The 46,225-nt window shown below is 68.0% G+C and carries 45 protein-coding genes, 1 tRNA gene and 1 pseudogene (1 of these 47 running past the window's edge); 15 read left to right on the plus strand and 32 right to left on the minus strand.

Annotated features, from left to right (window positions below):
* The 12 genes from HUW53_RS13950 to secB form a co-directional block, all read right to left on the minus strand.
* Nucleotides 1-950 carry the 5' portion of a formylmethanofuran dehydrogenase subunit A gene (locus HUW53_RS13950; protein WP_237346375.1) on the minus strand. The gene continues 718 nt to the left of window position 1, outside the view, so 950 of the gene's 1,668 nt are visible here — the first part of the coding sequence; the start codon lies at nucleotides 948-950; its stop codon lies off the left edge, out of view.
* A complete protein-coding gene (locus tag HUW53_RS13955; RefSeq protein WP_237346376.1) occupies nucleotides 947-2,272 on the minus strand; it encodes a molybdopterin-binding domain-containing protein in 1,326 nt (441 codons plus the stop codon). The genes HUW53_RS13950 and HUW53_RS13955 overlap by 4 nt, the downstream gene beginning before the upstream one ends.
* 354 nt (nucleotides 2,273-2,626) lie before the next feature.
* Nucleotides 2,627-2,974 carry a hypothetical protein gene (locus HUW53_RS13960; RefSeq protein WP_237346377.1) on the minus strand — a complete coding sequence of 116 codons (348 nt, stop codon included), beginning with the start codon at nucleotides 2,972-2,974 and terminating at the stop codon, nucleotides 2,627-2,629.
* Entirely contained in the window at nucleotides 2,955-3,683 is a 729-nt protein-coding gene (locus HUW53_RS13965; protein WP_237346378.1) for a hypothetical protein, read from the minus strand. Before HUW53_RS13965 ends, HUW53_RS13960 begins: the two co-directional genes overlap by 20 nt.
* Nucleotides 3,680-4,831, minus strand: a complete 1,152-nt coding sequence (gene pqqE / locus HUW53_RS13970; RefSeq protein WP_370877857.1) for a pyrroloquinoline quinone biosynthesis protein PqqE — start codon at nucleotides 4,829-4,831, stop codon at nucleotides 3,680-3,682. Before pqqE ends, HUW53_RS13965 begins: the two co-directional genes overlap by 4 nt.
* A 44-nt stretch (nucleotides 4,832-4,875) precedes the next feature.
* Nucleotides 4,876-5,151, minus strand: coding sequence for a pyrroloquinoline quinone biosynthesis peptide chaperone PqqD (gene pqqD / locus HUW53_RS13975; protein ID WP_237346380.1), 276 nt, complete (start codon nucleotides 5,149-5,151; stop codon nucleotides 4,876-4,878).
* On the minus strand, nucleotides 5,148-5,921 hold the full coding sequence (pqqC, locus tag HUW53_RS13980; RefSeq protein ID WP_237346413.1) for a pyrroloquinoline-quinone synthase PqqC: 774 nt from the start codon (nucleotides 5,919-5,921) through the stop codon (nucleotides 5,148-5,150). The genes pqqD and pqqC overlap by 4 nt, the downstream gene beginning before the upstream one ends.
* Nucleotides 5,922-5,935: 14 nt before the next feature.
* Nucleotides 5,936-6,835 carry a pyrroloquinoline quinone biosynthesis protein PqqB gene (gene pqqB, locus HUW53_RS13985; RefSeq protein ID WP_237346381.1) on the minus strand — a complete coding sequence of 300 codons (900 nt, stop codon included), beginning with the start codon at nucleotides 6,833-6,835 and terminating at the stop codon, nucleotides 5,936-5,938.
* Nucleotides 6,836-7,102: 267 nt separating this feature from the next.
* Nucleotides 7,103-7,180: a pyrroloquinoline quinone precursor peptide PqqA gene (gene pqqA, locus HUW53_RS22110; RefSeq protein ID WP_370640776.1), complete on the minus strand. Its 78-nt coding sequence runs from the start codon at nucleotides 7,178-7,180 to the stop codon at nucleotides 7,103-7,105.
* A 200-nt stretch (nucleotides 7,181-7,380) separates the two neighbouring features.
* Nucleotides 7,381-8,082, minus strand: a complete 702-nt coding sequence (locus HUW53_RS13990; RefSeq protein ID WP_237346382.1) for a response regulator transcription factor — start codon at nucleotides 8,080-8,082, stop codon at nucleotides 7,381-7,383.
* A complete protein-coding gene (locus tag HUW53_RS13995; RefSeq protein ID WP_237346383.1) occupies nucleotides 8,079-9,704 on the minus strand; it encodes a sensor histidine kinase in 1,626 nt (541 codons plus the stop codon). The genes HUW53_RS13990 and HUW53_RS13995 overlap by 4 nt, the downstream gene beginning before the upstream one ends.
* A gap of 138 nt (nucleotides 9,705-9,842) precedes the next feature.
* The gene (gene secB, locus HUW53_RS14000) at nucleotides 9,843-10,325 is read right to left on the minus strand and encodes a protein-export chaperone SecB (RefSeq protein ID WP_237346384.1); all 483 of its coding nucleotides are present in this window, start codon (nucleotides 10,323-10,325) and stop codon (nucleotides 9,843-9,845) included.
* 132 nt (nucleotides 10,326-10,457) lie between these two features.
* Here secB and HUW53_RS14005 point away from each other — a divergent pair, with 132 nt between their 5' ends.
* Both HUW53_RS14005 and fae read left to right on the plus strand, forming a co-directional pair.
* The gene (locus tag HUW53_RS14005) at nucleotides 10,458-10,679 is read left to right on the plus strand and encodes a DUF1674 domain-containing protein (RefSeq protein WP_237346385.1); all 222 of its coding nucleotides are present in this window, start codon (nucleotides 10,458-10,460) and stop codon (nucleotides 10,677-10,679) included.
* 261 nt (nucleotides 10,680-10,940) lie between these two features.
* The gene (fae, locus tag HUW53_RS14010) at nucleotides 10,941-11,447 is read left to right on the plus strand and encodes a formaldehyde-activating enzyme (protein ID WP_237346386.1); all 507 of its coding nucleotides are present in this window, start codon (nucleotides 10,941-10,943) and stop codon (nucleotides 11,445-11,447) included.
* A 180-nt stretch (nucleotides 11,448-11,627) separates the two neighbouring features.
* Here fae and HUW53_RS14015 read toward each other — a convergent pair whose 3' ends face one another.
* Genes HUW53_RS14015 through HUW53_RS14025 form a run of 3 tightly spaced genes read right to left on the minus strand, consistent with a single transcriptional unit; the run spans nucleotide 11,628 to nucleotide 13,711 of the window.
* Complete coding sequence (locus HUW53_RS14015; protein ID WP_237346387.1) at nucleotides 11,628-12,593, minus strand: YVTN family beta-propeller repeat protein; 966 nt, start codon at nucleotides 12,591-12,593, stop codon at nucleotides 11,628-11,630.
* A complete protein-coding gene (locus HUW53_RS14020) occupies nucleotides 12,590-13,129 on the minus strand; it encodes an SRPBCC family protein (RefSeq protein ID WP_237346388.1) in 540 nt (179 codons plus the stop codon). Before HUW53_RS14020 ends, HUW53_RS14015 begins: the two co-directional genes overlap by 4 nt.
* Nucleotides 13,130-13,189: 60 nt before the next feature.
* Entirely contained in the window at nucleotides 13,190-13,711 is a 522-nt protein-coding gene (locus HUW53_RS14025) for a DUF3280 domain-containing protein (protein WP_237346389.1), read from the minus strand.
* A 219-nt stretch (nucleotides 13,712-13,930) separates the two neighbouring features.
* Here HUW53_RS14025 and HUW53_RS14030 point away from each other — a divergent pair, with 219 nt between their 5' ends.
* From HUW53_RS14030 to HUW53_RS14050, 5 genes are all read left to right on the plus strand, one after another.
* Nucleotides 13,931-15,088: an ABC transporter substrate-binding protein gene (locus HUW53_RS14030; protein WP_237346390.1), complete on the plus strand. Its 1,158-nt coding sequence runs from the start codon at nucleotides 13,931-13,933 to the stop codon at nucleotides 15,086-15,088.
* Between the two features lie 76 nt (nucleotides 15,089-15,164).
* Complete coding sequence (locus HUW53_RS14035) at nucleotides 15,165-16,163, plus strand: PQQ-dependent catabolism-associated beta-propeller protein (protein WP_370877809.1); 999 nt, start codon at nucleotides 15,165-15,167, stop codon at nucleotides 16,161-16,163.
* A gap of 15 nt (nucleotides 16,164-16,178) precedes the next feature.
* Entirely contained in the window at nucleotides 16,179-16,934 is a 756-nt protein-coding gene (locus HUW53_RS14040; RefSeq protein ID WP_237346391.1) for an ABC transporter ATP-binding protein, read from the plus strand.
* Nucleotides 16,931-17,809, plus strand: coding sequence for an ABC transporter permease (locus HUW53_RS14045; protein ID WP_237346392.1), 879 nt, complete (start codon nucleotides 16,931-16,933; stop codon nucleotides 17,807-17,809). Before HUW53_RS14040 ends, HUW53_RS14045 begins: the two co-directional genes overlap by 4 nt.
* A 58-nt stretch (nucleotides 17,810-17,867) precedes the next feature.
* The gene (locus HUW53_RS14050; RefSeq protein ID WP_237346393.1) at nucleotides 17,868-18,506 is read left to right on the plus strand and encodes a hypothetical protein; all 639 of its coding nucleotides are present in this window, start codon (nucleotides 17,868-17,870) and stop codon (nucleotides 18,504-18,506) included.
* Between the two features lie 78 nt (nucleotides 18,507-18,584).
* On the opposite strand, the gene HUW53_RS14055 is transcribed toward HUW53_RS14050, so the two are convergent.
* The 9 genes from HUW53_RS14055 to HUW53_RS14095 all read right to left on the minus strand — a co-directional run bounded on the left by HUW53_RS14055 (nucleotide 18,585) and on the right by HUW53_RS14095 (nucleotide 27,622).
* A complete protein-coding gene (locus tag HUW53_RS14055) occupies nucleotides 18,585-19,433 on the minus strand; it encodes a quinoprotein dehydrogenase-associated SoxYZ-like carrier (RefSeq protein ID WP_237346394.1) in 849 nt (282 codons plus the stop codon).
* A 153-nt stretch (nucleotides 19,434-19,586) separates the two neighbouring features.
* Entirely contained in the window at nucleotides 19,587-20,177 is a 591-nt protein-coding gene (locus HUW53_RS14060) for a PQQ-dependent catabolism-associated CXXCW motif protein (protein WP_237346415.1), read from the minus strand.
* 53 nt (nucleotides 20,178-20,230) lie between these two features.
* Entirely contained in the window at nucleotides 20,231-21,076 is an 846-nt protein-coding gene (locus tag HUW53_RS14065) for a substrate-binding domain-containing protein (RefSeq protein ID WP_307500272.1), read from the minus strand.
* 25 nt (nucleotides 21,077-21,101) lie between these two features.
* The gene (locus HUW53_RS14070) at nucleotides 21,102-21,647 is read right to left on the minus strand and encodes a c-type cytochrome, methanol metabolism-related (protein ID WP_237346417.1); all 546 of its coding nucleotides are present in this window, start codon (nucleotides 21,645-21,647) and stop codon (nucleotides 21,102-21,104) included.
* A 188-nt stretch (nucleotides 21,648-21,835) separates the two neighbouring features.
* Entirely contained in the window at nucleotides 21,836-23,644 is a 1,809-nt protein-coding gene (gene xoxF5, locus HUW53_RS14075) for a lanthanide-dependent methanol dehydrogenase XoxF5 (RefSeq protein ID WP_336885716.1), read from the minus strand.
* A 404-nt stretch (nucleotides 23,645-24,048) separates the two neighbouring features.
* Entirely contained in the window at nucleotides 24,049-24,948 is a 900-nt protein-coding gene (locus HUW53_RS14080; protein WP_237346395.1) for a quinoprotein relay system zinc metallohydrolase 2, read from the minus strand.
* 193 nt (nucleotides 24,949-25,141) lie between these two features.
* Nucleotides 25,142-25,885, minus strand: a complete 744-nt coding sequence (locus HUW53_RS14085) for an ABC transporter ATP-binding protein (protein ID WP_237346396.1) — start codon at nucleotides 25,883-25,885, stop codon at nucleotides 25,142-25,144.
* Nucleotides 25,854-26,537, minus strand: a complete 684-nt coding sequence (locus HUW53_RS14090; protein ID WP_237346419.1) for an ABC transporter permease — start codon at nucleotides 26,535-26,537, stop codon at nucleotides 25,854-25,856. The genes HUW53_RS14085 and HUW53_RS14090 overlap by 32 nt, the downstream gene beginning before the upstream one ends.
* Nucleotides 26,538-26,614: 77 nt before the next feature.
* On the minus strand, nucleotides 26,615-27,622 hold the full coding sequence (locus HUW53_RS14095) for an ABC transporter substrate-binding protein (protein WP_237346397.1): 1,008 nt from the start codon (nucleotides 27,620-27,622) through the stop codon (nucleotides 26,615-26,617).
* 392 nt (nucleotides 27,623-28,014) lie between these two features.
* Here HUW53_RS14095 and HUW53_RS14100 point away from each other — a divergent pair, with 392 nt between their 5' ends.
* From HUW53_RS14100 to HUW53_RS14130, 7 genes are all read left to right on the plus strand, one after another.
* Complete coding sequence (locus HUW53_RS14100) at nucleotides 28,015-30,477, plus strand: TonB-dependent receptor (protein WP_237346398.1); 2,463 nt, start codon at nucleotides 28,015-28,017, stop codon at nucleotides 30,475-30,477.
* Nucleotides 30,478-30,697: 220 nt separating this feature from the next.
* Nucleotides 30,698-31,591, plus strand: a complete 894-nt coding sequence (locus HUW53_RS14105) for an NAD(P)-dependent methylenetetrahydromethanopterin dehydrogenase (protein ID WP_237346399.1) — start codon at nucleotides 30,698-30,700, stop codon at nucleotides 31,589-31,591.
* Between the two features lie 219 nt (nucleotides 31,592-31,810).
* Nucleotides 31,811-32,824: a methenyltetrahydromethanopterin cyclohydrolase gene (gene mch, locus HUW53_RS14110; protein ID WP_237346400.1), complete on the plus strand. Its 1,014-nt coding sequence runs from the start codon at nucleotides 31,811-31,813 to the stop codon at nucleotides 32,822-32,824.
* Nucleotides 32,825-32,834: 10 nt separating this feature from the next.
* Nucleotides 32,835-33,749, plus strand: coding sequence for a RimK family alpha-L-glutamate ligase (locus HUW53_RS14115; protein ID WP_237346401.1), 915 nt, complete (start codon nucleotides 32,835-32,837; stop codon nucleotides 33,747-33,749).
* Nucleotides 33,750-33,759: 10 nt separating this feature from the next.
* Nucleotides 33,760-34,725, plus strand: a complete 966-nt coding sequence (locus HUW53_RS14120) for an ATP-grasp domain-containing protein (RefSeq protein ID WP_237346402.1) — start codon at nucleotides 33,760-33,762, stop codon at nucleotides 34,723-34,725.
* Nucleotides 34,722-35,759 (plus strand): hydantoinase/oxoprolinase family protein, encoded by a 1,038-nt coding sequence (locus HUW53_RS14125; protein ID WP_237346403.1) that lies wholly within the window; start codon nucleotides 34,722-34,724, stop codon nucleotides 35,757-35,759. The genes HUW53_RS14120 and HUW53_RS14125 overlap by 4 nt, the downstream gene beginning before the upstream one ends.
* A 97-nt stretch (nucleotides 35,760-35,856) precedes the next feature.
* Nucleotides 35,857-37,704 (plus strand): aminopeptidase P family protein, encoded by a 1,848-nt coding sequence (locus HUW53_RS14130; protein ID WP_237346404.1) that lies wholly within the window; start codon nucleotides 35,857-35,859, stop codon nucleotides 37,702-37,704.
* A gap of 123 nt (nucleotides 37,705-37,827) precedes the next feature.
* On the opposite strand, the gene HUW53_RS14135 is transcribed toward HUW53_RS14130, so the two are convergent.
* The 6 genes from HUW53_RS14135 to HUW53_RS14160 all read right to left on the minus strand — a co-directional run bounded on the left by HUW53_RS14135 (nucleotide 37,828) and on the right by HUW53_RS14160 (nucleotide 45,076).
* Nucleotides 37,828-39,537 carry a dipeptide ABC transporter ATP-binding protein gene (locus tag HUW53_RS14135; RefSeq protein ID WP_237346405.1) on the minus strand — a complete coding sequence of 570 codons (1,710 nt, stop codon included), beginning with the start codon at nucleotides 39,535-39,537 and terminating at the stop codon, nucleotides 37,828-37,830.
* Between the two features lie 10 nt (nucleotides 39,538-39,547).
* A complete protein-coding gene (locus tag HUW53_RS14140) occupies nucleotides 39,548-40,426 on the minus strand; it encodes an ABC transporter permease (RefSeq protein WP_237346420.1) in 879 nt (292 codons plus the stop codon).
* A 26-nt stretch (nucleotides 40,427-40,452) separates the two neighbouring features.
* On the minus strand, nucleotides 40,453-41,478 hold the full coding sequence (locus tag HUW53_RS14145) for an ABC transporter permease (protein WP_237346406.1): 1,026 nt from the start codon (nucleotides 41,476-41,478) through the stop codon (nucleotides 40,453-40,455).
* A 75-nt stretch (nucleotides 41,479-41,553) separates the two neighbouring features.
* Nucleotides 41,554-43,164, minus strand: coding sequence for an ABC transporter substrate-binding protein (locus HUW53_RS14150; RefSeq protein WP_237346407.1), 1,611 nt, complete (start codon nucleotides 43,162-43,164; stop codon nucleotides 41,554-41,556).
* Nucleotides 43,165-43,344: 180 nt separating this feature from the next.
* The gene (locus HUW53_RS14155; protein WP_237346408.1) at nucleotides 43,345-44,040 is read right to left on the minus strand and encodes a GntR family transcriptional regulator; all 696 of its coding nucleotides are present in this window, start codon (nucleotides 44,038-44,040) and stop codon (nucleotides 43,345-43,347) included.
* Nucleotides 44,041-44,173: 133 nt separating this feature from the next.
* Complete coding sequence (locus HUW53_RS14160; RefSeq protein ID WP_237346409.1) at nucleotides 44,174-45,076, minus strand: AEC family transporter; 903 nt, start codon at nucleotides 45,074-45,076, stop codon at nucleotides 44,174-44,176.
* A 298-nt stretch (nucleotides 45,077-45,374) separates the two neighbouring features.
* Here HUW53_RS14160 and HUW53_RS14165 point away from each other — a divergent pair.
* Nucleotides 45,375-45,464: transfer RNA gene (locus HUW53_RS14165), tRNA-Ser, on the plus strand.
* A gap of 77 nt (nucleotides 45,465-45,541) precedes the next feature.
* On the opposite strand, the gene HUW53_RS14170 is transcribed toward HUW53_RS14165, so the two are convergent.
* A complete protein-coding gene (locus HUW53_RS14170) occupies nucleotides 45,542-45,754 on the minus strand; it encodes a hypothetical protein (RefSeq protein ID WP_237346410.1) in 213 nt (70 codons plus the stop codon).
* A gap of 387 nt (nucleotides 45,755-46,141) precedes the next feature.
* A pseudogene (locus HUW53_RS14175) lies at nucleotides 46,142-46,225 on the minus strand (IS5/IS1182 family transposase); the annotation flags it as partial.

A 46,225-nucleotide genomic window follows, 5' to 3' on the forward strand; every position in this document is an offset into this window, starting at 1 on the left:
ATGAGGTCGCCGGACACCGTGACCGTCTGGCCGAACATGATCTGTCCCACATCGATCGAGATGTGGGGATTGGCATTCACCGCTTCCGCGATTTCCACCGCGCCCGAGGAAAACTTGCGGTCGCCCTCGGTGCCGTAGGAATGGAACTGGATATGGGTGAGGTGCAGCGGCCAGCCCTCGGTCGCCCCGATGGTGGCGAGCGTGGTCTTCACATTGCCCGGCACACCAAGATTGCAGCCGTGCAGATGGATGGGGTGCGGAACGCCGAGTTCCGTGACCGCCCGTTGCAGGGTGTTCAGGATGCGGCGCGGGGTGAGGCCGTAATGGGGGCCAGCCTCGTCAAAGTCGAGGGTGCGCCCGTTGAACTTGAAGGCGTTGATGCCACCCGGATTGACGATCTTGATGGCACAGCACTGGGTGGCCTTGAGCATCCAGGCCACATAATCGTTCACCGCCTGCTGGCCTTCCCCCTCCGCGATCATGCGCAGCAGGAAGTCGTCATTGCCCAGCACCAGGAAACCGCCGGTGTCGAGATTGGGAATGTCCGCCATTTCGAGATGGGCATGGCGGGCATTCGCCCCCACCATCGCCGGCTCGAACGCGGCGGTGTAGCCCATTTCCGAATAGCGGCAGCCGGTGGCGTGGGTGGTGGGCGCCGCCCGCCCGCCGCCGCAGCCGCACAGGACACCGCCGAACGGCTCGGGAAACTTCGCCCGGTCGTCGTTCATCAGCAGCCGGCCGAGGTTCACCTTGCCGCCGGCGATATGGGAGTGAAGGTCGATACCGCCCGCCAGCACCACGCAGCCGGAAGCGTCGATGACCGCGTCGGCGGCCTTGGCGTGCTCCTCCGCCGCGACGATGCGACCGTCCTCGATGAGAATGTCGCGGACCTGGTCCACGACGCCATTGGTGGGGTCGAACACCCGCCCCCCGGTAATGCGCGTGGTCATGCCGCCCTCCTGAGGCTTTCGAGAATGGCGGACGCCGCCTCGGCGACGCTCGGCAGTTCCGCCGGCCGCAGTGCCGTCAGCGGCAGGCACACCACCGCATCCATGCGGAAGACATGGCCGTTCTGATCCACGCCCGGCGTGCCGATGGGAATGAACACGTCCGGCTCGCGGACGAAGACCGTGTCGGGATGGGCGAGCGCGATCACCGGTCCCCGGCCGAAGTCCGGCGGCGCATCCGGCCGGAAGGCGGACACGTGGACCATGAGGTCGGCATCCTTCAGCGCCGTGGCGCTGGCGTAGAGCTCCGGCGCATGGCGGGCGACGCCGCCGCCCACCGCCGTGCGCAGCGGATAGCCGAAGCGCCACAGGGCCATCTGGTGGGCGCCCGTGAGATTGTCACGCCCGCCCAGGGGGAAGACGGCGGAACGGGTGGTCGGGTTGAGCAGGTCGACCGCCTGGGCGGCGGCCTCCGCGACGCTGGCGGCATCGCGTCGGCCAAGCGTCGCCGCATTCCACACGAAGACCGAATATTTCGCGGCCTTGAGCGCCTGGGCGAGGCTGGCAAGACCCTCGCCTACGGCGCCATCGAGAGCAGGAACGCCCTCCACCCGGCGCCCGGCGAGAAGCGCCGCAAGCCCGTCGGCGGCCAGCGCCACCTCGGCCGGCGGCACCACGATCTCGACGAGGTCATGACCGGCGAGCGAACGACGGGCGCCCTCGGAGAGAATGTCGCCGATCACCACCACCCGGCGGCGCCCCTCCACGAACAGGGGGGCGGCGAGGGCATCGGCGCCGCGGGCCGGAACCGCCCGCTCGAAGAAGCGGTGGAAGCTGAGATCGGGGTCGGCGCCGAGCACCACCAGCAGGTCGCAATGATTGCGCACCTCGGCCAAGGTGGCGGCGATCCAGCCCCGCCGCGACAGCCGCTCCAGATTCGCGAACAGGCCCTCGGACGCGGCATGGTCGAAGCTCGCGCCGGTGACCATGGCCATATCGAACAGCCGGCTCAGGCCATCGAGATCGGCGCCGAGGCCGGTGATGGCCGCGGCGCGGCTCGCCTTCAGGTGCCCGGCGGCGGCACGCGCCGCATCGGCGAGCGTCGCGTCGCGCCCGCCGATGCGGGGGGCCGGAGCCGGGGCGTCCTTGCGCGCCAGGAGCCGGCCAGCTTCGGCACAGGCTTTCACGGGACGAATGGTGCGCCCACGAACCGCCACTTCCAGATCATCGCAGCCAAGGCCGCAGAAAGAGCAGACCACATCCGTCACGATGCGTTCGGCCCCGTCGCGGGTCCCGTTCTCACGGGCCACGTCGTCAGTCGTCATGATGTCACCGTGCGAACAGCGCGAGGGAATCCGGGCGGCGCGCCGGGGCGGCACCGGGCCCATGCGGGGGCTGCGGACAAGGGGATGCTATGGGAATAGCGGGGCAATCAGCGGCCATGGCACTGCCTTGGATGGGAGAAAAGGACCCGATCAAGACGCCGCGGCGGTTGCCCGCTTGTCGTTGCAGTGCGCTTCGAGGATGTGGTCCACTTCAGGAACCGCCCCGTGCGCCATGCGTCTGTTCTTGGAGCGGGAAGCTAACACAGTCGATCGCGGCTTGAAAACCCATCACCTGTGCGGCACCTGCGAGCAGATGTTGTGCACCGCGACACGCGCGGCGCACAATCGGCGTGTTCACTTGAAGCAGCGGACCTCGGCTTCCGCCTGGGCGCGCCTGAGGTCAGCGATGGTGTCGTCATACATCTTCACACCGCGGAAGACGGAAGCCGCCTGCCCCACCCCCTGGCGCATGGAGAGGATGGTTTCCGCCTCCACATAGCGGTCGTAGGGCAGGATGGAGGCCAGGGTATCGACCGAGCAGGCGCACCGCGTCATGGCCTCCCGCGTCTCGCCGTTGGCGCCCATGCAGCCGATCACATAATCCACCCGCGCGGCGGTGGGATAATCGTTGGCGTCGAGGGCCAGCGCGGGGCTGGTGAGAACGAGGGCGAGGGCGATGCCCTCAAGAGCCTTGCGGATCATAGGTCAGAGCCTCCTCCCACAGGCGGCCGTCCTTGACGTCGGCCGTGATCGTCATGCGCACGAACTCGCCGGGCAGGTCCGGCGCCACGTCGAACGTGTAGGTGAGCGTATCGAGTCCCCGCAGCCGCTTGGCATTCGGATCACCGGCGAAGGGCGCCACCTTCACCCGCCAGCCCTTGTAGGCGCGGCCGCCGACGGTGAACTCGGCCGGCGTCACCTCCGCCTTGTCCCGCAGGGCGGCGCGAATCGCATTCTTGAAATAGCGCGGATTGCCCAGGAGCTTGCCCGATAGGTCGGCGACGTGATTCTCCAGAAAGAGAATCAGCACCGGATTGCCGGTGACATCCTCAAAGGGGCCGGCGGCGCGGTGGCGCTCCGGGCCGAAGAAATCCACCTTCAGCGTGCGCGCCCCCGCGGGTGCACCGGCGCTGGCGGGCTCGACCTCCAGCTTGATGGTGTCGTCGAACGACGGACCCAGCTCCGGATCGGTCATCTTGCGACTGTAGCGATAGGTCAGCGCATGGCCCGGCTGGGCGGCTTCGAGTTGCGGCGTGTCAAACAGCAAAGCGGCGGCCGATGGCGGCGCGGCGACCTTCTGGGCCGCCTCTTGTGTCGCCTCTTGTGCGACCTCTTGGGCCCCGGCCGGGGCGGCGAGCGCGGACCCCAGCAGAAGCGCCAGGGCGGCACCGCGCAGAAATGGGACAGTCACAGGTGAGCCTCCGCCTCGCGCGGCGCCGGCGCGCCGCCGATGGTGCGATAGATGTAGTCGGGAGCCGCGCCGGTCGCCTCAAGGGTGGCGAGCGCCTCCATGCGGGCGTGAAACGGTGATTTGGAGCAGGCCGGATCGGTGGCCGAGGCATCGCCCACCAGCGCCATGGCCTGACAGCGGCAGCCGCCGAAATCCATGTCGCGCCGCTCGCAACTCTGGCAGGGTTCCGGCATCCAGTCGGTGCCGCGAAAGGCGTTGAATGCCGGGTTCTCACGCCAGATGTCGCCGAGCGCGCGATCGCGCACGCTCCAGAAGTCGAGGCCGGGAATGCTCTCCGCCGCATGGCAGGGCAGCACCTTGCCGGTGGGCGTCACATTCAGCGTGCGATGCCCCCAGCCGCCGGTGCAGGGCTTGGGATAGCGGGCGTAATAATCGGGGATCACCATGTCGATGACGAGCACCCCTTCGAGCCGCTTACGCGCCTCCTCCACCAAGGCGATGGAGCGGTCCACGTCGGGGCGGGCCGGCATCAGGGCGGCGCGGTTCACATAGGCCCAGCCGTAATACTGCGTGTGCGCCACCTCCAGCCGCTTCGCCTTCAGCGCGACCGCGAGCGCGAGGATGTCTTCCACCTCGTCGATGTTGCCCCGGTGGATCACCGCGTTGAGGGTCAGGGGCAGGCCCAGTTCCACCACCCGACGGGCGAACGCGAGCTTCGCCTCGTGCCCGCCCTTGTAGCCGCCGATGCGGTCCGCGGTCGGCGCGCTGGCCCCCTGCACCGAGAGCTGCACATGGTCGAGCCCGGCGTCGAAGAGCGCATCGATCATGCCGGGGGCGCGGCCGATGCCGGAGGTGATGAGATTGGTGTAGAGCCCCTCCTTCGCGCAATGGGCGGTCAGCTCCACGAGGTCGGGACGGGCGGTCGGCTCGCCGCCGGAAAGATGGACATGCAGCACGCCGAGGGCCGCCGCCTCGCTCAGCACCCGCTTCCAGGTGGCGGTGTCGAGCTCGCCATCGCGGCGCTCCAGCTCCAGAGGGTTGGAGCAATAGGGGCAGCGCAGCGGACAGCGGTGAGTCAACTCCGCCAACAGGCCGATGGGATGGCCGACCGGCGGCTTGCGCGCCGCCTTCGGCCCTGGCTCGATCACGTCCGCGGCCAACTCCGGGCCGGGCGCGCTCTGGCTGGTCTCGTTCATCGTTCGATCACCCGGCGGGCGACGAGATCGCCGATCATGGCGAGCACGTCGCCGGCGATCACCTCCCGCTGCTCGTCATATTGAACCGCCAGCGCATCCACGATCTCGCCACAGGTGCGCGCGCCGTCCACCAGCGCCAGCACCGCGGCGGCGATGGCGTCGATGTCGAACGCGCGCTCGGGGGCGAGCAGGACATGGCGTTGGCGCACCGCGTCAAATTTCAGCTTTACCCCGCGCGGCAGGCGGGGCACGTCGGTTTCCGCGGCGATCATGTGGCGGCCAGACCCACGCCCGGCACCCACGCGCCCGGCGCCGGCCAGCCCGGCTCCACATAAGCGAAGTAAAGCGCGTCCAATTGCGCCCACAACACTTCGGTCTTGAAGGTCAGGGCGCGGAGAACCGCCCTCTGCTGATCCACCGTGCGGGCATTCGCCTTCACATAGTCGAGGGCAAAATCCGCATCCTTCGGCGCCTGATCGAGCCGGCGGCGGAAATAGGCCACCACGGTCTCATTGATGAAGTCGTAATGGGCGAGCATGCCGGAAATGCGCTCGGCATGGATGCCCGGCGCGAACAGCTCGGTGAGCGAGGACGCCACCGCCTCCAGCAGCGTATGCTCCGCCACGAAGCGCACATAGGCTTCCACCGCGAACTTGGTGGCCGGCAGAGCGCCCTCCTTGGACATCACATAGTCGCGGTCGAGGCCGAGCCCGTCGGTCAGCACCAGCCAGCGCTCGATGCCGCCCGAATCCTCGCCATAGCCGTCATGGTCGGTGATGCGGTGCAGCCATTCGCGGCGCAGCTCGCGATCCTCGCAGCGGCCCATGAGGGCCGCGTCTTTCCGCGGAATCGCGGACTGGTAGCAATAGCGGTTGAGCGCCCAGGCCCGCACCTGATCGCGATCGAGCTGGCCCGAATGCAGCAGCTTATGGAACGGGTGCAGATTGTGGTAGCGCCGCGCCCCCACCGCGCGCAAGGCCTCTTCCAGCCCCTCGGGGGTGAACGGCGTGTGCGTGGGCGCGGGCAGCGGCTCGCGGTTGATGTCGAGATGCACGGTCACAGCGCGAACTCCATTCCGTCTCGGGCGACGATCCAGCCCGCCGCCTCCACCGCCAGCCGCTCGGGCGAATCCTCGATCAGCGCCGGATTGGTGTTGTTGATGTGGATGAACACGCGTCGCGCCGCCGGAATATCCGCGAGCAGGGCGATGGTGCCGTCGGCCCCCGACATGGAGAGATGGCCCATGCGGGCGCCGGTCTTCACGCCGGTACCGGCGAGCATCATCTCGTCGTCGCGATAGAGCGTGCCGTCGAAGAAGAGGAGGTCCGCCCCCGTGATCCGCGCGCGCACGGTGTCGGTGATGGCCGCGCAGCCCGGAATGTACACGAGCCGCCTGTCGCCCGCGGTGACGGTGACGCCCACCGTGCCACCGGTTTCGGCGCCGATGACGAGATTCTCGTCTTCCTGCCACAGCGGCACCTTGCCCGGCACCGAGAACATCTCCAGCGCAAGGCCGGGCACCGGCGAAAAGGTCTCGCCCAGGGCCACCGTCTTGCGCGGCACGAGGGCTTCGTTGACCACGCCGAACACCGGATTGCCATTCACCATGCCCAGCGTCTCGGCCGTGCCGAACAAGGCGAAGGGCTGGGATTCCCGGAGCGTCAGCAGGCCGGTGATGTGATCCACGTCGCCATTGGTCACGACCACGGCGGAAATGGGTGAATGGCGCTCCCCGAGCCGCGGATGCAGCGCCCGCGTGGCGGCGATCTGCGCCCGCAGATCGGGCGACGCGTTCAGCAGCATCCAATGGATGCCATCGCCGGACACCGCCAGCGAGGACTGGGTGCGCGGGGTCACCCGGGGATCCCCGCCCCAGGCGAGAGAGCAAACCGGACAGCGGCAATTCCATTGAGGAACGCCACCGCCGGCCGCGGAACCGAGAACGATCGCTTGCATGATGAAGGGCGACACCCTTGATGCGCGACCCACCCGTTGTCCCGGATGCGGCCCCGCGCTCGGATCAGACCGCCAGGGCGGCATCCGCGCGCCTGCGCGCCCGGAAATCGCTCTGGCCTATCGAGTTTGCGCGTGTCCCCTGCGAACGGGCCTTGGCCCAGCTTGAAGACGCGCCCGAAACGGCGCCCCGACCAGCATCACACCGGGATCGCCCAGCGCCGCACGGATCGCCCGAAGGCCGGCGGGCATGCCGCGCCGGCCCCGGTTTCAGAAGTCGGCCGGCAGATAGGCGGTGACTTCCATGCCGACGCAGACTTCGCACACCTGAGGCTTCTGCCAACGCATCGTGATTCCTCCTCGTCTTGAGTTCGTATTGAGTTCCTGATTTTCATAAGAAAATCATAAGAACCAAGCTGTAATGATCGCTCACTACAGTGGCTTCAAATATTGGCATGCGAGGAGGATCGCGCAAGGGGAATTTTTAGCAGGCTTCGACAAGTCATTTTGGCGGACGTTGCGGAACACCTTTTGCGGCACTGCACAATTCAGTGCGGACCGCCGCCCGCGCCGGCCAACTCCAGCATGAATCCACGCCCGCGCACGGTCGCCACCTGCGGCCCGCCGGCCCGGCTCACTTCCGCCAGCTTGGTGCGCAGATAGCCCACATAGACGTCCACCACGTTCAGCGAATTGCCGCCCTGGCTCGCCCACAGGCGGTCGAAGATGTCGCCGCGCGCCACCGGCCGGTTGGGCGTGGCCATGAGCAGGGCCAGCAGTTCCGCTTCGCGCTCGGTGAGGCGGACATGGATCTCGCCGAACAGCACCTGCCGGGTGACGAGGTCGAGCACCAGCCGGCCGGCGTTGAGCCGCGTATCCTTGGCGCCGCCGAGGCGGTGCATGAGATGGGCCCGCAGCCGAGCCACCAGCTCGGCGAACTCGAACGGCTTCACGATATAGTCATCGGCCCCGGCGCCCAGGCCCTCGGCCCGGTCCGCCACCTCGTCCTTGGCGCTGAGGAAGAGAATCGGCCCCGAATGGCCGGCGCTGCGCAGGGCGCGGCAGACATCGATGCCCGAGCCGTCCGGCAGCATGATGTCGAGCACGACAGCACAGGGGTTGTAGGCGCGGGCGGCGTCGAGCGCCGCCTCGGCGCTGGTTGCCACCTCCACGTCGAAGCCCTCGGCGTTGAGCCCGCGGCTCAGCATGGCGCCGATGTCGCCGTCGTCCTCCACCACCAGGATGTTCATGGCGTCTCCTCCTGGCCCGCGCGCCTTAAGGCGTCTGTCTGGGCGTCGTCTTGCTCATGGGTGGGCGCCGGCAGGGTGATGGCCACGGTCAGGCCCGCGCCCCGGCCGTCGCCGCCGGTATGGTCTTCCAGTGTGATCCGTCCACCGTGCTGCGTCACGACCCATTCCGCAAGAGCGAGGCCGAGCCCGAAGCCCGAATGGCTGCTGGCGGCCCCGCGCACGAACCGCGCGAACAGGCGGTCGCGCTGCTCGGGCGGAATGCCGCGCCCGTCGTCCTCGACCGCGATCCGCACCCCATCCGGACCGCTCACCTGGCGCACGGTGATGCGCGACAGCGGCGCGCCGTGGCGCAGGGCATTGTCGATCAGCCCCTCCACCACCTGCCGCAGCCACTCGCGATCAGCGTGAACCAGCGGACCCGGCGCTGGCGCCTCCAGCACAAGGTGCACCCGCTGGCGCCGGGCCGGGACCTCGAAGCTCGCCACCGCCTCTTCGAGCAGGAACCGCACCGGTACGTCCTGGAACACGAGGTCGATCTCGCCGCTTTCCGAGCGCGCGATGCGCAGCAGGTCCTCCACCCGGCGGTTGAGCCGCACCGCGCGTTTGCGGATGGTTGTGAGCACGTTGCGGGCGAGATCCTCAGGGATGGCCGGCGCCCGCTGGGTCACGTCGCACTCGCCGATGATGACGGTCAGCGGGGTCCGCAATTCATGGCTCACATCAGCGAAAAAACGCCGGCGGGAGGTGTCGATGGCGGCAAGCCGGGTGTTGGCGGCGGTGAGGTCGGCGGTGCGCGCCGCGATGGTCCCCTCCAGCACCGCCCGGTCGGCGGCCACCTTGCGGGCCCGCCGGGCCAGGCGCTCGGCCATGCGGTTGAACTTGGCCATCAACAGGCCCAATTCGTCCCGCGAGCCGATGGCGAGGCGGGTCTCCAGCACGCCGGAGCCGATGGCGCCCGCCGCGCGGTCGATCTGTCGCAGCCGGGCCAGCAGCGGACGCGCGAGGGTGCGATGCAGCACCAGGGCCGCAGCCAGCACCAGGACCACCAGAATCCCCGCGCCATAGCGCAGGCGCGTGGACAGCAGGCGCGCCTCCGCGCGGGCCTCGACCACGGCGCGGCGCTCGCTCTCCACCAATACCGAGAGCAGCGGACCGGCCGCCGCCGCGAATGCGTTGAGAGCCCCGCGCACCGCATCGCCGCGCCGCAACCTGTCGGCGTCCGCGATGGCGCGGCCGATCTGCCGGTCGAGCAGGCTGAAATCCGCTTTCAGATGCGCCAACAGCCGCGCCCGGCCCGAGCTTGCGGCCCCGGCGAGGTCTTCGGGCGTCTCGGCTGCCACCTTGTCCAGAACCGCGACCACCCGGTCACGCGCGCCGACGAGCCGCTCGCGGTCGGCGGTGGGATGGTCGGCGTCGGCCACGGCGGTGATGCCGAACTCGGACAGGCGGGCGGAGGTTTCCGTCAGCAGGTCGAGCCGCCGCTGGGCGGCGATGGCGGCCTCGAGCGCCCGGTCGGTGGCGCCGAGCGCCAGCACGACGCCCCCCGCCGCCAGCACGCCGATAGCGGCGACGGCGACGATGACCGCGCCGAGCTTGAAGCGAATGGACCGGATGGACCCCATGGGATGTCGGCACGGCTCCGTGGCGCAGGCCCGCTCATGGCGCCGGCGTCATGCACCGTCCCGCGCCGCGGCCCTGCGGCGCACGGTGGAAGCCCCGCCCGTCGGCGTCAAGCCGGCGGGCGGGGCGATGCCGAGGCCTCAGGCCTGGCCGGAGGTGGCGAGCTTCTGCGCTTCCGCCTGCATGCGCTGCTGATAGAGGGCGGCGAAGTCCACCGGATCGATCATCAGGGGCGGGAAGCCGCCGTTGCGCACCGCGTCGGCGATGATCTGGCGGGCGAACGGGAACAGGATGCGCGGGCACTCGATGAGCACCACCGGCTGCAGGCTCTGCTCAGGAATGCCCTGCACGCGGAACACGCCGGCATAGGTGAGCTCGAACGCGAACAGCGTGTCGGCGCCAACCTTGGCGCCACCTTCGATCTTCAGCTCCACCTCGAAATCGCCATTGCCGCCGGGCTTGGCGTTCACCTGGATCTGGATGTTCACATCCGGCTGGCTCGGAGGGGCGGCGAGGGAGCGCGGCGCATTGGGATTCTCGAACGAGAAGTCCTTGGTGTACTGCGCGAGCACGTTCAGTGACGGCGCCGGGTTCTGGGTGGGGCCGCCATTCTGCGTCGCCATGCGCATCTCCATATGTTGCAAGCTTTGATAAAGTGAGCCCGAAGGCGCGCGGTCCGCTACCATGCTTTGCCGCCGCCGTGCAAGGTTGCGGGCGCCGCACCCGAAGACAGCGCAGAGCGCGGAGACGATCAGATGACCCATGACACCCAAGGCGCGCTCCAGAGCACGCCCGAGACCGCCCCCAGAAAACCCCTCAGCGAGGCCGCCCGGCGCGCCCTCGCGGAAGCGGAAGCCCGCCGCGCCGCGGCCGATGCCACCCGCAAGGAACTGCCCAAGGAGATCAACGGGCGCAACGGCCCGGAGCCGGTCCGCTACGGCGATTGGGAAGTGGGCGGCATCACCAGCGACTTCTGACCCATGCATGGCGCGCACGAGCCGCACGCTCCCATGCGGCTGCGTCTTGCTGGCTTCATCCGCGTCGAGTACGCTCGCGGCGCTATCCGGTGAACCGGCTCGGCTTGAGCCGGGCGCTGACAACAAGGGTAAGCGGCAGCCGACCGCTTTTCCGAAGGTTGCGGAAGCGGTCGTCCCGGTCGGGTGCCCCGTGTTGTGTCCAGAGGTCCTTCGGGCCGCTGGCTGCGGAAGACGCCCGGCCTGTTCTTTGGGAGGACGAAAATGGCCAAGATCGACAAGGTTCTGGTGGGTGAGGCTCTGGTGGGCGACGGCAACGAGGTCGCGCATATCGACCTGCTCATCGGCCCGCGCGGCAGCGCGGCGGAAACCGCCTTCTGCACCAGCCTGACCAACAACAAGGACGGCTTCACCAGCCTTCTGGCGGTGATCGCGCCGAACCTGCCGTGCAAGCCCAACACGGTGATGTTCAACAAGGTGACCATCAAGGACGCGCGCCAGGCGGTCCAGATGTTCGGACCGGCCCAGCATGGCGTCGCCAAGGCGGTGCAGGATGCGGTCGCCGAAGGCATCATCCCCCTGGACGAGGCCGACGACCTCTTCATCTGCGTCGGCGTGTTCATCCATTGGGAAGCGGCCGACGACGCCAAGATCCAGGCCTACAATTACGAGGCCACAAAGCTGTCCATCGCCCGCGCCGTCAAGGGTGAGCCTTCCGCCAAGGAAGCAACCGAAAAGCGCGATATCGTCAAGCACCCCTTCCAGGCTTAGGAAGGAGACCACCCTGGACAGGGTGCCCCCTCGCCCCTGACGAAGGGACTGCTCCAGCGGTTGGCCGCCATCTTCCTGGGTCGTTGACCTGTAGACGCACAATCGCCGCCGGCTCCCGCGAGCCGGCGGCGATCTTCATTCCATGGGCAACCCTTCATTCTGGGGCGAGGGTTGCCGCGCTCACTCCCCATGGCGAATGAAGGCGCCGAAGGCGCGCGGCCCGTCGCCCAACGGCAAGGTCGCCACGGCCTTCAGCGCCTCGGTGTCGATCACCGAGAGCGAATTGTCGAACCAGTTCGCCACATAGACCCGGCGGCCGTCGCCGCTCGCGTCGATGCCTTCGGGATACTCGCCGACGGCGATCCGCCCCAGATCCTTCAGCGTCGTCAGGTCGAACACACTCACCGTGCCCGCATATTGATTGGTGACGAAGGCCCGCCCGTGGGCGAGGGCGACGCCATAGGGCCGCTCGCCCACCTTCACCGTGGCGACGACCGCGCGGGCGGCAAGATCGATCACCGACACGTCATTGGAGCCCACATTGGCGGTGTAGGCGCGCCGGCCCTGCGCATCGACGGTGACGCCGAACGGCCGGGTGCCGACGGGGATCACCGCCACCCGGTTCAGGCTCCCGGTGTCGATGACGGAGACGGTGTCGTCGTCGCGATCCGCCGTGAGCACGAAGGCGCCATCGGGCGTGACCGCCACCCCCGACGGCGAAGCGCCGGTCTGCGCCTCCCGGTGCGTCTCCGGCGAGGCGGGGTCGATGACCAGAAGCCGCTTGGCATACCAGTCGGCCACGAATACGGGAGCCCCCGCCGGCGCCACCGCGATGCCCAGCGGACCGCCCCCCACCGGCCAGCGCGCCAGCACCTGCCGGCTTGCCGCATCGATGACGGTGACCGTCTTGTCGTCCGGGCTCGTCACATAGGCGCGCCGCCCGTCATGGGTCACGGCGATGCCGGCCGGAGCGCCAGGCACCGGGATCTGTGCCTTGACCACGCCCGCAGCCTTCCCCTCGGTGGACAGATCCACCACCGCCACCCGATTGGCCGGCTGCTCGGTGACGAACGCCTCCTCGGCCCGCGCCGTCGTCACCGCGCCCAGCAGGAGCGCGATGGCGAGGCGCGCGCGGCGCGCTCTCACGACGGCCCCTTCTCCAGCTTCGCCTTCAGGGCGTCGAGGCCGGCGCGGTAGACGCCGGTGATGGCCGCCACCGCCGCCTCGTCGCTCAGTTCCGGCGGCGGGTCATTGTTGGGGTAGCCGCGATAGAAGGCGCCCTTCCATTCCACCTTGGAATGGGTGGCGTCGATGGGTTCCACCGTGATGGTGGAGGAATAATTGGTCACCGGCAGAACTTTCACATCCACATCGGTGATGCGATAGGAATAGCTCATTTTCTCGGGCTCGAACTTGTAGAGCACCTCGTCGATGGTGCCGCCCCCGGTGAGGGTGAGCTTGCGCGTGGCGTCGACCGCGTTGCCGCCCTGGCCGGCGTTGGCGGTGATCGCCGGATGCCAGCTCATGTCCTGGAAATTGCCGATGGCGGCCCACACCTTGTCCGCCGGAGCGGCGATCTCCACGGTCTCCGTCACCTTCTTGCGCGTGGGCCCATGGGCATCCGCGGCGAGCGGCGACAAGACGATCGCGGCCGCCATCGCGGCGGTCAAAACGTGTTTCATCAGGCGTTCCTTCCCTACCGACTTCGATTGCAAAAATTGTTCGTGTTGCCGCCGCCCCGCTCAGGGGTCGAGCGGTGGCTGGCCCGGCGCCAGGATGCGGTTCTTCACCAGATAGCGCACGCCGCGCAGCCAGGATTCGTCCGTATTGCCGCGAATATCCACCTGCCCCGCGCGCAGCACGCGGCCATCCTCCCCGGTCTCGCGCACTTCCAGCACGAACGACAGGATGAGGTTGGAAATCTTGCGGATCACCCCCACCACTTCCAGCCTGGCCCCGGCATCGCGGGCGATCTCCCGCTCGCAGCCGTTGCATTTGTAGAAGGGGGCAAGATCGGCGATCCGCGCAGCCTCTGGGGCAAGATCCACCAGTGTCATGTCGCCCGATTGCGCCAGAAGAGCCTCGAGCTCCCCATTGATGCGCTTGAGGCGCTCGGCCTGCTCGGCCAAGACCTGCGGACGGGTGTCCAGGGTGTCATCGAAAAACTCGAAGCCGAACAGGGCCGTCTTCACCGGCGCCGCGGAGACGACGGCGGGCGACAACACAAACAGTGCCGTTGCGGCAAGAAACACCGATTTTTTCATTATATGCACCTGAACGGGGCGCAGCGTGTCACAGTCTTGCGGCCTCGGGCAAGACCGGAACATCTTATTCTTTCCTTATATATATCCGGTTGCGTGGCGGGCGCGATGGTGCCTAGATCTCCCTCCCCGGAACGGAACCCGCAAGGTGCTGAAGCGATGTCGAGCCTGCGCGCACGCCTCCTCGCCGCTGCCGTAGCGGCGCTTTGCGTAGGCGGGCCGATGCCGCTTCGGGCGCAGCCCGCGTCACCGGAAGCCGCCGCGCCCACGGTGCTGGAGATCCCCATCGGCCTCCTCACCCGCGAGGTGCCACCGCCCCCGCTCTATGACCTGCTCGCCGTGCCGGAAGACGACGCGGTGGCTGGCGCCGCGCTGGCCATCAAGGACAACAATTCCACCGGCGCCTTCACCGGCCAGCACTTCACGCTCAACACCGCCACCCTCGCCGAGGGTGATGATCCGGTGGCCGCCGCCAAGGCTCTGGTGGACGGCGGCAACCACTTCCTCATCGTGAACCTGCCGGCGGACCAGTTGATCGCGGTCGCCGACGCGGTGAAGCCGCTTGGCGGCGTGGTCTTCAACGTGGGGGCCCTGGACGACACCTTGCGGGCCGACCAGTGCCGCGCCAACGTGTTCCACATCGCCCCAAGCCGCGCCATGCTGGCCGACGCCCTCGCCCAGTTCCTGGCGGTGAAGCGCTGGACCAAGCTGTTCCTGGTGGTGGGTCCGCAGCCGGACGACATCGCCTATGGGGAGGCGGTCAAGCGGGCGGCGCGCAAGTTCGGCCTGAAGATCGTCGCCGAGAAGCCCTGGACCTTCGGCCCGCTCGCCCGCGAGCGCTCGGACAGCATCACACGTTCCGACGCCCTGGTGTTCACCCGCGGCGTCGACGCCGATGTGCTCGTGGTGGCGGACGAGGCCAACGACTTCGGCACCTTTATCCCCTTCCGCACCGCCGAACCGAGGCTGGTTGTGGGCACCCAGGGCCTCACCGCCTCCACCTGGCACCAGGCCCAGGATGCCTGGGGTTCGGCCCAGCTCCAGAGCCGGTTCCTGCGCGGCGCCAACCGCACCATGCGGCCCACCGATTATCAGGCCTGGCTCGCCGCGCGCATGGTGGGAGAGGCGGCGACCCGCGCCAAGGATGCATCCCCCGCCGCCATTGCCGACTATCTGCGCTCGCCCGATTTCTCCATCGCCGCGTTCAAGGGCGTGCCGCTCTCGGTGCGGCCCTGGGACCAGCAGGTGCGCCAGCCATTGCTGATCGCACAGCCCTTCGCCATTGTTGCGGTGGCGCCGGAAGACGGTTTCCTGCACCAGCATACGCCCCTCGACACGCTGGGTTTCGACCAGCCCGAATCCAAGTGCCGCCTGAAATAGGCCAATTATTCCAAGAGCCGCGCCAACGGCTGGATTCCAGATAAGGGGCGATGCGCCCCGCACCGGGAGGATGAACATGATCGCCTTTCGCCCGCCGACGTCCCTGCGCGTGCTATCGGCCGCGCTGATGGGCGCCGTCGTGCTGGTCGCGGCCGAGGGGGCGAGCGCCGGCATGGCCTATGTCTCCAACGAGAGCGGCAATTCCATCACCGCCATCGACACCGCCACCCTCACCGTGACCCAGACCGCCAAGGTGGGCCGCCGCCCGCGCGGCATCATCATGAGCCCCGACGGCAAGGTGATCTATCTGTGCGCCAGCGACGATCACTCGGTGCAGGTGATCGACCCCGCCACGCTCAAGGTGCTGCGCAAGCTCAAGTCCGGGCAGGACCCGGAACTGTTCGCCCTGCACCCCTCCGGCAACCCGCTCTACATCGCCAATGAGAACGACAACCAGGTCACCGTGCTCGACGTGGAGAAGAACAAGGTGGTGGCACAGGTGCCGGTGGGCACCGAGCCCGAAGGCATGGCGGTGAGCCCGGACGGCAAGATCCTGGTGGCCACCTCCGAAACCACCAACATGGCCCATTTTATCGACACCGAGACCTACAAGATCGTCGCCAACGTGCTGGTGGGCGCGCGCCCACGCTTCGCCGAATTCACCCGCGACGGCAAGAAGCTGTTCGTCTCGGCGGAGGTCGGCGGCACGGTGTCGGTGATCGATCCGGAAACGCGCAAGATCATCAAGAAGATCGAGTTCAAGATCCCCGGCGTCTCGAAGGAGACCATCCAGCCGGTGGGCGTGCGTGTCACCCGCGACGGCAAGACCGCCTTCGTGGCCCTCGGTCCGGCCAACCGCGTCGCGGTGGTGAATGCCGAGACCTACGCGGTCGAGGACTATCTGCTGGTGGGCCAACGGGTGTGGCAGCTCGCGTTCACGCCCGACGAGAAGCAGCTCTTCACCACCAACGGCAATTCCAACGATGTGTCGGTGATCGACGTGCCGGCCCGCAAGGTGGTGAAATCCATCAAGGCGGGCGGCGCCCCTTGGGGTGTCGTGGTGGCGCCGCAATAGGCCGGCTGGAGATCCATGATGGAGGAGCCGCAAGGCGTGCCGGCGCTGGATGTCGCCGGCGTGAGCCACAGCTTCGGCCGCCGCAGGGCGCTGGACGACGTGTCGTTCCAGGTGCCGCGGGGCCGCTTCGTGGCCCTGCTCGGGCCCAATGGCGCGGGCAAGACCACGCTGTTCTCGCTGGTGACCCGGCTTTATGCGTGCCGCTCCGGTGCGGTGCGCATCTTCGGCCAGGACGTGTCACGCGCGCCGTCGGCCGCGCTGGGCGAGCTGGGCGTGGTGTTCCAGAGCCGCACCCTCGATCTTGATCTCACGGTGCGGCAGAACCTCATCTATCACGCCGCCCTGCATGGCCTCGCCGGAGCCGCGAGCGCCGTGCGCATAACCGGGCTGCTGGCCCTGGTGGGGCTCCAGGAGCGCGCGAACGACAAGGTGCGCACCCTCTCCGGCGGGCAGGCGCGGCGGGTGGAAATCGCCCGCGCCCTGGTCCACCGCCCGCGCCTGCTCCTGCTGGACGAGGCGACCGTGGGGCTGGACCTTGCCTCGCGCCGCGCCATCGTCGCCTTGGTGCGGGACCTGGTGCGGGAGGAGGGCCTCGCCGTGCTGTGGGCCACCCACATTTTCGACGAGGTCACCGCCACCGACGAGGTCCATGTGCTGCACCGCGGGCGCATCATCGCCGCCGGCACGGCCGCCGATCTCGCCGGTGAAGGCGCCTCCCTGGAGGCCGCCTTCCGCGCCCTCACGGAGCGGGACGAGGGCGAGGCCGCATGAGCCGGCCGGATCGCCGCGCGACATCGCCGGGTGCAGCCGAAGCGCCGCGACGCCCGCTCGGGGCGCGGGGCTATGGGATATGCCTTGCCGGCATCGTCTGGCGCGAAGTGCTGCGGTTCGTGCAGCAGAAGGAACGCTTCCTATCGGCCCTGGTGCGGCCACTGGTGTGGCTGTTCATCTTCGCCGCCGGCTTCCGCAGCGCGCTCGGCGTCTCCATCATCCCGCCCTACGACACCTATGTGCTCTACGAGGTCTATGTCACGCCCGGCCTTGCGGTGATGATCCAGCTGTTCAACGGCATGCAATCCTCCCTCTCCATGGTCTACGACCGGGAGGTGGGCTCCATGCGGGTGCTGCTGACGAGCCCCTTCCCGCGCTGGTGGCTGCTGTTCTCCAAGCTCATCGCCGGGGTCGCTGTGTCGCTGGCGCAGGTCTACGCGTTCCTGGCCGTCGCCTTCCTGTGGGGGGTGGAGATTCCGCCCGCCGGCTATGTGCTGGCGCTGCCGGCCTTCATCATCACCGGCTTCATGCTGGGCGCCATCGGCCTCGTCATCTCCTCGCTGGTGCGGCAGCTTGAGAACTTCGCCAGCGTGATGAATTTCGTCATCTTCCCCATGTTCTTCGCGTCGTCCGCCCTCTACCCCCTGTGGCGGGTGCGCGACGCCAGCGAGGCGCTCTATCTCGTCTGCCTCGCCAATCCCTTCACCCACGCGGTGGAGTTCGCGCGATTCGCGCTCTACGGCCAGTTTGAACCCCTCTCCTGCGCGATCGTGGTCGGCACCACCCTCGTCTTCTTCACCCTCGCCGTCATCGCCTATGATCCCGGCCGCGGGGTGATGGGCCTGCGCGGCGGCCCCAGGGGCGACGCGCCATGAGCGGAGAAGTGTCGTGAAGTCCCGCGCGTCAGGCGCCATGCCCGGAGGCTCGCCAGCCATGAAGACCGCGTCCCCCCGCCCCAATCCGTTCCGCCGCAGCGCCGCCCTTGCCGTGCTGGCGCTGGTGATGGCCGGGCCGGCTTTGGCCCAGCCCAAGAGCGATCCCGAATGGCCCTGCCCCCAGCGCCGGACCCCGGACATCAGCCTCGCCGTGGTCTGGACCGGCCCCGACCTCGCCTCAGCCGGCGTCTGGACCGACGACCTGGAGGCCTCGACCCTGGCGGTGAAGCTCGCATCGCGCCGCACCCCCCTCGATCAGGTGGACGGCCTCATCGACGCCTTCGCCAAGGAGGCCGGTCCCGATGTCAAGGTGCGCCTGGTGCGGGTGTTCGCCGGCGTCTATGAGATCACCAGCCTGGAGCGGGCCAAGGTGATGGACGGCATCACCCGCTATGCCCGTGGCCAGAACCGGCTCGCCGAGCGGCTGCGGGACGAAGGCGACGCCCTGAGCAAGGCCAAGGATTCGCCCGAGGCCGCGGACACCCGCGAAACCCAGGAGCTGGAACAAAAGCTCAACTGGGACACCCGCATCTTCGAGGAGCGCGCGCGTTCGCTGATCTATGTGTGCGAGACGCCGGTGCTCCTCGAGCAGCGGCTGTTCGAGATCGGTCGCCGCATTCAAGACCGCGTGAAGTGATCGCGGCCCGCGCGGCTTCAAAGCAGCCGCGCCGGACTCCGGTTGCAAGCCGAACCGATCGGATGATCCGGCCGCAGCTCAGCTCGCCCCGCCGGGGAAGGTGCGGGTGAACACCTTGCCCTCCGTATCCTCCCCACGCACCGTCACCGGCTCCGTGGAGGGGTGATAGGTGAAGCGGAAGGTGGGATCCTCACTGATGGAGATCCCCCCTTCCATGCCGAGCAGCAGGTGTCCGCCCTGGGTAATCTGGACCTCGCGCACGAACCAGGCCGGCGTGTAGCCGCGCGTCGCCTCATCCATCTGCAAGCCGGAAAAATTGGGGTGGCGAATCTGCACCTGCGCTTCATTGCGCCCCGTCTCCCCGAACGAGCGGAAGCGGATGTCGCCGAGGTGGGCGATGGAATCGGCGGTATCCTTGGTGGCCGGAGCCGAGCAGCCACCGGCCGCCTTCACGAACGCCCGCGCCATGTGCAGGGCCCCGTCATCGGTTTCCGCCACGGCGCGCACGTAGGAATAGGAGTTTACCCGTGCCCGCAGGGATAAAGCGAAATCCTTCTGCCCTGCGCCGAAGCTGAAGCGCCCCGCCATCGGCGCGGGGTTCTCGTCGATCACCACCGTCACCGCCTTGAAGCTCCGCGTGTCGCCGGGCGGCAGGGTGAGCGACACCGTCAGCGGCACCAGGGCGGCATCCTCCGCCCGTGTGGGCGCGGTGAGCGCCACGAGGCCGTCGGCGGCGCCGACCACCTTGTCGGGAAAGATGTCCGGCGCGATGGAGCGCCACGTCGTTTCCGCCGGCTCCACGCTGTCGGCGGAAACGACCCCCTCGGGTTCCGCGGCGCCGGCCCCCTGCGGCGGCAGCACCAGAAGCGCCAAGGCAGCCGCCGGCAACATCCACCGGCCGCGCAGCCGGAATACATAACCCATCATGCCATCCTCCCGTTTCGTCCGGGGAGCTTGTCTGCGCCCCCTCGGCACGCGCGGATGGCGTTTGCACCGGCTCACGTCACCCGTTCACGTCCTTGAAACATCAAGCGTATCCTGGGCCGGGCCACCACGGGCACGATGGGTCCACCGTCGCGTTCACCGCGCCTTCGCCGGTTGCCAGGGCTCCAGCCGCTCCAGCGGCAGGCCGGTCGCCGTCCAGCCATCGGCCCCTTCGGGAAACCACGCCACCCGCCGGTAGCCCGCCGCCAACGCGCGTTTCGCCGCGTTCCAGGACATCCAGCAATCTTTCAGGCAGAATACCACAATCTGCCGCTGCAGATCACCATCGGTGCCAGCTTTGAGCCCGTCGTGGAAATAGCGCTCGGTCGCCGCATCGAGCGCACCGAAGCCCACATTGGGTAGCCAGAGGGCGCCCGGAATGCTGGCGTGGGGCGGATCACGCCACACCGTGTCGGCGGGCAGGGCGGCCGGGCGCGGCGGACGCGGCAGCACGTCCACGAACACCGCCTGCCCCCCGCGCCACAGCGCCTGGGCCTGGGCCGGTGAAAGAACCTCGGCCCCCGACAGGGTTTGCGGCGTCGGCGCGCGATAGGGCTCGAAATGATAATCCGACGGTTCCGGCGGCACCGGCGCCGCGGCCAGGGTCGCGGCCCCGGATTGAGGCGCCTGTTGCGCCGCTGCGGAACCGGCGGCAATCCCGAGCGCCACCGCCGCGACCCCCCACATCAGCAGCCGCCGGCCTGCGGGCCGGCACCCGACCGCGTGCCTGCCGGATGCGCTCACGGCGTCTTGCTCCCGCTTGCCGGCACCGCCGCGGTGATGAGCTGGTCGTCATCGTCCAGCAGCGGAACGCCATAGTCGAGCAGCACCGCATTGATGTCATCGGCGCGCTTGCGCAGCACCTGGTTCAGGGTCTGCTTCCACTCATGATCGGTGGGCCGCACGCCCATGGTGATGCGGTAGGACAGCGCCGGCCGCTCCGCCTCGTGCACCAGCGGCACCACCTTCAAGGGCGCATTGGCGTGCTTGGCGAAATAGCCGGCGCTCGGCCCCCACAGCAGCGCCCCGTCGAGGTCGCCTTTCGCGAGGTCCGCCAGCATCTCTTCCGGCGGCGAATCGAAGCGCCGGTCCACCAGCAGCGAATAGGTCCGCGCCGTGTCGAGCAGCGAAAGGTTCAACAGGTGGTCGGCGGGCGGCGTGCCCGCCACCAGACCGAGCCGCGCACCCTTGAGACGCGGATCGGACAGGGTTTCCACGCCGTCGAGGGGGCCTCCCGCCTTCACCACCAGCACATAGACCGACTGGTAATAGGGATTGGTATGGAGCACCGGATCGGCGCCCGCGGCGTAGCCGATCACCACGTCGCACAGGCGCTTGCCGAGACTGTTGCGCACGAAGCCCGGCCCCTGCGGCATGTAATAATAGCGCACGGGAACCTTGAGCTCGTCGGCGACGATCTCGGCGATACGGTTTTCGAAGCCCTCCCCCTTGCGGTTGGTGAAAGGCATGTTGGCAGGATCGGCGCACACCCTCAGGGCATCCGCCGACACCGAGCTCGGAATGGTCTGCCCATGGGCGCCGGTGGAGCTCAGCAGCAGGATAGCCGCGAGCCCCGCCGTCGCCAAAGAGGCGATCAGATGCGTGAAGCCCTCACTCGCCGAGGCAGGCTTTTTCGGCCGCGGTGGTTGCAGGGGTCTTGTCCTCGCGCTTGGCGGGACGCGCGCGGCCAAGGGCGCCATCGGAGCGCGCCCGCAGATAGACGTAGATATCGTCGAGGTAGCACATGACGTTCTTGTTGAGTCCAAAGGACGGCATGACCTTTTCATTGCCACCTCCCACGTTTTGCCGTCCGCCCACCACCACTTCCTGGAAGTGGTCGAAGTCCAGCGTCTTCAGCGAATCGATGAGGGCCGGCGCGTAGGTCGAGCCCATGCCGTCCGGGCCGTGGCAGACGTGGCACTCCGCGTGATAACGCCGGTAACCGGAATAGGTGAACCAATCCACCTCGCCATCGGGCTGAATCTTGTAGGTGGGCGCACCCGAAGCATCAAAATACTTGCCGTCTTCATCCTTCACCGGGGTCGGATCACCCTGCTTGCTGAGGGTCTCGGTTTCGGCGGCGAACGACGACGGCGCGAGCGCGGCGGTCAGCGGCAGCAGTGCCGCGGCAAAGGCGAAGGCGCCAGCGCGCTTCATAAGGGCAGAGGAAAACACACGCTCTCTCCAAGCACGAAGACAGGGACAAGATGCAGGCCCTCGTTCGCGGCGCAGCACGCCGCGGGATGGAGCTTCACAAAAGCCTGCACCCTTGAGGATCTCGATGGACGCCGGCACGGGAGGGAGCCGTGCCGGCGTCGGGCCAATGCTTCAGGCTGCCTGCCGTATCAATTCGGCAGGGCGAACACCGTCAGCTGACCTCCGAGAGCGGTGTAGCTGCTGAGGGCGGCATAACCACCCACCGCGCCAAGGCCGGCATTGGGATCCTGGAGCCCGGCCGCGAGGCCGATGCCGGCCCAGCCGCCGACACCCGAGAGCACGCCCACATACTGCTTGCCCTTGTGGGTGTAGGTCATCACGTTGCCGATGATGCCCGACGGGGTCTTGAACTTGTAGAGTTCCTTGCCCGTCTTGGCGTCCACCGCCTTCAGATAGCCCTCAAGCGTACCGTAGAAGACGATGCCGCCGTCGGTGGACAGGGCGCCGGACCACACCGAGAACTGCTCGGGGTTGGACCACACGATCTTCCCCTTGCGGGCGTCCCAGGCGATGAAATTGCCCATGCCGCCATGGCTGTTGGGTGCCGGGAACATGGACAGGGTCGCGCCCACATAGGGCTGACCGGGCGTGTAGCTCACATGGAACGGCTCGTAATCCATGCACACATGGTTGGTGGGCACATAGAACAGGCCGGTTTCCGGCGAGAAGGAGGCCGGCTGCTGATCCTTGGAGCCGAGCGCCGCCGGGCAGATACCGGTGGTGTTGGTATCCTCGCCACCGGCTTCGGTGGAATACTTGCTCACGACCAGCGGACGACCATAGGTCGGGCTGCTCTTGTCCATGTCGACCTTGGTGGCCCAGTTCACCGCCGGATCATACTTCTCCGCCACCAGCAGCTCGCCCGTCTTGCGGTCGAGGGTGTAACCGAAGCCGTTGCGATCGAAATGAACGAGGAGCGGCCGCTTCTTGCCGTCGACCTCCTGGTCCACCAGGATCATCTCGTTGACGCCGTCATAGTCCCACTGGTCGTGGGGCGTCATCTGGTAGGCCCACTTGGCCATGCCGGTGTCGGCGTCACGGGCGAAAATGGTCATGGACCACTTGTTGTCGCCGGGGCGCTGGGCCGGGTTCCAGGTCGAAGGATTGCCGGAGCCGTAATAGACGGTCTTCGTCTCGGGGTCGTAGGAATACCAACCCCAGGTGCAGCCGCCGCCGATCTTCCACTGATCGCCCTGCCAGGTCTTCAGGGACGAATCCTTGCCGACCGGCTTGCCGAGCGCGGTGGTCTTCTCCGGGTCGAACAGGATGTCGCTGTCCGGGCCGATGGAATAGGCGCGCCAGACCTGCTTGCCGCTGTTCATGTCATACGCGGTCATGTGGCAGCGCACGCCGAATTCGCCACCCGAGATGCCCACCAGAACCTTGTCGCCCACCGGCATCACGGTCGCGGTATTGGTCTCGCCCTTCTTCGGATCGCCGTTCACGACCGACCACAGCACCTTGCCGCTCTTGGCGTCGAGGGCCACCACCTTGGTGTCGGCCTGGTGCAGGAACACCTTTCCATCCGCATAGGCGAGGCCGCGATTGACGGTGTCGCAGCACATCACCGGGATCACGTTCGGATCCTGCTTCGGCTCGTACTTCCAGAGGATCCGGCCCTCGTTGTTCAGGTCGAGGGCATAGACGATGTTCGGGAAGGGCGTGTGCACGTACATCGTGTCGCCCACCACCAGCGGCGAGCCCTCGTGGCCGCGCAGCACGCCGGTGGAAAAGGTCCAAGACGCCTGCAGCTTGCCGACGTTGTCGGCATTGATCTGCTTCAGCTTGGAATGACGGGTGTTGGCATAGTCACCGGTCTGAAGCACCCACTGGTTCGGATCCTGGGTCAGCTTCAAAACGCTGTCGTTGGCCATGGCCGGCGCGCCGGAAAAAGCGCTGCACGCCGCCACGGCGGTCACCATAAAAGCTCGTCTCATCTGGGCTTCCTCCGATGGATGCGCGCCCGCAGCCACGACAAGTGGAACGGGAAACGCACTGAGCGTTGTTTTCGCCTTTGGGGGACTCCATCTACTTCGGCAGCGTGTCACGACCGGCGTGATGCCCTGAAGCCTTGCGGTCACCAGGTGTCCCGCAGGCCTGCGAATCAGTACCGCGTTCCCCGCGCGGTACCGTTGAAGCCGAAGCTGTGAGGAACGTAAGCAAAGTTCCTCCCGGACGCAATACACCAATTGTGGAGCGATAGGCCGCTTCTATATTGCATCTGCGAAATAAACTTCTTTTCCTCGCCGCAGCGCAACAGGATCGGACTGAGCACCCCAGCGGCAGGCCGCCGCGCACCGCGGTGACCGCGCCCCGGAGCCGGACCCCGAAGGCCCGAGCCTCACTCCCATTCCAGCTCGTGATAGGCGCTGGTGGCGTTGCGGGCGTTGAAATCATTGAACAAGGCCCAGTCGGGTGCCTCCGCGCGGCCCGCCTCCCGCGCGGCATCGCTCATGGTACCGCCGTCGCGCACCAGCCGCCGCACATCAGCCACCAGCCGCTTCAGATAGCGTTCGGTGGGTTCGGCCGCCTGCGGCCAGGGCTGCGATGCCGGCCCGTGGCCCGGCACCACCCGTGCCACGGGCCGGCGCTTCAGCTCATCGAGCAAGCCGATCCAGCCGAGTGCCTTGCCATCGAGCGCCGGCACATGGCCGAGGAACAGCAGGTCGCCCAGGAACCAGGTGCCCGAGGTCTCGTCGAGCACCGTCAGATCGGTGGCCGTGTGGGCCGTGGGCCAGGCTTCGAGCAGCAGCGGCCGGGCACCGAGGTCGATGGTGAGGCGGTCGGCCACGGTCACGTCCGGCAGCACCACGCGGGTGCCTGCCGCCCCCGCTTCCCCCACCAGGCGCCGCGTGGCCTCCAGATAGCTCTGCGACCGAGCCGCCAGCGCTTCCGGAAGGTTGTGATGGCCGATGAAGGTTACGCCCGGCCCCGCGAAGGCGGCGTCGCCAAGCACATGATCGGGGTGCATGTGGGTATTGATGACGTAGCGGACCGGCCGGTCCGTGCGGGCCTGCACCGCCGCCTTGAGCGCCTCGCCCGCCTTCAGCGAGCCGCCGGTGTCCACCACGGCCACCGCGTCGCGGCCGATGATGAAACCAGCATTGCCGACAAAGCCCAGATTGCGCGGCAGCGCCAGCGCGTAAGGCGCCTGATGCACATAGACGCCGGGAGCCACCTCCACCACCGGAAGCGGAGGCTCCGGCGCCTGCTGCTCCGCAGCATGGGCCCACGTCCCCATGAGAAGGACCATTATACCTGCGGCAACACGCCGCACTTCACCCGCCATGGACTCCTCCCGTCCTCTCGCCGCGGCTTATCTCGCGTTTATCCCGCTCTGGACGGGCACGCGGTCCGCGGTCGCATCCGCCATGCTCCGTCATGCAGCGGGGCGGCACCAGCCCCAATCTCACGGGCGGTGCGGCCCTTCCGCGTCATGTGTCCTGGAGCATGGGATAGCGGGCGGCGAGGCTGGCGCGCTGGCGCTCGACCCAATCCGGCGTGCGGGCTTCGCGCGGGGCTTCGGGCATCATCTCGCCGATGACACGGGCGGGGTGCTCGCCCAGGAGCACCAGCCGATCGGCCAGGGCGAGGGCCTCGCGCACGTCGTGCGTGACCATGAGCACGGCGCCGCCGCTATCCTCCGCCGCCCGCCGCACATGCCGCCGCAGCTCGGCCGCGGCGCGCGCGTCCAGGGACACGAACGGCTCGTCCAGGACCAGCAACGCGGGCCGCCCCGCCACCGCCCGCGCCAGGGCCACCCGCCGCGCCAGCCCCAGGGACAGGGCGTGAGGATAGCTCGCCCCATGCGCGGCAAGGCCGAACGCCGCGAGCAGCGGCGCGAGATCCTGCCGCCGCGCGGCCTTCGGCAGGGTGAGGCGGATGTTCTCCTCCACCGTGCGCCACGGCAGCAGGCGCGGCTCCTGAAAGACGAGGCCGATGGCGAGGCCCGCCGGATCGGGCCGGACCCAGCCCTCGAAATCGCGGTCGAGGCCGGTCAGGATGCGCAGGGTGGTGGTCTTGCCGCAGCCCGAGGGGCCGATGAGGCAGACGAACTCGCCCCGCCCGAGGCGCAGATCGAGCGCGCGCACCACCTCCACCGCCGTGCCGTCCGGCCGCGGGTGGCGCTTGACCGCGATGTGCGCTTCAACGAGCGGTGGGGCGCCAGCGGCGAGCATGGGCTTCAAACGGTTGCAGCACAAGATATTCCACCGCCAGCATCACGACCATGAAGGCGAGCGAGTAGCCGAGGACGGCCGTGACGTCGAACAATTGGAAATAGACGGAAATGGCATAGCCCACCCCATTCGGCCGCCCGAGCAGCTCCACCACCAGCACGATCTTCCACACCAAGGCGAGGCCGGAGCGGGCCGCGCCCGCCACATAGGGCTCAAGCTGCGGCAGCACCACATGGCGCAGGCGATCCACGAACGACAGGCGATAGGCCGCCGCCATCTCGTCGAGCTCGGGCGACAAGGCGCGGGCGCCCTCGCGCAGCAGGACGGTGACATTGGGAATCTTGTTGAGCGCCACCGCCAACACCGCGGCCGTCTCCGTCAGCCCCAGCCAGATGTAGCACAGCACGGTCACCACCAGCGCCGGCGTATTCAGCAGCAGCACCAGCCACGGGTCGAACGCCCGGTCGAGGGCGGCGCGCCGACCGAAGGCGATGCCCAGGGCGCACCCCACCAGCATCGCCAGCGCGAAGGCGACCGCCACCCGCGCCAGCGTCGCCCCGAGATTGGCCAGCAGCTCGCCTCCCACCGCCTCGTGCGCCATGAAGGCGAACACCGCGCCCGGCGGCGGCAGCGCCGGGCTGTGCGCGACCATGGCCACCACCTGCCAGGCCAGCCCAAGGGTGGCGAGGGACAGCGCCTTCACCGCGAGGCGCGACCACAGCTCCCGCGTCACAATCCGCGGGCCCCCGCCCAATAAAGTCCCTCCGGCAGGGTCCGCAGGGGACCGAGCAGGGTGGCCCCGCCTTCCGCCGCCAACAGCTCGAGCAGTCGGGCCGCCGCCGCCCGCTCAGCTTCCGGCGGCCGCTGGGGGATACCGGCGATGAAGCCGCGCCGCAGCGCCGCGAAGGTCGCGTCATCGGGGGCCTGCATCACCGGCCGCGCGGCCGCCCACCCCGCTTCCGCCTCGGCTCCGCTTCCAGCCAGAGCGGCCCGCGTGGACGCCGCGGCCTTGGCAAAGGCGGCCAACGTCTCCGACTGACGGCGGGCGAAGGCACCCTCGAACACATAGCCCACCAGGGCCGGCGGCGGGGCGATGCCGAACCCCGCCACCACATCGTCCATAGCGATGAGCCGGGTGAAGCCCTTGGCCTCCACGCGAGCGGCGAAGGTCCAATACAGCAATGCCGCGTCGAGTTCCCCCTGCTCCAGTTTCGCCGCCAGCAGGGGCGGCGCCCCGAAGGCGACCTTCGCCGCTTGCGCCAGATCGATCCCGGCCGCTTTGCGCGCATGGGCCTGGAGCAGCAGCCAGCTCTTGTCGAGCGGCCCGCCGGCCACGCCCAGGCGCGCGCCGGCAAGGTCCTCAAGCCGCCGCAGGCGCGAGCCAGCGGGCACCACCACCGCGCCCTCGCCGCAAGAGAACGGCAGATAGACGAGATCGCGCCCCTCCACCTTCAGCCGGGCTGCCCACAGCAGGTCGCTGACCACCCCGTCCACCGCGCCGGCGAGGAAGGCGAGGCGGCCGGCGTCGTTATTGGCGGCCCGCCTCAGCTCCAGGGCGAAGCCACCGGCGCCGACGCGGCCCAGCGCGCTCATGGCCGCAAGCTCCCATGCCGCCGAACCGAACTGAAGAATGCTGAGGCGGATGACCGGCGGCGCCAGCGCGCCCGCCCCGCGCGACGACAGGGCCGCGAGCGCGGCGCCGCCCGTGACCGCCAGCAGGCTGCGGCGCGTGAGCATGGGCCTCCCCATTTCAGTCTTGTCCCGCCCGAATGCCGATGGCGGATTATTTTCTAAGATCCAGTCTGAAGAGTTTTCCGACACCTGTCTACTGTCGACTGGTCACTCCCCAAGGGAAATGACTTTGCAGCCCGACAGAAAAGCTCTATTCACGGCCCCACGGCCACCGGAGCCATGATCCATGGCGCTGCCTGCCTCATCTTCTCAGGATTTTCCAAGCGTTCTTAGGAATGCCAAAGATTGACGGGAACTTTTGTTTCCTTATGTTTCCATTCCAAGAAAATCCCGTCGCCGCGCCAACCGGAGGCAGCGCACGGAACACAAGGCCCACACCGCAGCGGTGAAACGGGCGTCAAGGCTGCACACACGGCTTCATGGGGGAGCGCTCGAAGATGAAGGGGGAAACATCCTGGCACGCGATCGCGGTGGCGCTCGGCCTTTCGGGAGCGCTGCTTCCGGCGGCGTTGCTGAGCGCGGGTCCGGCCTTCGCGCAGACGGCGCCGACAACGCGCGACGGCACCACCGAGCTGCCCGCCGTGAACGTGGTGGACACCAGCCCCCTGTCGGGCACCGGCATCGACGCCGACAAGGTGCCCGGGGCCGTGACGGTGATCTCCTCGGATCAATTCAGCCGGCTGTTCTCCTTCTCCACCACCGACGCCCTGTTCCAGTACACGCCGAGCGCCAACACCACGGACGTGCAGGGCAACGCCTTCTTCCAGGACTTCCGGTTCCGGGGCTTCGCCGCCTCCCCGCTCCAGGGCACGCCGCAGGGCATCGCCGTCTATCAGAACGGCATCCGCGTGAACGAGGCGTTCGGCGACACGGTGAACTGGGACCTCATTCCCGAGGTCGCCATCAATCAGGCGGACGTATTCTCCAACAATCCCGTGTTCGGCCTCAACGCCCTGGGCGGCGCCGTCTCGATCCAGATGAAGAACGGCTTCACCTATCACGGCTTCGAGGGCTCCATTCAAGGCGGCTCGTTCGGCCAGATCGGCGGCTCGCTGCAATATGGCGGCGAAAAGGACGGCTTCGGCGTCTATATCGCGTTGGATGCGGTGCGCGATGACGGCTGGCGCAAGCAGTCCTCCTCGGAGCTGGCCCGCATCTATGCCGACCTGGGCTGGAAGGGCGACAAGGCCGAGGTGCACTTGATCGCCAGCGGCGCCAGCAATGCCCTGGGCGTGGTGGGCCCGACGCCGGTGCAGATGCTCGCGGTGGACAATTCCTCGGTCTACACTTGGCCGCAGACCACCAACAACGACATGGGCATGTTGGCCCTCAACGGCCGCTACGACCTGACCGACACCTGGCAGCTCCAGGGCAATGTCTATGTGCGCCGGTTCAAGCAATCCCACGTGGACGGCAACGACGCCGAGCTCGACGAGTGCTCCAACACCTGGAACCCGGGCGTCGGCGACACCAAGATGTGCCTCGATGCCGGGGACTTCAACGGCCCGCCCGGCGGCGGCACCCCCGCCACCAACCCGCAATACGCCAAGTTCCGCGGCCAGATGGTGCTTTACGATCAGAACGGCAACACCGTGCCCTTCGGCGAGCTGGCGGATGGCTATCTCTACGGCGTCATCAACCGCACCTGGACCGACACCACCACCACCGGCGGCTCGGTGCAGGCGGTGAGCACGGACAAGCTGCTCGGCCACGACAATTATTTCGTGGTCGGCGGCAGCCTCGATTACTCCACCGTCAATTTCAAGTCGAGCACCGAGCTTGGAATCACCGAGTTGCCCTCGCTCCAGGTGATCGGTACCGGCACCTATATTTCCAACCTACCGAACTACACGCTGGCGGACGGCTATCAGGTCTTCTATACGCCGGTGAACCTGGACGCGACCACCACCTATTACGGCCTCTACGCCACCGACGCCTTCGACCTGACCGATCGCGCCACCCTCACCATGGGCGCCCGGCTCAACGTGGCGCAGATCAGCACGTCGGACGCCTCCGGGGTCGCCCCGCAGCTCAACGGCGACTACACCTTCACACGCATCAACCCTTTGATCGGCCTGACCTACAAGATCACGCCGAACGCCACCGCCTATGCCGGCTATTCGGAATCGAACCGCGCCCCGACCCCGCTCGAACTCAACTGCGCCGACCCCAACCGCCCGTGCCTCCTGGAGAACTCCCTGGTGGCCGACCCGCCCCTGGAGCAGGTCGTGTCCCACACCTATGAGGCGGGCCTGCGCGGCACCGGCAAGCTGTTCGACGGCGACATCAACTGGAAGCTCGGCATCTACCGCGTGGACAGCGATCAGGACATTATCTCCCTCGCCAGCGAGCAGACCGGCTACGGCTATTACACCAACGTCCCCTCGACCCGCCGCGAGGGCTTCGAGGCCGGCTTCCAATACGTCAACGGACCGTGGAAGCTCTATGCCAACTACGCCTACATCGACGCCACCTTCCAGTTTTCCGGCTGGCTTGCCTCGCCCAACAATCCCGTGGCCGTCGACGGAGAAGTCTACGTGACCCCTGGCGACAACATGCCAGGCATACCGGCGCAGACCCTGAAGGTGGGGGCCGACTACATGGTCACCCCGAAGTGGATGGTCGGCGGCGACATCATCGCGGCATCGAGCCAATACTATGTGGGCGACGAGGCAAACCAGAATGCCAAGCTGCCAGGCTATTGGGTCGCCAACATCCGCACCACCTACCAGGTGACGGCGAACGTCCAGATCTTCGGACTCGTCAACAATCTCTTCAACGAATCCTACGCCACCTACGGCACCTATTTCGACACCGGCTACCTCGGCCTGAGCAATCCGCAGATGCAGACCCCCGGCCAGCCGCTCTCCGCCTATGCGGGCGTCAAGGCGACCTTCTGAGCGGCCGCCTTGCTTTTCGCATAGCAGCAAAAATCCGGGGCGCGCAGGTAGAGAACGCGCCCCATAAAGACCCCTTGCGCAACGCCCTGCGTTCAGTCAAAAGTCTAACCGTCTTGATCGCGTGCGGGGAAACAACCGCGGCGTCGCGGCCGGTGGAATCCCATTCATCGGTCACAGGCGCGGCCACCCGCTTATGTTTCCCTCTGCACGGAGCTGTGCCATGGCGGAATCCGCCCCCATCCTGCACATCCTGACCCCCCTCCACCACGCGAGCCCGTTCGACGTGAATATGGCGGTGGACGCGGGCTATACGGTCATCACCCCCTATTCCCGCGTCACGCTGGACGAGGTGCGGGACCTGACCCAGGACATGATGTTCTCGCGCCCACCCCAGGCGGCGCCCCGCACCGGCCTGTTCATCGGTGGCAAGGACGCGGCCCTTGCCCTCGACATGGCGGCGGAGGCCAAGGCGGCCATCTTCCCGCCGTTCGAAATCTCCATCTTCCCCGACCCCGCCGGCTCCTTCACCACCGCCGCCGCCATGATCGCCAAGGTGGAGCAGGCGCTGTTGAAGGTGCGGCCGGACGGCCTGGTCGGCGCCAAGGTGCAGATCTATGGCGCCACCGGCGTGGTGGGCTCCATCGCCGCCGTGATCGCGGCCGAGGCAGGGGCCAAGGTCACCCTGGTCAGCCATCGCGAGATCGAGATGGTGGAGGTCAAGGCCGCTGATTTCCGGCGCCGGTTCGGCGTGGATCTCGGCTGCGCCGCCGCCGTCACCGACGCGGAAAAGGCAAAGCTGGTCCCGGAAGCAGAGGTGATTCTCGCCACCGGCAAGGCCGGCGTGGAGATCCTCACCCCCGCCCACCTCCAGGCGGCCGAACAGCTCCTGGTCGCCGCCGACGTGAACGCGGTGCCGCCCGCCGGCATCGCCGGCATCGGGGCCCATGACGCCGCCGCCGAGCTGCCCCACGGGGTCGGCATCGGCGCGCTCGCCATCGGCAACCTCAAATATGCAGTGCAGCACGAGATCCTGAAGCAGATGCGCGTTACCACCACGCCGATGTTCGTCGATCTCAAGATGGTGTTCACCCTCGCCCGCACGCTGAAGGCCTGAACGCGTGGCCGGTCGCTTGCGTGCTTCGGCCGCGCGCCCGGCCTCCGCCGCAGCGCGAGCAACCGGCCGCCATCCGGCATCCCGCCCCGCGGCCACACTCCTTTTCCGTCAGGCGGCGGCGCCCAGGCGCCACGCCCCGGCGACACATCTTCGAGCTGCGTTACGCAGGCGGGCTGTCCCGTCCCCGAGCGCCGGCTACGCTTTTGAATGGGTACGCTCATGACCACCGAGGCTTCCGCTCCCACCTCCGCTCCCACCTCCGCTCCCCTTGCCGCCGGCCCGCGCCGGCCCAGCCTCTCAGCCGGCGTGCGACCGCTGGTGGATGCCCTGGTCGGCCAGGCCGATGCCCTGCGCGTCGCGGTTTCAACCGGCCCCCTCGGCTGCCGCATCGTGGACGCGGGCGTCGCGGTGCCGGGCGGCCTGGAAGCGGGACGTCGCGTCGCGGAAATCTGCCTCGGCGGCCTCGGGACCGTGACGCTGGTGCCCAGCACCCGCTTTTCGCCCTGGGGCACGCTGGTGAGCGTCTCCACCACCGATCCGGTGCTCGCCTGCCTCGGCAGCCAATATGCGGGCTGGAGCCTTGCCGCCGGCGATTTCTTCGCCCTAGGCTCGGGGCCCGGCCGCGCGGTGGCGGCGGTGGAGGAGCTCTATGGCGAGCTCGGCTTCCGCGAGGAGAGCGCCGATACCACCCTGGTGCTGGAAACCTCCGTGGTTCCCCCCGAGGCGGTGGTGGCGGAGATCGCGACCCGTTCCAACGTGGCGCCGGAGCGCATCACGCTGATCCTCACCCCCACCTCGTCGCTCGCTGGCACGGTGCAGATCGTCGCCCGCGTGCTGGAGGTGGCGCTGCACAAGGCGCACGCCGTTCATTTTCCGCTGGAGCACATCATCGACGGCATCGGCAGCGCGCCGGTCGCCCCGCCCTCCCCGGATTTCCTCACCGCCATGGGCCGCACCAACGACGCGGTGCTCTACGGCGGCGACGTCCAGCTCTATGTCCGCGGCACCGCCGAGGCGGCGCAGGACCTCGCCAAGCGCCTGCCCTCCTCCGCCTCCCGCGACTACGGCCGGCCATTTGCCGAGGTGTTCGGCGGCTACGGCTGCGATTTCTACAAGGTGGACCCGCTCCTGTTCTCCCCCGCCCGCGTGACCGTAACCGCCGTGGAGCATGGCGTGAGCTTCACCGCCGGCGGGTTCGACCCGGTGCTGATCGCCCGTTCGTTCGGAGCCTGAGGCAGCCTGCGTGTCCGACCTTCTCATCTTCGCCGAACGGGTGGATTGGCACACCCGCTCCCTCCTTGCCGCCATCGCCGCCCAGGGCCGCACCGCGCAGGTGGTGTCGCTGCGCGCGTGTGGCTTTGCCGTGGGCGGAACCGCCCACGGCCTGCTGTTGCCCGGCTTTGGTGACGATCTTCCGGCCGCCTGCTTCGTGCGCTCGGTGCCCAACGGAACGCTGGAACAGGTGACGCTGCGCCTCAGCGTGCTCCATGCCCTGCGCGAACTGGGCGTGCCGGTGATGAATGATGCCCGCGCCATCGAGCGCTGCGTGGACAAGAGCGCCACCACCTTCCTGCTCGCCCATGCCGGACTGCCGACCCCGCGCACTTTGGTGCTGGAGGACCGGACCGACGCGCAAATGCTGGTCGATTCCGCGCCCGGCGACAGCGTGCTGAAGCCCATGTTCGGCGCCCAGGGGCGCGGGCTCGCCCGCCTGCCCCGTGGCACGGCGCTACCGGCGGCGGAAGAGGTCGGCAGCGTTTACTATCTCCAGGATTTCGTCCGCGCCCCCCACGAGACAACCGGGGCGGACGATCCGGGCGACATCCTGCATGAGGACTTCCGGGTGTTCGTGGTGGGCGGGGTCGCGGTGGCGGCCATGGCGCGGCGTGGCACCTCCTGGATCACCAACATCCACCAGGGCGCCACCGGGGTGCCGGTGGCGGCGGAAGGCATTCTCGCCGATCTTGCCGTGCGCGCGGCGGCCGCAGTCGGGGCGGATTATGCCGGTGTGGACATCATTTCCGGCGCCGACGACCGCCTTCTTGTGCTCGAAGTGAACTCCATGCCCGCATGGCGTGGCTTGTACGATGCGACCGGGCGGAATATGGCGGAACCTCTGGCGGCCCATTTGTGCGCCGCACGGAAGGTGCCGGCCTGAAGGAAGCGTCATGCGTGTCTTCATCTGCGAGTTCGTCACCGCCGGGGGGCTCCGCGGCCAGGACCTACCTGAGACCCTGGTGCCGGAGGGCACGCGCATGCGCGACGCGCTGATCGCCGACATCGAGGCGCTGCCCGGCGTCGGCGGCCTGCTGCTCGCCCATGACGACCGGCTGCCAGCCCCGCAGGCCTCCTCCGTTCCGGTGGGTGCGAACGACGATCCCTGGGCCATCTGGGCCGGACTTGCGGCACAGGCCGACGTGGTGTGGCCGATCGCGCCGGAAACCCACGGCCTCATCGCGCGCCTCATTCGCCTGATGCGGGCGCAGTGCGCGCATGTGGTGGCCTGCGATCTGGCGGCGGTGGAGATCTGCTCCAGCAAGTTTTTGACCGCGCAGCGCCTCGCCGCCATGGCCCTGCCCCATGTGCCGACCTTCCGCGCCGCCGCCCCGCCGCCGGAGCTTACCGGGCCGGTGGTGACCAAGCCCGACGACGGCGCCGGCTGCGAGAACACCCGCCGCTGGGCCAGCCCGGACGCGGCGCCGCGCGATCCCGATCTCATCATCCAGCCGTTCGTTGAGGGCACCCCGGCCAGCCTTACGGTGCTGGTGCGGCCGGACGGCGTGACGCTGCTGACCGTCAACCGCCAGCATCTGACGGAGACCGACGGCATGCTCAGCCTGTCCGGCCTCACGGTGGGCGCGCTCGGCGAAGACGAACGGCTCGCGCGGCTGGTGCCGGCGGTGGTGGCCGCCATCCCCGGCCTGTCGGGCATCATCGGCATCGACATCATCCTCACCCCGGCCGGTCCGGTGGTGGTGGAGGTGAACCCGCGCATCACCACCTCCTATGCCGGGCTCCATCAGGCGTTGGCGATCAATCCGGCGGCCTTCCTTCCCGAATTCATCCGCGACGGCCGCCTGCCCGCCATGCCGCATCTGCCGGCGGCGAGCCCGGTGGAGGTTGTGCTGCGATGAGCGCCGCCGATCTGCTCCTCGGTTGGGATGTGGGCGGCGCCCACCTGAAGCGGGCGGTGCTGGACGCCTCCGGCCGCCTGCTCAAGGTGGACATGGCGCCGTGCGCCCTGTGGCTCGGCCTCGACCGGCTGGATGCCGCCCTCGCCGCCCTGCCGCCCGCCCCCGACGCGCCCTCGGTGGTCACCATGACCGGCGAACTGACCGACCTGTGGCCGGACCGCATCACCGGCGTGGTGGGCCTCGCCGACGCGCTCGCCGCGCGGCTCGGCGAGGATACCCTCTTCTATGCGGGCCCCCAGGGGTTCGTGCCCCGGCAGGGTGCCCGCGCCAATGCGGAGAGCATCGCCTCCGCCAACTGGCACGCGACCGCCGCCGCGCTCGCCCTGCGGCTGCCGGCCGGGGTGCTGGTGGATATCGGCTCCACCACCAGCGACATCCTTTATTTTGCCGACGAACAAGTCCGCTCGCGCGGCTATACCGATTCGCAGCGCATGGTCGCGGGCGAGCTGCTCTATTCGGGCGTGGCGCGCACCCCCGCCATGGCGTTCGGCCCCACCCTGCCCTTCCGCGGCATTCATGTGCCGCTGATGATGGAATATTTCGCCAACATGGCGGATGTGCACCGGCTGACCGGTGAATTGCCGGAGCGGGCCGACCTGCACCCCGCCGCCGATGGCGGCGCCAAGACCCGCGAGGCCAGCGCCCGCCGCCTGCTGCGCATGGTGGGACGCGATCTCGGCCCATGCAGCCTCGAAGAGGCGGAAGCCCTGGCGGCCTACGCCTCGGAAGTGCAGGTGCAGCGCCTTCACAGCGCCCTTGCCCTGGTGATCAGCGCGCATCGCCTGCCGCCGGCGGTGCCACTGGTGGGCGCCGGGGTCGGCCGCTTCCTGGCCGCCAAGCTCGCCGCGCGCACGCAACGCTGGTATCTTGATGCCGGCCGCCTGTTGGCGGCCAACGACACGCTAGCCGGCGCGGCGGCGGATTGCGCACCCGCGGTCGCGGTGGCGCTGCTCGCCCGCAGACAGGGGCTTTAAGCGGGGCGCGAGGGTGGCCCCGGCGTTGCGGCGCGGCGGAGAGACTCGTAGGCTAGGGGACCGGCCTTTGGTCCCCTTTGCAGATCCTCACGTCCCCATGACCCTTCATCATCAAAACCCTCGCCATTTCAAAGCCATATTCCAGAGCTTCGACGACCTCGCCGATGGGGCCGAAGGTCCTGCCCGGCTGGCGGATCTTCGGGCCGAACTGACCCGGCGCGGGCTCGACGGTTACATCGTGCCGCGGGCCGACGCCCACCAGAACGAATATGTGCCGCCGCGCGAGGAGCGCCTCGCCTGGCTCTGCGGCTTCACCGGCTCCGCCGGCCTCCTGGTGGTGCTCAAGGACAAAGCCGCTCTGTTCGTGGACGGTCGCTACACCTTGCAGGCCCCGGCGCAGGTGGACACTGGCGCCTTCACGGTGGTGCCGCTGGCGCAGCTCAAGCCGGAACAGTGGCTGGAAACCCATCTCCCCAAGGGCGCGACCCTCGGCTTCGATCCCTGGCGCACCACCCTCGATGGACGCGAGCGCTTCGCCAAGGCGGTGGCGGCGGCGGGCGGCATCCTGGTGCCGGTTCCCGAAGACCCCTTCGATGCCATCTGGCGCGACCGGCCGGAACCGCCGCGGGCCGCGGTCCGCCTGCTCGACCTCGCCATTGCCGGCGAGGACACGCCCTCCAAGCTGCGGCGGGTGCAGGAAAGCCTTGCCGAGCAGAAGCTCGACGGCGCGCTCATCTCCGATCCCCACGGCACCGCGTGGCTGTTCAATATCCGCGGCGCCGACGTGGATCACACGCCATTGCCGCTCGCCTGGTGCATCGTGCCCACGAGCGGCCTACCGCACCTGTTCGTGGAGCATGCCAAGCTCTCGCACCCGGTCCGCGAGGTACTCGGCGCCCACGCGCACATTCATACCACCGCCGACCTGGAAGCGACCCTCGCCGCGCTCGCGACGGGGCGCGCCCTGCGGGTGGATCAGGCCACCGCGCCGGTGCACCTCGCCCAGATCATCGAAGGGGCCGGCGGGACCGTGAACAAGGGGGCGGACCCCATCGGTCTGCTCAAGGCCCGCAAGAACCCGGCGGAGATCGCCGGCATGCGCGAGGCCCATGTGCGCGACGCCGTGGCGCTGACGCGCTTTCTCGCCTGGTTCGAATTTGAGGCGGCGTCGGGCACCCTCACCGAAATCGACGCCGTGGAAGCGCTGGAGACGTTCCGCCGCGACACCGGCGAATTGTCCGACATTTCTTTCCCCACCATCGCGGGCGCGGGCGAAAATGGCGCCATCGTGCACTATCGGGTGACGCGGGCCACCAACCGCACCATCCATCCCCACGAGCTGTTCCTGCTCGATTCCGGCGCCCAATATCCCGACGGCACCACGGACGTGACGCGAACCCTCGCCGTGGGCATGCCTTCCGAGGAGATGCGGACCCGCTACACGCTGGTGCTGAAGGGCCACCTCGCGCTCACCCACGCCGTGTTCCCGAAGGGGATCACCGGGGCTCAGCTCGACCCCTTCGCGCGACAGTTCCTATGGGCGGCGGGGCTCGATTTCGATCACGGCACCGGCCACGGCGTCGGTGCCGGCCTGTCCGTGCACGAGGGGCCGGCGCGCATCTCCCAGCTCGGCCATGTACCGCTCGAAGCGGGCATGATCCTGTCCAACGAGCCCGGCTATTACAAGACCGGGGCCTATGGCATCCGCATCGAAAATCTGGTGCTGGTGGAGCCGCGTTCCGTGCCGGGCGCGGAGAAGCCCTGCCTCGGCTTCACCACGCTGACCCTGGTGCCCTACGACCGCAAGCTGATCGACCTCAGCCTCATCACCGTGGCCGAGCGCGGCGCCATCGACGCCTATCACCGCCTGGTGCGCAACGCGCTGTCGCCGCTTCTGGCCGGCGACGACCTCGCCTGGCTCATCCGCGCCACCGCGCCCCTGTGACGACCGAAGGCGGGCGCGCCCCGCGCCCGCCGGTCTTCGCTCAAGCCCGCGCGGCGCCTGCGGCGACCCATCCGGCATCGGCCGGAAACCAGGGCCGACGGGCAAGGCGCGGAGCGCCCACCGTCAGAGCGGCGGGTGGGGAATGGCGGCGATAAGGGAGCGGGTATAATCGTGCCGCGGCGCGCCCAGCACCTGATCGCAGGCGCCCTCCTCCACGATCCGCCCGCCCTTCATCACAATCACCCGTGCGCACAGAAGCTTCACCACCGCAAGATCGTGGGACACGAACAGATAGCTCATGCCGAGCTTGTCCTTCAGGTCCACCAGCAGGTTCAGCACCACCGCCTGCACCGACACATCGAGCGCGGCCGTCGGCTCGTCCAAGACCAAGAGGTCGGGCGAGACCGCGATGGCGCGGGCGATGCCCACGCGCGCCTTCTGCCCACCGGAGAGCTGATGGGGGAAACGGTCGAGCAGATGGGCCGGCAGCCCGCACAGCGCCGCCAGCTCCTCCACCCGCGCCCCGATCTCCGCCTTGGGCATCGGCCCGCCCTCCCCGCCCGCGCCCAGGCGCAACAGCGGATCGGCGATGGCGCGGCGGGCGGTGAAGCGGGGATTGAGGCTGTCGGTGGCGTCCTGGAACACCATCTGCAGCCGCCCGCGCAGGGGTGAGCGGGCGAATTTGGCGGCGGGGGTGGCCCCCACATCCACCCCATCGAAGCGGATGGTGCCGGAGGTTGGGTCCAGCAGGCGCATGATGATGGCCGAGGTGGTGGACTTGCCGCAGCCCGACTCCCCCACCAGCCCGACGCTCTCGCCCCGCCCCACCGTGAAGGAGATGCCGTCCACCGCGCGGAACACGCCCGAGCGCGCCGACTTCAACGGATATTCCTTCACCAGCCTGTCGACCACGAGCAGCGGCGTGCGATCCTTCGCCACCGCGAGCGGGGCGGCGGGGGCACGCGGGGCTTCATCCTCGGGCAGCAGGTCGCGCACGCTGGCGCAGCCGTGGGGCGTCGCCTTGAGCAGCTTCTTCGTATAGGCGTGCCGCGGATTGCGGAACAGCTCCAGGGCGGGCGCGGATTCCACCACCTCGCCGCTTTTCATCACGATCAGATGGTCGCAATAGGTCGCCGCCAGCCCCAGGTCGTGGGTGATGAGGATCATGGCCATGCCGCGCGCCCGCGTCAGCTCGGCCACCAGGTCCATCACCGCCTTCTGGGTGGTCACGTCGAGCCCGGTGGTGGGCTCGTCGGCGATCAGCAGCTGCGGCCGACAGGCGAGCGCCAGGGCGATCACGATGCGCTGGCACATGCCGCCCGACAGCTCGAACGGATAGGCATGGTAGCGTTCCCGCGGATTGTTGATCCGCACCGCCGTCAACGCCTCGATCGCCTTCTCATAGGCATTGGAGCGGTCGGCCTGCACATGCTGGCGCAGCACATCCTCAATCTGGTGGCCGACCTTGCGGATGGGGTCGAGGGCGGCGCGGGGGTTCTGGAAGATCATGGAAATCTCCCGGCCCCGGATATCGCGCATGGTGCGCTCGGAGGCGGCCGCGATATCCATGCCGTCGAAGCCGATGCCGCCGCCGGCGATCACCCCGGCCGCATCCAGGATGCGCATGAGCGCATAGGAGGTGACCGACTTGCCGGACCCCGATTCGCCCACGATGCCGAGGGTCCGCCCCTTCTCCAGGGTGAAGCTGACATGGCGCACCGCATGAACGGTGCCGTTGCGGGTCTTGAAGTCCACGCTGAGGTCGCGCACGTCCACGAAGGCGGCGGGGGAGAAGCCGGTTGGGGAAACAACGGTCGGAGAAACGGCGGTCATGGCATCCTCCTCAACTGCGGGCGCGCGGGTCGACGATGTCGCGCAACCCGTCGCCCAGCATGTTGAAGGTGAAGACCGCGAGCATCAGCGCCGCGCCCGGAAACAGGGCCAGCCACCACTCGCCGGAGACGATGAAGCGCGCCCCCTCCGCCACCATGATGCCCCACTCCGGGGTCGGCGGGCGCACGCCCAGGCCGATGAAGGACAGGCCCGCCGCATTGAGGATCGCCCAGCCGAGATTGAGCGAGATCTGCACCATCATGGGCGGCAGGGCGTTGGGGAAGATCTGGGTGGCGAGGATGGACAGGTCCGAATGGCCGCTGAGGCGCGCCGCCTGCACGAAGCCGGCCTCGCGGCGGATGTTCACCTCGGTGCGGCTCAAGCGGGCATAGAAGGGCAGGTTCACGATGGCGGTGGCAAGCACGATGTTGCCCACCGAATTGCCCAGCGCCGCCACGATGCCCATGGCGAGCACGAACAACGGAAACGCCATGACGGTGTCGAGCACGCGGGAGACGATGCGATCAGTCCAGCCGCCGTAGAAGCCGGCGAGGGAGCCCAGAACCGCGCCCCCCGCGAACGACAGCGCCACCGCCGCGACGGAAATCACAAGGTCAAGCCGGGTCGCAACCACCACGCGGGAGAAAACATCGCGTCCCAGGTCATCGGTGCCGAACCAATGCTGGAGCGAGGGTGGCATCAAGGCGCTGGCGGCGTCGGTGGCAAGCGGATTGTGGGGCACCACCAGCGGCCCCAGCACCGCCGCGACCAGGAACAAGGCCAGAAGGACGAACGCCAGGAGGGTCATCGGGTTCGCCCGCAGCACATAAAGCATGTGCCGCAACAGGCCGCCGGGCGCGGGCGCGAGGGCGGGAACAGCCATCGGCATCAGGTCTTTCGCTTGGTCCATGGCACTCATCCGTCGAAGCCGACGCGTGGATCGATCAGCGTGTAGGACAGATCGATCAGAAGGTTGATGACGACGAACAAGATCGCCATGACCAGCACGAACCCCTGCACGGCGGCATAATCGGAGACCACCAGCGCCTCGACCGCATAGGAGCCGATGCCCGGCCAAGCGAACACCTTCTCCACCAGCACATTGGCGCCGAGCGCGAACGAGAACACCATGCCGAAGGTGGTGACGACCGGCAGCAGCGCGTTGCGCAGCGCGGAGCCGAGCAGGATCTTGCGCCGCGACAGCCCCGCCGCCCGCGCGGTGCGGATGAAATCACTGGCCAGCACCTGCAGCATGGCGGCCCGCGTCATGCGGGCGAGGGGCGCCAGCGTGAAGATGGCCAGCGTCACCGCCGGCAGCACCAATTGGCCGAGGGCGGCGCTCGCCGTCTCCCCGTCACCGGCGAGGAGCGCGTCGATGACGAAGAAGCCGGTGACCGGCGACGGCGAGATATAAGCAAAGTCGAGCCGCCCGATGGGCGCGGGCGCAACCCCGAGCTGGTAGTAGAACACATAGACCAGGGCGAGCCCGGTGAAGAACACCGGCAACGACACGCCCGCCGTCACCACCGCGCGGCACACGTGATCCACCATCGTGTTCTGCCGCGTCGCCGCCAGGATGCCAAGCGGCATGGCGATGGCAAGCGACAGAAGCAGCGCCGACAGCGTCAGCTCCAGCGATGCCGGCAACCGGGTGAGGATGTCCGACAGCACCGTCTGGCCGGTGGAGATGGACTGCCCAAGGTTTCCGGTGGCGAGGTCTTGCAGATAGCGCGCAAACTGGGCCGGCAGCGGCTGGTCGAGACCGAGCGCCGCGCGCACCTGGGCGATGGATTCGGGGGTCGCGGCGGGACCTGCGAAATAGGCGGCCGGATCGCCCGGCAGCGCCCGCGTGAGAAGGAAGGTAACGACGATCACGCCGAACAGCGTGGGAATCGCCTGCGCAAAGCGTTTCAGGACGATCACGGTCCTCGACGAGGTCATCGCCACGCTCCCTGTTTCGGTGACACGCGGCCGGACCCCGAACAGGTCCGGCCGAATTCGATCAGGACTTGTCGATCAGGACTTGGTGAGGGGCCGGGCATCGGGCTGGCGGTGGAACCAGTATTCATAGCCGCCGATCTTGGGCGTCATGGCCGAGGACAGGGCCGGCTGATACAAGGGGATGCGCGGCACGTCCTCATAGACGATATCGATCAGCCGCTTGATGTTGGGCGCGTAGGCGGGATCGGTGAGCGGCAGGTCGAGGGTCTCCTTCACCAGCTTCACCACTTCCGGATTCTCATAATTGGATGAGTTGAAGATGGTGCCCGGCATATAGGCCCAGAAGAAATAATAATCAGGATAGTTCAGCCACCCGCCGAAATCGTCGAGGTGCATCGGCAGCCGCTTTTCCACCGAGGCGGCGGTGCGCCAATTGGCGCCGGGGATCTTCTCGATGGGCGCCTTGATACCGATCTTGGCGAGGCTCTCCTGAATCAGGAGCGCGGTGGGCTCCATCCAGGCGGAGAGGTCGAGATTGATGAAGAACGGCACCGTGAAGCCGTCCTTGTATCCGGCCTCGGCCAGCAGCGCCTTCGCCTTCTCCAGGTCCAGCTTATAGGTCGAAGGCTGGGGCCAGGCGATGCCCTCCAGCTTGTCCGCGCCCCACATGGGCACGCCGGCCCCATAGGCGGCGGTCTTGAAGATGGCCTCGTACGGCACCGCATAGGCGATCGCCTGGCGCACGCGCTTGTCCTTGAACGGTTCGAAATTCTCGTTCAGCGCCAGCACATAAAGGCAGTTCTCGATGGGCGTGGACACCACCTTGGCCTTGCCGGAAGCGGCCAGCTCCTTGGCATCCTTGTCCGGGATGTTGAACACGAGGTCCACGTCGCCGCGCTCGATCAGCGCCCGGCGGGTGGCGGCGGAGGGAATTTCGCGCATGATGACGCGTCTGGCCTGAGGCAGCTTGCCCGAGGTCCACTTGTCGTTGCGGGCATAGATGACCTGCTGTCCGGGCTCCCAGCGCTCCACCACGAACGCGCCCGATCCAGCGGTGTTGCGATGGAGATATTCCGCCGCCCAGGGGTCTTCGGCGGTAGCGTGGGCCTTCGCCACCTTGGAATTGATGATGAAGGGCACCGGCACCGCGAGATCCGGCAAGGTGAGCTTCGATGCGCGGGGCAAGGTGATCTTGAAGGTCTTGTCGTCCACCACCTCGAACTGCTCCGGCTTTTCCAGAAGCCCAGCCTTCATCTGGGTGGTGGGAAAGCCGCCGAGGCTCACGGCCCGGTCGAGGGACCACTTCACGTCCTGCGCCGTCACCGGCGTGCCGTCGGCGAACACCGCGTTGGGCCGCAGCTTGAAGATGAGGGTCTTGCCGTCGTCGCTCACGGTCCAGCTCTCGGCAAGATCAGGCTCGATGACGCTGGAATCGTAGCTCAGGCTGCCGTCCGGCAAGGTCTTGGTACCGAACTTCACCAGCCGGTCATAGGCGTTGACCGCCACCTGATAGCTGGCGCGATTGGTGCCCTGCCGGTGCAGGTCCAGGGAATTGATGGTGGCGCCGGTGGCCACCACGATGGTGTCGGCGGGCGCCGCCGCCGCAGGCAGGATGCGCACAAGAGGCATGACCCCGGCCCCAAGGGCGACGGCGACCGTGGACTTCAGGAACTCCCTGCGCTGCATGGGGCTCGTCCTTCATGGTAAGCCAGGATTGGATGCAAAATTACATGCAATCTAAGAAAGCAATATTTATGCCATTTTTAATACCCAGAGAATCCCGCCACCCCGGCTTCCAAGGTCCCCACCCTTAGCGACTCTGCCTATCTGCGCACCAATTGCCCTCAGATTATGCAGATCGTCCCTTCACGACAGGGCGCGGAACGGTCGCCGGGACACCATGGCCGCTGAGACGTCCTTCACGGTGAGAATGTGCGCCTTCATGGCCGCATAGGCTGCACCACCATCCCCGAGGGAGATGGCGTCCACCACCCGGCAATGCTCCTGATGGGACGCGCGCACCCGATCGGGGATGCGGAACTGTGCCCGGCGGAAGTGGAACACGCGGCGCCGCGCGTCCAGAGCGATCTCCACCAGCGCGGGATTATGGGTCCCGTCATAGATGAGCTGATGAAACCGACTGTTCAGCTCGTCGTAGCCAGCGGCGTCCCCCGCCTCCACCAGGGCCGCGGCCTCCCCATGCAGGGCGATCAGCACCGCTCTTTCATCCGGCGACATGCGCTCGGCGGCGAAGCGGGCGCAGGCGCCTTCCAGCTCCGCCATCACCTCGAACAATTGCAGCAACCGCTCCTGGGACTGCTGCAAGACCACCACCCCGCGATGGGGCCGGCGCTCCACCAGCCCGAGCACCGAGAGCTGGCTGAGCACCTCCCGCACCGGCGTGCGCGACACCTCGAAGCGATCCGCCAGCGCCTGCTCGTCCAGCTTCACCCCCGGCCCGAGCACGCCGGTGACAATCTCGTCGGAGAGGATCCGCCGCAGCTGATCCACGATCAGCTCACGCTTCTCATCCCCCTTCCCCGCGCGGGGCGTCTGCGACATCGCGAACATCCGGACCTGAAACCTGAGCCGCAACGCGGCAACATCCCATGATGGGGGCGCCGCGCGGACCAACGCAATAGGCCGCGCGCGCCCAGGCGTGCCCCCCCGTCGCGACGCGCCCGCCGGAGCCCGCTCAGGCCCCGATCAGCGACCACCAGGCCCAGGCCGTCAGCATCGACACCGGCACGCCGATGCCGATCATCTGCGCCACCAGCTCGGGTTCCAGATCGTGCTCAAGGGCGACGATGGATGCGCCCAGCATGGGCGGCATCGCCATTTCCAGGATCGCAATGCGGGCAACCCCGCCTTCCGCCTGCCCCAGCGCCATGTAAAGCAGCCATAGCGCGAACGGCGCCAGGACCAGGCGATGGCCAAGGCCGATCGCCAGCGGTACCACATGCCCCCGCAGCCGCTCGAACCGGAGCGCATAGCCCACCGCCGCCAGCGCCAGGGGCGTCAAAGTGTCGGCCAGGGCGTTCACCGTCTGCGTCACCCAGTCCGGCCGCGCCAGTTCGTTGGTGGCAAAAGCGACCAGGATGGCGATGAACGGCGGAAACGTGGCGATGCGCCATGCCACCGCGCGCGGCGCGAACCGCCCCTCGCTGGCCACCGCCGCGATGCCGATGCCCAGAACGGACAAGGCCAAATAGGAGCCGAACAGGTCGATGACGAGGCCCAGCCCCAGCCATTGGCTGCCGGCGAAAGCCGCGATCATCGGCAAGCCGACAAAGGACGTATTGCCCCAGCCCGCCACCAGCACCACCGCCCCGATCCGCCCGCGCGTCCAGCCCAGCGCCCGACCCACCGGCACCAGCATCGCCAACGCCAGCCCGACCCCAAGCCATGGCGTCGCGGCCGCCAGCCACCAGTCCCACGTCGGCGCAAGCCCATGAACGGACTTCAACGCCGTGGCCGGCAAGGCCACGTTGATGACCCAGCCTCCCAGCACCCGGTGCGCGCCCTCCGGCAACCGGCCCGATGCCCGTAACAGCACACCAATGACGAGGCACAGCAAAATGAATGCGATCTGTTGCATCAAGCCCCCCCCCTCCGGCGCGCCGCGATCGCGAGCGCCTTCGCCACCCCCGGCCCCTCCGCCCATCCCGGCCGGGTCCGACCCGAGCTGCGCCGGGAAGCCAGCCCTCGGATCGGGCCGGGACCGCGACGGCGGCGCGTATCATCGCCTCGTCGATAAAGCAAAGACGAGAAGGGTCGCGGGAGAAAGGTCGGGGACCAGTACAGGAAGATGCTTGAATGGCGGCCGCTCGTCAGCTAGAAGCGCGCGAACCACTCACGGCGATCGCCAAGCATGACGCTGGCGTTCGCACCTCTGCGGAGAGGTGGCAGAGTGGTCGAATGCACCGCACTCGAAATGCGGCATAGGCGCAAGTCTATCGGGGGTTCGAATCCCCCCCTCTCCGCCAGCCACATTTGAATATTCTTTATTTTCAATTGGTTAAATGGGGTTTTGCCTAACTTTCACCAGCGGTTAGACAGCCTTCTATTCTTGCTCCATTCCATAGGTTGCGGCCATCGCCTGTTCCGCCAAACGCACCTGATCTGCAGCGGCAGTGTAGCGCGACACCTCCTTGTCTGTCTTATACCCCGTGATGGCCTTAATCTGCTGATTGCCTGCGGTGCCGAAGGAAATCGCCAGCCGCACGCGCGCCGGAGAGAACCTTGCCGATTTGCTGGTGAGCGCGGCGCAACGCACGGCGGGCGCGTCCCTGTTCAAGGTCGAGGCGAAGGCGGAAGGCCTTCACGCCGCGTTGGAGAGCCTCCCGCCGGCTCCGTCCGGCAAGGTGAACAATCGCCGCGCGTCTCTCACAGACAGCAAGCGGAGCCGTCAGGAAGAAGCTCCGTGCCTTGGGGCTCACCTATGCAAATCGGGTGTTCCCGGCCCGGTGGATGGTGCCGTCAAGGACAAGCTCAAGGCGCAGGTGCAGGACAACGGCGGAACGATGGTTTGCTGAAAGGGGCCGTGTGGCACCTGGAACACCGGAAAAGAGCGTGGCAGGACTCAGGAAGGCCCCTGCGACTCGCTCCGGGCACCCTCAAGGCGGGAATTATAAGGGATAACTAGGCCGTAGTGACGATTTAACTATCTGAGCCAGATGGCGATTGCGGCGAGTTTGACGAAGCCCATGAAGTTGACGAGCAACTTGTCGTATCGCGTGGCGACGCA

It is taken from the genome of Xanthobacter agilis (assembly GCF_021730435.1).
GTDB lineage: Bacteria > Pseudomonadota > Alphaproteobacteria > Rhizobiales > Xanthobacteraceae > Xanthobacter > Xanthobacter agilis.

Excerpts from the sequence above, each read along its gene's own strand:
- HUW53_RS14120 (WP_237346402.1), top strand. The coding sequence starts at position 33,760 with ATGCGTGTCTTCATCTGCGAGTTCGTCACCGCCGGGGGGCTCCGCGGC.
- HUW53_RS14035 (WP_370877809.1), top strand. The coding sequence starts at position 15,165 with ATGATCGCCTTTCGCCCGCCGACGTCCCTGCGCGTGCTATCGGCCGCG.
- HUW53_RS14025 (WP_237346389.1), bottom strand. The coding sequence starts at position 13,711 with ATGAAAAAATCGGTGTTTCTTGCCGCAACGGCACTGTTTGTGTTGTCG.
- mch (WP_237346400.1), top strand. The coding sequence starts at position 31,811 with ATGACCACCGAGGCTTCCGCTCCCACCTCCGCTCCCACCTCCGCTCCC.
- HUW53_RS14045 (WP_237346392.1), top strand. The coding sequence starts at position 16,931 with ATGAGCCGGCCGGATCGCCGCGCGACATCGCCGGGTGCAGCCGAAGCG.
- HUW53_RS14100 (WP_237346398.1), top strand. The coding sequence starts at position 28,015 with ATGAAGGGGGAAACATCCTGGCACGCGATCGCGGTGGCGCTCGGCCTT.
- HUW53_RS14080 (WP_237346395.1), bottom strand. The coding sequence starts at position 24,948 with ATGGGGACGTGGGCCCATGCTGCGGAGCAGCAGGCGCCGGAGCCTCCG.
- HUW53_RS14145 (WP_237346406.1), bottom strand. The coding sequence starts at position 41,478 with ATGACCTCGTCGAGGACCGTGATCGTCCTGAAACGCTTTGCGCAGGCG.
- HUW53_RS14135 (WP_237346405.1), bottom strand. The coding sequence starts at position 39,537 with ATGACCGCCGTTTCTCCGACCGTTGTTTCCCCAACCGGCTTCTCCCCC.
- HUW53_RS14005 (WP_237346385.1), top strand. The coding sequence starts at position 10,458 with ATGACCCATGACACCCAAGGCGCGCTCCAGAGCACGCCCGAGACCGCC.
- xoxF5 (WP_336885716.1), bottom strand. The coding sequence starts at position 23,644 with ATGAGACGAGCTTTTATGGTGACCGCCGTGGCGGCGTGCAGCGCTTTT.
- HUW53_RS13990 (WP_237346382.1), bottom strand. The coding sequence starts at position 8,082 with ATGAACATCCTGGTGGTGGAGGACGACGGCGACATCGGCGCCATGCTG.
- HUW53_RS14090 (WP_237346419.1), bottom strand. The coding sequence starts at position 26,537 with ATGGTCGCGCACAGCCCGGCGCTGCCGCCGCCGGGCGCGGTGTTCGCC.
- HUW53_RS14150 (WP_237346407.1), bottom strand. The coding sequence starts at position 43,164 with ATGCAGCGCAGGGAGTTCCTGAAGTCCACGGTCGCCGTCGCCCTTGGG.
- HUW53_RS14030 (WP_237346390.1), top strand. The coding sequence starts at position 13,931 with ATGCCGCTTCGGGCGCAGCCCGCGTCACCGGAAGCCGCCGCGCCCACG.
- HUW53_RS14140 (WP_237346420.1), bottom strand. The coding sequence starts at position 40,426 with ATGCCGATGGCTGTTCCCGCCCTCGCGCCCGCGCCCGGCGGCCTGTTG.
- HUW53_RS14040 (WP_237346391.1), top strand. The coding sequence starts at position 16,179 with ATGATGGAGGAGCCGCAAGGCGTGCCGGCGCTGGATGTCGCCGGCGTG.
- HUW53_RS14020 (WP_237346388.1), bottom strand. The coding sequence starts at position 13,129 with ATGAAACACGTTTTGACCGCCGCGATGGCGGCCGCGATCGTCTTGTCG.
- HUW53_RS14155 (WP_237346408.1), bottom strand. The coding sequence starts at position 44,040 with ATGTCGCAGACGCCCCGCGCGGGGAAGGGGGATGAGAAGCGTGAGCTG.
- pqqA (WP_370640776.1), bottom strand. The coding sequence starts at position 7,180 with ATGCGTTGGCAGAAGCCTCAGGTGTGCGAAGTCTGCGTCGGCATGGAA.
- pqqB (WP_237346381.1), bottom strand. The coding sequence starts at position 6,835 with ATGCAAGCGATCGTTCTCGGTTCCGCGGCCGGCGGTGGCGTTCCTCAA.
- HUW53_RS14125 (WP_237346403.1), top strand. The coding sequence starts at position 34,722 with ATGAGCGCCGCCGATCTGCTCCTCGGTTGGGATGTGGGCGGCGCCCAC.
- secB (WP_237346384.1), bottom strand. The coding sequence starts at position 10,325 with ATGGCGACGCAGAATGGCGGCCCCACCCAGAACCCGGCGCCGTCACTG.
- HUW53_RS14105 (WP_237346399.1), top strand. The coding sequence starts at position 30,698 with ATGGCGGAATCCGCCCCCATCCTGCACATCCTGACCCCCCTCCACCAC.
- HUW53_RS13955 (WP_237346376.1), bottom strand. The coding sequence starts at position 2,272 with ATGACGACTGACGACGTGGCCCGTGAGAACGGGACCCGCGACGGGGCC.
- HUW53_RS14130 (WP_237346404.1), top strand. The coding sequence starts at position 35,857 with ATGACCCTTCATCATCAAAACCCTCGCCATTTCAAAGCCATATTCCAG.
- HUW53_RS13995 (WP_237346383.1), bottom strand. The coding sequence starts at position 9,704 with ATGGGGTCCATCCGGTCCATTCGCTTCAAGCTCGGCGCGGTCATCGTC.
- HUW53_RS14060 (WP_237346415.1), bottom strand. The coding sequence starts at position 20,177 with ATGTGGGGGGTCGCGGCGGTGGCGCTCGGGATTGCCGCCGGTTCCGCA.
- HUW53_RS13960 (WP_237346377.1), bottom strand. The coding sequence starts at position 2,974 with ATGATCCGCAAGGCTCTTGAGGGCATCGCCCTCGCCCTCGTTCTCACC.
- HUW53_RS14070 (WP_237346417.1), bottom strand. The coding sequence starts at position 21,647 with ATGAAGCGCGCTGGCGCCTTCGCCTTTGCCGCGGCACTGCTGCCGCTG.
- fae (WP_237346386.1), top strand. The coding sequence starts at position 10,941 with ATGGCCAAGATCGACAAGGTTCTGGTGGGTGAGGCTCTGGTGGGCGAC.
- HUW53_RS14095 (WP_237346397.1), bottom strand. The coding sequence starts at position 27,622 with ATGCTCACGCGCCGCAGCCTGCTGGCGGTCACGGGCGGCGCCGCGCTC.
- HUW53_RS14160 (WP_237346409.1), bottom strand. The coding sequence starts at position 45,076 with ATGCAACAGATCGCATTCATTTTGCTGTGCCTCGTCATTGGTGTGCTG.
- HUW53_RS14050 (WP_237346393.1), top strand. The coding sequence starts at position 17,868 with ATGAAGACCGCGTCCCCCCGCCCCAATCCGTTCCGCCGCAGCGCCGCC.
- HUW53_RS14085 (WP_237346396.1), bottom strand. The coding sequence starts at position 25,885 with ATGCTCGCCGCTGGCGCCCCACCGCTCGTTGAAGCGCACATCGCGGTC.
- pqqD (WP_237346380.1), bottom strand. The coding sequence starts at position 5,151 with ATGATCGCCGCGGAAACCGACGTGCCCCGCCTGCCGCGCGGGGTAAAG.
- HUW53_RS14055 (WP_237346394.1), bottom strand. The coding sequence starts at position 19,433 with ATGATGGGTTATGTATTCCGGCTGCGCGGCCGGTGGATGTTGCCGGCG.